The sequence below is a fragment of the Geomicrobium sp. JCM 19039 genome (assembly GCF_000698145.1).
In the GTDB taxonomy this organism is placed as follows: domain Bacteria; phylum Bacillota; class Bacilli; order Bacillales; family Marinococcaceae; genus Geomicrobium_A.
This window is the reverse complement of sequence record NZ_BAXB01000001.1, coordinates 230687-288357: the sequence shown is the minus strand read 5'-3', so window position 1 is coordinate 288357 and position 57671 is coordinate 230687. Positions and strand designations below refer to the sequence as shown.

Sequence of the window (57671 nt, the reverse complement as noted above, 5' to 3'; positions counted from 1 at the left end):
CTGAAACATGTACGTTCTCGACTTATGAACTATTCATCCGTTGTTTCATCACGACAGCACCTCACATTCTAAGATTTTTTTCCACCTGTTCATTGTGTTCACACCGACGCGCGTTGAACACTCTTGACTCTCCCTCGCACTATCATTTGATCACTGCACACATTTCAGGTCCCTCTTAACCGCATTACATCATATGAGACAACCATCCGTGTTATGCAAGCTCGTCTTTGAAAATTAAGAAGGAGATGAAAGGGTTTCGATGATCACTTGCGCAACGGCGAATTGCTTTGAATGACTAATCGTTAAGTGAAGGCGGGTGTTCGCTATATCGTCATTGACCGCTAGATAAGGTTGTCCAGATTGATGCTTTTTAATATGAACATCTTGAAAACTTACGACCTTTCCAATTCCTGTTCCCCGCGCTTTTGCATAAGCTTCTTTAGCAGCAAACGCCCGGCTAAAAATTCAACCGCTCGCCGTGAAGACAGCTTGAGATACTGTTCTTGTTCTTTTACAACAAGAATTCGTTTATAAAATTTTGGTTGTCTTTTTGATACTGCACGCATTCGATCAATCTCAACGATGTCGATGCCATTTCCGATAATCAAGGGATCACTTCTTTCTGAGTACTTAAACATTCGATAGAACGTTAGAGAATATGCTAAACTATACTACGATCTAATCACAATGAGGTGGCTAAATGTTTGTTCGCAACGAAAACTTTTATACATTCCGGCGTAACTATCCAATCGTTACCATACTAATTGCCATTCACATCATCTTATACGTTTTTACGTTCCTTGGAAACTTAGGAATCTTTCCGCCTGGTCAATGGCTATATTTACTCGGCTTCGGCTGGAACGTGGCGATCGCTGCTGGTGAATGGTGGCGTTTGATCACACCTGTGTTCTTACATGCGGATTTATTCCATATGCTGTTTAATTCATTTGCCCTCTTTCTATTCGGTCCGCCTATAGAAAAAATGGTCGGCAAGTATCGATTTGTGCTATTCTATCTCCTAACCGCAGTAATTGCCAATATCGTCACATTTTATTTGCAACCACTCGGGTATAGGCATGTAGGTGCATCCGGTGCCATCTACGGGTTGCTCGGTATGTACGTATACATGATGATCTTTAGAAAAGAACTCATTGATGCTGCAAGCCGGCAAATTGTCACCGTTATGGTTGTCATCGGCATTATCATGACGTTCCTCAATCCACGAATTAACATTCTCGCACATATTATCGGTTTGATTGCGGGGATGGCGATTGCTGCACCTTCTTGAGGAAAGCAAAGAACTTTTTTTCAATTCCAAGGTACGCGCCGACTCGGTACAGAGACGAAAACGATGATATCGGTTTTGACCCGAATCGCTGGAACAAAAAGCGACGCATGCCATTTAAAAGCAAAACCCTCTACAATATACTCGGAATCGGCTTTGTCGTTTTGATCGTCATCGGACTTCTGTCCTCAATCTTCTCGTTTTAACGGGCATGTATAGCTATAGGAGTGAATGTGATGAAGAAGGCACGATTAATATACAATCAAAAAGCTGGCGAGTCGAAGGACAATCGTGAACCCTCAATAGAAGAAATTCGCGAAGCCATCAAAAAACATGGGTTTAGTGTTGAATTAGCTCCTACAGAACAACCCGGTGACGGCAAGCGCCTGAGCCGGGAGGCAACAGACATAGATACAGTCTTCATTCTCGGCGGAGACGGCACCGTCCATGAATGCATTAACGGGCTCGCTGAACAAGATCAGCCACCGACTGCCGCAATCTTGCCCGGGGGAACGTGTAACGACTTTGCACGAACGCTCGGCATCCCCCTTGACCTCATTGAAGCTGTGGATGCGCTCTGTTCAGGATCTACACGAAACGTTGATGTCCCTAAAATCAATAACAACCATTTTTTAAACTTCCTCGCTGTCGGCCTAATCGCCGATACGTCGGAGAACATCGATGCCGACTTAAAGCGTGCAACTGGGCGGCTCAGTTACTTCTGGAGTGCCTTGCAAACGACGCTGCAACCGGTGCAATATTCGTACGAAATTGCCACCGAATCAGAAAAGCTCGAAGGCGAAGCCGTGCTCATTCTTGTTGCCAACGGAAATTACATTGGCTCTGTTACCTTGCCACGAGAACACGACATTAATGACGGGTATCTCCATATGTATATTGTAAAAGAAGCCGGTCTCTCGCTCATTAATGCTTGGCGCGAAGCTCGATTAGATGAAGAGCTTCAAGAAGGAGAGAACCTCATATATCGTAAGGTTCAGAACCTCACCTTAAACGTAAATCCTAAAGGAAATATCGACGTCGACGGGGAGGATGGCGGCAAACCACCCGTCGAAATTGCAACAGGGAAAAAACTTCGGTTTCATTTCCCTATATGAAACGAAACCTTCGACCGATCCCGTAAAGGTCGAAGGTCTTTTTGATTGCTTATTCGAATCTAATTCGTAACCTCGACTTCTCCTAAATAGTTCGGAGCTGCCGGAGGTTGGAGTGTTCTACTTAGCTGATATGGCCCAACTTGAGAAAAGTCACTTCGCTCAGCGCCATCAAACTCAATTTCTTGGTAGCCAAAATCAGCCGCGGCGAGAAGAACGCCTTCAATAAACATGAGTAATTCCTCTTCACGCGTAACATCTTCAAACCCATCATACGTCAAGATCACTCGCGTTTCGCCTGCTTCACTTACAGACTCCAAATCAACTTCATCAGGAATGATGGAAAAGTAGCGATCTTCATCGGCATCATTCTCCATGAATTTCAAGGTCTCTTCTAGTGAATCGCTTACACTGCCATTAAGGTCCAAGCTATTGCCGCTCACAAGATAAGCATATTGATCTTCCACTGGTAATAAGAAGTAACCGTTTGCTTCCGTGGATTGGTTGCTGATTTCACTTAAGACTTCTTCCACTTGGTCCGGCCATTCAGCTGTCGCAAATGTCTCAAACCTCGAGATCTCTGCTAAACCTTCAAAAAACTTCTCGTCCGTTAATCCTTCTTCAATGAACTCTCTCATAGGTGATTCTTTCAAACCATAATTCTCTGGGTGAAATGCGGCTAGCACTTGCTCCAACTGCCCTGTATCAATTTCTGGGCTTTGCAACGTCACATTCACCACCGTTTGATCATCTGGAGCCATAAATGGGAGTGTAAACAAACGCTCTCCGGCGTCGATCGTTGCAGAGTAGTATTCAAAGCTCGCAATGCGCTCACTACGTTCTTCATCAAGCGTTAATTCTTCTTCTTCCACGACGGGCTGGTCTTCATCCGGCTCTGTATGTCGATCTTCATCTTGTACATAAAGGGATTGGTCTTCCTCGTTGTTTTCCGTTCCTTCCCATTCGTCCGCTTGATCTTGATCAGCATCTTCCTCATAATCTGACTCATCAAGTGCAGATTCACGGGGTGCATCTGAACTAAACTCTTGGTTTCCGCCAGGTGGAGAAATTTGTGATACAACAACAACGGATAAAATGAGAACCGCCGCCGAGGACAGACCAATAATTACCGGCTTCTTAAACCGCTCTGGTTGAGGCTTCTTACCACTACGCTTCATTCGGCTTTTACGTTCATGTAGATTTCATCTTTTGAACGGTGGTCTTCTACGCCATTTAGGTCATGAAGCTTCTTGATGATCTTCTCATCGGTGTTGTTATTGCTCATTATTCTCCTCCTCTCCTAACGTTTTCTTTAGCTTTTGGATTGCGCGGTGTTGTGTCGTCTTCACCTTGCTCTCAGACCAGCCCAACGTCTCCGCTGTTTCTTTGACTGAGAACGATTCAATAAATCGGAGTATGAGCACTTGCTGTTGATCAATGGAGCATTTCTTCAATGCTTTATAGATCGTCTCCAGCTCTTCTTTTACAAGCATGTGATGCTCCGGAAGCGGCTGTTCATCTTGAATATCAATTTTTTCATCAGAGACAACCATACCGAACCATTTCCTTTTTTGTCGATTTTCCTTACGGATATAATCAATTGTCACATGTTTTGCAATAGAGAAGAGCCAGGTTTTTTCATTGCTTCGGCCATCGAAACGATCATATGAATGCAAAACTTTTATATAGACATCTTGTACAAGTTCTTCAGCAATATGGCGATCACGCACCATATAGTATATGAACTGAAACAACGATTGGTGGTATTGTTCATAAAGGCGGTCGAACGTATCATACACAAGTACCGTTCCCCTTTGTAGTCGTTATTAAATTCAGTGCGTTACACGATTTTTTAGATTTATTCCTAATTTGTATGAAGTAAAGCACGTTATCCGGTTATCACGGCATAACGTGCTCCTGTTGGCAATTCTATCAAGAGGCAAAAAAGATAAATGCCCAATAAGCGACGGCATATAACAAAATGAAAATGAGAATGCCGGCTAACCATTTTAGATTTGAACGACGTTGATTCATTTCTGTCACCTTCTTTTACGTCCAGTCGAAAACATTATATCATGTTTCTTTTTCACACGAGGCTAAAAAAATGAAAAACCTATGTATTTTATGGAAGTCATCAGAACTTTGGATGTGAAGAATACATTAAGCAAGTGTCGTTTTATGTTAATTATTAAATTGTGAATCTTTCTTTCACTTGACCTCTTTTACATATAAAGGTAGTCTTTGACAAGGAATAACATTAAAATCTACAAGCACTCACAATAAGGGAGGATACCTAATGAAACGTCCTGTCAAATTTTGCGCAGCCACACTGCTAGGTGTAAGTATGCTTGCCGCTTGTTCTGAAGATGACCCAGCTCCAACTGAAAATGGAGACGCGGATACAACGAGCGATGAGGAAGTCGAAGACATAGACGATGAAGATGAAGACGATATTGATGAAGAAGATGATGAAGACTTAGACGAAGATGGCACTGACGAACTCGATGAAGAAACGGATCAAAATGAAGACGCAGAAGAAGATTCTGCCGCTGCTGATGAGCCTGAAATGATGGAAGAATCTATTGACATCGTTTTTTATGATGATCAAGTCCTCGACATGTATCGTGAAACACACACCATCTCGGGCGCTGGACAAGAAGGCCTTGCCCAAAGTGCCATCGAGCAATGGATTGAAGGACCTAACTCAGACGAGCTCATTTCAATTATTGAAGACGATAACGTCTCTGTGCAGTACGTGGAAGACCATGACGGTGTCGCCCACGTGTCCTTCTCACCAGAATTCGCTGACATTAACGTCGGCTCAGGATTTGAGATTGGCATCATGGACCAAATTGCCCACCTCGTACAACAAGCAGGTTTTGACTCTGCACTCGTGCTCATTGACGGGGAGAGCGCCGACACATTGTTCGGTCACGTCGATAGCTCAACACCTCATGAACCTGAAACGAGCTTAGAAGATTATGAGGAGATGTAATTAGTTAAAACCCCTTAGGGCTACCTAAGGGGTTTTACTTATCTCTGTTCACAAATAGAACAACGACATACACTAATTCAATTCAGCACTTCGCCATTTTGCTCTGACCCCTCTACCCACTTAAACATAAACCCCATCTCCAATAGCATTTCATGTCGTTATGCTTGGATCATCTCAGGCTCGCTAAGTTGGATCTCAAAGGGGTAATTGGTCGTTTCTTTCCAATCGGTTTCTATCGTTAACTCAACTAGAGCATAAAATCGTTGAACACCACCAGTGGACTCAATTTCTAGAGGTAGTGTTTGCTCACAAATACCTCTAATTGTATATCACCTGGGAAATTTCAGGAGGTGATCAATCTAGATCACCCTCAAAACCTTTTATATAGAATCAACGTAACATTTTCATAATTGCGCAGTTTGTTGTTACTTTCCACTGCGGGCGGATGCTTGTACTCCAGAGCACAAAAGTAACACGGTTCACGTTTTCGCCTACTGGCTACGGTGTGTGGAAAGAATTCCAAATGCCCTATATATTCATTTACGTGACACTTTGGAAACTAAAATCATCACTTTAAACGTGGATCCGCACATAAATGGAGTCAACGGTTACAAATCGCGATATAAGTGACCATTGAGGACCAAAAGAGCCTGCTTTAAGGGCTGGATTGTCACATAAGTGACCGGGCATCACATTCCTTGCGCCAAGTGATGACTATCGGCCACGTCTTGTTAACCTTCGGCAAACGTTTTCCCGGATTAGCCGCAACTCTTGCAGTGACGAACAACGTTTGGCAACGAAGTTGTCGAAGTGAAGCGAGGTGAACATCAATAGCAAATAAGTAGGCGTTTGCCCGTAAAAGGCCGATCCCGAACATACGGTTTAGTGAATTTCTTTCGTTCAACTTATACAGAAACCGACTTATTTATCATACAGACGGCATCTTTATGACTTTTATTCAATAATATTGCGAACGCCTGACAGCAAGAAGTACGCTGCAAATACAAGCAGTAAAACACCTGTAATGATAGAGATTGCCTTAAACCATTTTCCCTTGATTTTACGTTTTACGATGGAGACAACGGTTAAAAGCAATAGGTCGTGGAGAAGGATCCCCCGAGTATGCTCACGCCAATAATGAGGAATTGGCCGAAGCCACTTTCTTGCAATGCTGCAGCCAATACCGTTCCGAATACGCCTATCCAAAACATTAAATTCCCAGGTGTAAGCGCCAATACAACCCCTTTTAGAAATGATTGAAGACGCCCATCTCTCGTTCTTGCTGTTTGCTCTAGCGTCATAGAATCTTCTCGAATACTCTGCACTCCAAGGTGCAGCAGAAAAGCACCTCCTATAAACCACATGGCAGTCTGGACCGCTCCAATTCAAAGACAGTAGACAGCCCAAAATAAATGAGTAGAATCATTCCGACATCGATGACCATTCCGCCAATCCCAATCATCCAAGCACTGAGAAACCCACTGCGCATACTCACACGAATCATCTCTATCGTTACTGGCCCTACAGGTAAAGCAACTACAAACCCAAATACGATAAATGTAACGATAAGTAACAACGCATTCACTCCCATGCTAAAATTCGGAAAACCAACACTTTTTTCTCATATCTCCTATAAATTAGGATATATATCATATATAACAACATTGTAATCTAATTGTAATTTCAGGCGTTAACCCTTGTCATATCAACCTCACATATTCCGCAATAGTTCTTTGGATTCTTTTTCCTAATGCAACCGACCTGGATGATTGTTATGGTAACACTCGTACCAATTCCCACAGGAGGTTTTACGATGAAACGCTTGAAAATGACAATCATGTCTATCGCATTCTTTTTTATGTTTACTAATATTACGCAAGCCAACTCTGAGCATACGGTATCCGGAGGGGAATCACTTTGGAGCATCGGTGTTGATTACGGAGTTTCTATTCAAGAAATTCAAGAACTAAACGGCAAGCCCGATTCGAATGTAAATATCGGAGAGCGCCTGCAGTTGCCAGAATCAGTAACGAGCGAAGAGTTGGATCTATTAGCACGCCTCATTCACTCTGAAGCACAAGGAGAACCCTATGCAGGTAAAGTTGCTGTAGGTACTGTCGTTCTTAACCGTGTTGCTGATGATCGCTACCCTGATACAATCCGCGATGTCATTTATGAAGTGGTAAACGGATATTATGCATTTAGCCCCGTATTAGATGGAACAATCTATGAACCGGCTGCTGAAGAATCTAAGCTTGCTGCTCGTGAAGCAATAGCATTTGACGGCCAAGGGCAAGGCTCAATCTTCTTCTACAACCCTGAAACAGCAACTAACCATTGGAATGCGACTCGTGAAGAAACAAAACGTATCGGTCAACACGTATTTGCAAAATAATGTATGATTTAAACGACTCAACTCTTAAAAATAGAGTTGAGTCGTTTTTCTTCTATATAAACACGAGCAACTTGTGGCAGTATGCTTTTTGCCGTCAATGCCGTATAATAAGTATTAGTTTAATGAGTACTGGGGGGATCACTCTTGGCATCCGAAACCCATGTGTTTTCGAGACGTGAAGAACTTGCTAATGCCATCACTCACGGCGTTGGTTCATTACTGAGCGTTACCGCTCTTGTTATCCTGATTGTATATGCGTCGATCTATGGGACCGCGCTCCACATCGTGAGTGTTGCCATCTTCGGGGCGACAATGACGCTCCTTTATGTTAACTCTACACTGTTGCACAGTTTTCCAACAGGAAAAGTTAAGAATTTGTTTGAGATCTTTGACCACTCGTCCATTTACCTTTTTATTGCTGGGACGTACACACCATTTCTTTTTCTAGCACTTGACGGTGCCCTAAGCTGGATTCTGTTTGGCATCGTTTGGGGAATTGCAGCGATTGGCATTACATTTAAAGCTTTTTTTGTAAAACGGTTCGTACTGCTATCAACCGTTTTCTATATTGGTATGGGTTGGATTATCGTCATCGCGTGGCAACCGTTATCTCTCGTATTGCCACCCGAAGGTATGATGTTGCTACTTGCGGGAGGCATTTTCTACACAGTAGGTACTGTATTCTACGTGTGGCGAAGCTTTCCATACCATCATGCCGTATGGCACGTATTCGTCATCGCAGGCTCAGCGGCACATTTCTTTGCAGTGTTTCGGTATGTATTGCCGCTTTAGGATCGTAGCTTCGGCACGTGCCAAAAACGAACCAGCTACTTATTGGTGCCACGGTGCCAGTGGGTAGCTGTTTTTTCAGGTTTATCGGGCTGAACATAGAGATATTATTGGTATGTAGACAAACTCTCACATTTCCATCCATACCCTAATATGAGTAGGAAAGAGAGGTAAACGTTATGAAGCGTATCGTGTTATTTTTGGTAGTATTATTGCTCATCAGTTGTGAAGATCCTAACTAACCCGACTGCTGAAGATGTTTTGCGGCAATCTCAAAGCGCCGATATTTTTGAGTACGATTCCAGAGTCTTTAGCAATGTAACAGATTATGATCACATCGATTTGGATACGTACGAGAAAGGGGACTTCATCGGAGAAATTGTACAAACGACAGATAATCCGAGTCGTTTCGGAGAGTTGTCGGCCACACAACTTCCAGAAGGAACCCCGATCTATGAGACAGAGAACACAGGTTCAGTTCAATATTTTGTAATCGCGGAAGTGGCAGGCAGAACGCTCATTTATCAAGCGCTAATTGAAGGGTAATCCATATACTTTGGAGTAGTTTTCAGAATTTAAGAGCGCTCCGACCTAACGGTCTGTTTTGTTAAAATTTAAGATAATTTATATACTCTAATCCTGCCATTGACCGTTCTACGGGAGAATTTCTAGCTTCTATGGTAAGATTTTCACCCGCTCACCTACTTAATGGACGACGTTTAATCTGCCCAAAATAAAAAAGCGTAAGGATGATTAACCAATCCTTACGCTTTTTTATTCATATTCTAATCATTTTAGCGAGACATAAACATTTGCGTCCAGTATTGTCCATAGCTTCCGCCTTCAGCGTGACCGACACCGATATGCGTATACTGTGGATCAAGAATGTTCGCACGGTGTCCATCGGAATTCATCCAGCCGTTCACCACTTGTTCAGGACTCGTCTGCCCAGCTGCGATGTTTTCTCCTGCACTTCTGTAATCAATGCCAAATTCATTCATCATATCAAAAGGTGACCCGTATCTAGGCTATCATGTGAGAAATAATTATTATCTCTCATATCTTCTGATTTCACACGTGCAACATCGCTTAAGTCTGTGTACGCTTCAAGTGGCTCAAGACCTCTTGCTGTACGCTCTTCGTTCGTCAAATCTACAACTTCTTGCTCAAACTGAGACATAGAATCATTGCCTGTCTCTGTGTCCTCATCATTCGTTCCTTCTTCCTCGTTACCTTCAGATGGTGCTTCTGGTTCTGGTTGCTCTTCTTCGTTGCCTTCAGATGGCGCTTCTGGTTCTTCTTCTACATCTTCACCTGGCATTGGGCAATGAATGTTTAAACGATCCTGAAGCTTCGCAAGCACTGTGTCCCACTCTTTCAAAGAATACGAGTTTGACCACTCACCGAAATGGCTACCAGCGGTGTACACATATACTTTTCCTTTTACATCTCCTTTCCAATTTGGGGCTTCATCCGATTGAGCAAATGCTCCTGTCGGGATTAATAAAAACGCGGTTAAAGCGAATAAGTATTTTTTCATTTCCTACACCTCCGCCACTCATTATGACGAGAGCAGATCCCGTTGAAAAGGGAAAAATGAGAGATTTATTTTCCAATTACAGGTACTCTATGTAAAAATACGCAAGAAAATTTCAACCATATTTCAAAGGTTTCAATCCCATATAAATTCCAATTAATTTACATTAAACAGTATAACAATCCAGTAACAGGGAATGGGTATAATTGGAAGTTAAAGTTTTCGCAAAGGCATCTAAACTCATTTAACTTCATGATGAGTGTAAAAACAAATGGTTAGTGAGCACGAGCTTTATGATCTAGAGGAAGAGGTCGAGGTTGATAAAAATGAACATTCCGAATCACCTGGTGAGTTCGATAATACATGAGTCAATCCCATAGCAAAAAAGCATAAAGGCTCCCCGGTTAACAGATCCGTTGTACATTACTGTCGGATTGTGCCATGCAATTAAGCCCTTTTTGCTGGAACAAAATTCGGCTGGACGCTCATTCTGTTCCGCACAAGCCCTCTCTCCGGAACAAAAATACGACGCGATACTCATTCTGTTCCGCACAGGCCCTCTCTCCGGAACAAAAATACGACGGGAAACTCATTCTGTTCCGCACAGACCCTCTCTCCGGAACAAATTTCGGCTGGACGCTCATTCTGTTCCGCACAGACCCTCTCTCCGGAACAAAATTCGGCTGGGCGCTCATTCTGTTCCGCATAAGCCTTTGCCCAGAACAGCAATACGACGGCGGAACACGCTGTTCCACCAACCCCTTTTCCCGGAGCGAGTAGTTCACGCTGAACTGCTTCCATTGCTTTTTAGAGCACTTCCATTGGCAACTAGGGTGAAAAGTTATGATGCTCACATACACGATTTGAAAAAAGTGCTTTCTCTTGTCATTGGAAGGGTCTATTCTTTCAGGAAGATAAATTGGCTTAAGAGATCATATGAATTATTAAGATTCATAGCAAATCCATCCTCTCAATAACACGAACGCTTCTGCTACACAAAAAACACCTCCTAATTGTATTCATACAATTAGGAGGTGTTTTTTATTTTAGATGGACAGATTAAGCATCTCCGTCGTCATCTTCCATGTCGTCCATACCACCATCATCTAGTTCTCCACCCATGTCGTCGTCTTCGCCCATTGGGTCGTCACCGCCATCTACGTCTCCACATGCAGCGAGCATACCTACTGCGAATACACCTGACAACATTCCATACATAAGTTTCTTATTCATTATATTCTCCTCCTTAAATTATTTCGTAAGTTTGTGTTGCTTACTTGATTAATACCCACGATAACAGAAAGATATTCAGTATTGAATGACTTTTGATGTTTTTTCACAATGCTTGAAGTTTTCTTGTAATTGCTCATAGATTGCTTAACATCTTTTTAAAAAAGTGTGAAATTTTCTGATCTGATGTTTATACCAAACTGTATAAGGGTACGGTTCATAATGAGTTTTTATAGATTTATACTTTGGGAGGGATTTAGCTTGTCAGATCTACACTATTCCAGACAGCTCATTTCATTGCACAATCAAGCGGACAATTGGCGAGATCAATTAGTACATACACTTCTTGAAAAGTCACCTACAGAATCCCTCGGCAACGATTTACCTTCATTAGAGCCGTTTCATAAACAATGGTTTGACATGATGACCTCTGAGGAGAACTTAACGAACAATCATGCAACCATCCAAAGATGGGCAAAGCAAATCGTCGATTTTTTTATTAATCATCGAATCTCTTCTCAAACGTTGTTTGCATTATTACGAGCTTATCGTGAAACATTTCAACACCTTTTTGAGACGCACGTCTCTACAGACGACTTAACCGTTCGAGATGCTTTCACAATTGCTCATCACCTATCCACAAGAACAGAGTTGCTCGTAGAACAAGTGAGTGCCCATTACATCAGCTTCCAAGTTCACGCATTGGAACTAACGAGAAAAGAAATGCATGCCCTCTCCATCCCGCTCGTTCCTGTTTGGGAGAATATTGCTGTTCTTCCAATTATCGGGGACTTAGACGATGAACGTTCACAATACTTACACTCACAAACTCTCGAACGAGCAACCGAATTAAATCTTTCCTATATTGTCATTGATTTATCAGGTATTGACTCTATTAACACATGGTTCGCGCAACACCTTTCTAATCTAATTCACGCACTGAAACTGCTCGGAATTACCGTTACGTTGTCAGGTATGCGACCAGAACTATCACAAACGATTGTACGACTCGGAATTAAATTCAAAGATGCTACAACGTACCTCACGCTGGAACAAGCTTTATATTCCATACGCCCATTCGCTGAAAAATCATAGAAAAACTCGTATAATGGACAGTGAACTATAGATAAAAGATGGGTGGAGAATACAACATGAAACTAGTTGCAATTGATATGGATGGAACGCTTCTTCATTCTGATCGTCACATTTCAACGTACACAACAGAGGTGATCCATGCGCTTCAAAAGGATCATTATTTTGTAGTCGCGACAGGTAGGAGTTTGACCGATGCTCGCGACATCGTCCATGAGGCAGGGATTACAGCAGATGGTTATGTTTGTGCAAACGGTGCAATTGTCGCTGATAAACACGGCCACGTATTAAAAGAAGAACGGCTAGACCGTGAAACCGCCGTACAGGTAGGCACATGGTTGAATGACCAAAAATTTTATTATCACTTGAGCACGTCAAACGGGCATTACGCTTCTAAAGATTCATATCAGTATTTCTTGAATGAGCTTGAAGACTATGCCAATTCACATGATGATACCGATAAGGTTAAAGAAGCGATACGAACACAAGCAGATCGTCAAATTAAGAAAATGGGTTTGCATACCCTCAGACATCCGTCAGATATTCTCAACGAAGACTTTACGCCTTACAAGTTCCTCGTACTATCGCTGTTTCCTGAACGGTTAGAAAGCATCCGCAATAAATGGGAGTTAGATGAGGATCTACTATTTACCTCATCAGGCACAGATAACGTTGAAATTATGCCTGCGGGTGTGGAAAAAGGAAACGGGCTAGAGCTCATTTCCAAACATTTAAATGTAAATATTGTGGATACCTTTGCTATTGGGGATAACTACAATGACCTGTCGATGTTTAATACATCTGGGTTTAGCATATCAATGGGAAATGCAGATGACTACATCAAAAGTCAAACGGATGCAACAACGGACACTCATGACCAGGATGGTGTCGCAAAAGCCATCCAAAAACATGTCTTATCTGAATAAACATTCCGAGCACTCGCCGTGTTACACTCTAACAAAGGCGGGTGCTTTCTCTATGCGTTCTCAACTTATGAAGTTATACAACGATCAATTGGTTTTAGACCCAACACATACCGACCATCCGAATGAATTTCTCTGGTTTTATACAGATCGTAAAGAGCTTGTCGGATTCCCTAAAACGGTCTCTACAGAAGAGCGCGGTTTGCTCCATACGTTTCTCCAAAGAGTCACGCTTAGTGAACTTTCACAATCGGAAGAGGAATTACGCTGGTATCAATTATTATTAGAAGATGCCAACAACCTACCCGAACATATGGAAAATAGTGATTATGTTTTTATTTTTTACTACTTAAATACGTCTACGGATCACAGCGGTGCACTCACAGAGGCGCTTCGCCATTACGGTTCCGTCATTTGGGCGAATGATCAAGAAGGGGTATTAGTTGTTGAACGTTCCACCCCGTCACATGCTGAACAAATCGCCCTCGTTCAGTCGACCTTCCAAGCATTAGCGGAAGATTTGAGTGTAGATGTTCACGATTACGTGACACGCGCGTACACCGACATTTCAAAGGCAAAAGCAATGTTTTATGCAGAACGGGAACGGTTCCACCTTTTTATTTCTTGGTTCCAACACCGTCGATCTTTTAATGCGACCGATGCCCCATTAATTGACTTAGTAAAAACTCATTCTCATGAAGCGCTCACCCAATGGCAAAAATCACTCCTACAAAATACAGATCACGAGCTTCGAAGAACGATTTTTACATATTTGCATTCTCAAATGAATCTTACGAAAGCCGCGAGGCAACTTCACATCCATCGGAATACGTTGCAATACCGGCTAGACAAATTTCAAGAGCAAACCGGTCCCGTATTTCAGCACTTCTCCCTCACAACTGCTGTATATCTTGCCCTATGGTTAACCGGAGAAGCGGTTCCTTTCGTGCATATTGACGAAGTCTCGGTTTAGATTTTGGTCAGTTTGTTCATAGCCTTTCCCATTGAAAACGTTTACGATTAGAATAATCAAACAATTTTCAAACGTGGATGAGGGGAGATTTTTTTATGGCAGAGATTCAATTGGAACATATTTACAAACGATACGACGGGGACGTAACCGCAGTAACTGACTTTAACTTAAAGATTAAAGATGAAGAATTCATTGTGTTTGTTGGACCATCTGGTTGCGGAAAATCTACAACGCTGCGTATGATTGCCGGATTAGAAGAGATTTCAGAAGGTTCTCTATTCATTGATGATAATCTCGTAAACGACGTATCACCGAAAGATCGCGATATCGCAATGGTATTCCAAAACTATGCACTCTATCCTCATATGAACGTGTTTGACAACATGGCGTTCGGTTTGAAACTTCGTAAATTCAAGAAACCCGACATTAAGGAGCGTGTCGATAGTGCGGCTAAGATTCTCGGATTGGAAGACTATCTTAACCGTAAACCGAAAGCGTTATCCGGTGGTCAGCGCCAACGTGTGGCACTCGGAAGAGCGATCGTTCGTAATCCGAAAGTATTTTTAATGGATGAGCCTCTCTCAAACTTAGATGCAAAGTTACGTGTACAAATGCGCTCAGAAATCATTAAACTTCATCAACGCTTAAAAACAACAACCATTTACGTTACCCACGATCAAACAGAAGCGATGACGATGGCCTCTCGGATTGTTGTCATGAAAGATGGTTTCATTCAACAGATCGGAGCCCCACGACAAGTGTATTTGTATCCTGAAAATGTCTTCGTTGGTGGTTTCATCGGCTCACCTTCAATGAACTTTTTGAATGGCAAGCTTAAAGACGGCTATTTCTGGTTTGATGACAACATTTCACTGAAGTTGCCTCAAAGTAAACTTGATTACTTAAAACCGTACGACAACAAAAACATCATTCTCGGCATCCGTCCAGAAGACCTTCATGACGAAGAAGCGTTCTTAAACCAAATGAGCGATTCAAAAGCTGACGTCACGATTGATCTTGCTGAATTAACCGGTTCCGAAGCGGTGCTCTATACGAAAGTCGGCGAGCAAGAGATTGTCGGAATTGTAAACCCACGTAGCAACATTCAACAAGGCGACCAATTAGAACTCGGATTTGATATGAATAAAGCTCACTTCTTCGACCCAGACGATGAACAACGCATCAAACCGCCACATGAGCAACAAATCGTCCCTGAAGAAGCTGAAGAAGAGTCTGCCGCAAGCAGTGAATGATAATCGACTCCCTGTGACCTTATGGCACAGGGGGTCTTTTTTGCGTGCGTATAATACGTGATTGTTATTTGGATTGGATTGTGAGTGGAAAGTTTATCACCAACAATGGTAAACTGATAGTAATTTATTTGAAAAGGGTGAAACTGCTTGTTTAAGAGCTTTATCGATAAATATAAAGATCCAGTCATTGTCGTAGATAACACTTTCACAATTCGTTATAGCAACCCATCTTTTCGTGACCAACTACACTATACAGTTGATGAGCTCCAAAACAAAGCTTTAGCACAAGTAACCAAATCTGACGTGTCACTGCTTCTTGAAGAACCGGGGGCTGCTTTAATTTTGGTGAATAAGCATGGGGAAGCCCTGTCTTTTACAGCGGAAATTACTGAAGGTGAGGATGAGCACGGTTCACTTCTCTTTATTATCTGCAGAAGAATTCTACAAGAGGATGACATGACGATTGTTGCGAATCTGCAATTTACGGATCTTATGACATCCGTTCTTGACCATACCGAAGTTGGCATTGTCATTACCGATCCTAGTGTAGACGATAATCCGATCATCTACGCGAACCGCGGCTTTGAAACATTGACCGGTTACGCTGCAGAGGATATTATCGGTCAAAATTGTCGGTTTTTACAAGGGGAGCATACTGACGAAGCGGATGTGCAAAAGCTTCGCCGTTCCTTGGCAGCCAATCAACCTGTTTATGTAGAGATGATCAACTATACAAAATCTGGCCAAGCATTTTGGAATGAGTTGTTAATTAATCCTGTATATGTCGATTCAGCTGGCAAAGAATATTTTGTTGGTGTCCAAAAGGACATTACACGCAGAAAAGAAGCGGAGCAAAGATTAGAAGAATCGTTGGAAGAAATACGTGATCTATCCACACCTGTCGTTCCGTTAAGCGAAGGCCTTGCCGTACTCCCGCTCGTTGGTGTCATTCACGAAGAGCGTTGGCAGATGATGACCGCTCAAGTGTTAGAGCAGGTGAATACAGAAGGAGAAGAACAGCTGATCATTGATGTGTCTGGGCTGCATACATTTGAGGAAGACTTTGGTACAAAGCTGGCGTCTTTACAAAGCATGCTTACATTAATGGGAACAGAACTCATCATTACAGGAATTCGTCCGAATATGGCTCAGCAAAGTGTTTTGCGGGGCGTCAATACATCAACATTCCGAACGTTTTCTACCGTTCGCACCGCTTTAAAAGAGTTATTATAAAAAACGCAAGGATGAGAGCACTCGTCCTTGCGCTAGCTTACTACCTATTCTCCATTTGAATTTGCATGAATTTTTTGCCTTGTTTCATAAATCTCTTCTTCTAACTGTTTCAATTGCCGAGTAACCGGGCGAGGGTTTCCTCCGATGGATTCGATCTTTTCCAGATCTCCTTGCACCCGTGCATAATCAGATTTGAGCATTCGCAACTGCTGTTCAAGTTCTTGGACTGTCATGATTTCCTCACCTCATTGTTCTTTCTAACGTAACATCTTTCTTTTCATTCAGCAATCAAACGATTGGATGGTGCTAAGATGAAGAAACCTACGCTATTGCTCGCCGGAACGTTCCACTTCGATGAGAGTCCAGACTTGATTCATCAAGGAGTTCATCGTTTTGATGACGAGACGGAACAATCGATTGACGAGTTCTACCGCAACGTCTGTCTTTGAACCGACAGACGTTGCGGTAGAACTCGATCAAAAAAAGCAAGCAGAGTTAGAGGAACGCTACAGATTGTATTTGACCGGCGAGCACACACTAAATGGCACGGAAATTGAGCAAATTGGCTTTCGACTACAGGCGAAACGAATCCACGCTATTGATCATTTGGGAGAAAATCCCGCATATGGAATCGGAGATGCGTTAGCTTGGGCACGTGATCATTTGCCTCATTTTTACGAATCTTTCCAAACCAATCAATTAGAGCCGATGTTAAAAGAAGAAGCTGCATCACAAGAACTGTCTGTTTACAATCGCTTTAAAAGAGCGAACAACATGGAGCTTTCACAAAAGTTAGATCAAATGTACACGCAAATGTTAACTGTTTCAAATCCTGAAAAACATGTCGGGTTGCACTGGGTTAATTGGTGGTATGAAAGGAACTTGACGATACTCGCAAACATTGCTCGTCTGGCCCATACCGGCGAAGAACGCATTGTTGTCCTCATCGGTGGTTCTCACTTGTATTTACTAAAAGATTGGATTGAACGTACGGATTGTTTTTCACTCGAGTACACACATCAGTATATTTAAAAAGTGCGAGCCAAGAGGCTCGCACTTTTTTCAATCCACAAACAATCCGACTTTTTCAAAGCCTTGATCGCCAATTCTTACTAGCCCGGTATCCGATAAACGGATTTCTGGAATAACAACGAGTGCTAGGAGCGATAATGTCATGAACGCATAGTTCATCGTACAACCTGCTTCTGCTAGCTTTTCACTAATCTTCTTTGATGTGTTGGCAACCTCTTCATACGGTTGGTCAGACATTAGACCAGCAACAGGTAATGGCAACATCGTCACTTCATCACCTGATACAAACGCAATTCCTCCTTGGTGACTCGCAACGTGATTCGCAGCTTGGGCCATCAAATCATCGTCATTGCCAATCACCATGAGGTTGTGCGAATCATGGGCGACGGTCATTGCAATAGCCGAAGGCTTTTGAAATCCCACGCCGCTTAGAATACCTAGACCTGTGTTCCCGTTTATGCCATGGCGTTCAATAATTGCCATCTTACAAAGCTCATTGCCGAGTTGGATTTGATTATTCTTCGTCGCGACATTCACGTGCTTTTCTTTCGTTCCAACTTGATTCTCTTGAACATGAATGGCTCGAACCGGCACGCTTTCTACAGCAGTTGGTGCCTCGATTTCAAAGTCGCTCCGCCGCACGTCACGCTTCAGGTTAACCGAATGGGTCGCATATTCTGGCCACTCGATTCCTTTAATCTCAACAACCGTTTTTCCGTTTTCAGCAACGACTGAACCAGCACAAATCGTTGCATCCACATGAACGTCCTCTAGCTTGCCATCCAGCAATACGAAATCAGCAAATCGACCGGGAGCAATCATGCCGACATCTTGACTCAATCCGAATCTTTCAGCTGTATTAATCGTCGCCATTTGGATGGCAACGACAGGGTGAACCCCTTGTTCAATGGCGTGGCGAATGACAAAGTCCATATGCCCTTCATCAACGAGCGATTCTGGGCTTCGATCATCGGTGACGAGCATCATTCGGCGAGTATTAATGCCGTGTTCTGTGTGCGCTTTAATGGTCTCTGCAACATCATGCCACGCAGAACCTCGACGCATCTTCGCGTATTGTCCGAGGCGAATGCGTGCAATGACATCTTCAGCGGTTGTCACTTCATGATCACCACTAATACCGGTGCTAGCGTATGCTGACAAGCGAACGGAATCTGGTTCCCACGTATAATGACCATCCGCTACTCGGCCTGCTTTAAGCGTCTCTTCAAGCTCACCCATCATCTTTTCGTCACCGTAAACGACACCAGGAAAATTCATCACCTCACCGAGCGCAACCATGTCGTCTCCCCAAGTAAATGCCTCTTTCACTTCTTTCGGGCCAATCGACGCGCCATTGGTTTCAAACTCTGCACTCGTTGACGGCACGCACGATGCCACTTGCATATAGGCCGCCATCGGCGTTTTCCGCGCCTCATTGAGCATCAGTTTAAGCCCGTCCAAACCAAGAACATTCGTAATTTCATGGGCATCAAAAAAACCACTCGTTGTGCCTTTTGGCAATACTGCTCTCGCAAATTGCGCCGGGGTAATTTGACTGCTTTCAATGTGACAATGCCCATCAATAAAGCCTGGGGATAAGTATTTTCCATTTGCATCAATCACTTCTGTATCGTCACCAACTGTGTGATCAGCGTTCTCCCCAACATATGCAATCCTGGACTCACATACCGCCACATCTGTATTTTCTAAGATTTCACCAGACACTACGTTGATGAGTTTGGCGTTTTTAATGACAAGTGTTGCTTTTCTTTCTCCTCGTGCCGTTTCATTCAATGGCACAAGGCATTCGAACTGAGGCTTTCGTTCGTACACTTCGCTTCCTCCTTACGTTGATTCGGGAGGGTCAAACGTTAAATGTCATGACCCACTCGCGAAGAACCTTTCCATGAATTGTAAACGAACTGAGCAAATAATGCACGGGGTGATTGTTGCGATAAAATGCCATCGACGGATTATCGACGAGCGCCTCAACCGCATACGTATGCCAGCCTTCTCGTTGAAACTCCGTTTTAGCCGCCTCTAGTAGTTCGGCACCGATGCCTCTCCGTTGATGCGATTCTAATAAGTATAAGGCGTACACTTGGCCATCCGCCGCATAACGCTCAGAACGTCCATAATTGACAAAACCTACAACCTTCCCTTCATCATTCGTGGCTACCTTCGTATTGTTCACCTCTGTAATGATCTTTACCCAACGTTCTGTTCTCGTTGTTTCATCCAACCCATCGAGATAGGTTTGTGGAACAATCCCTCGGTAGGTTGTTTTCCAACTTTGCACGTGCACGTGAGCGATGCCTCGGGCATCTTCTACTTTTGCATTGCGGATGACCATGTATTCCCCTCCAACTGTTGTAATTTAAGGATGAATTGACGCCAAGATGAAAACTGGAAATGTGCGTCACTATCCACTTGTTCGCTCGTTTTCCAAGCCGCTTTCAAGCCCTTGTTACGACTTCCGATAATATCAGTGTCGTACTGATCCCCGACATACAATGCTTGTTCAGGCTGTACGTTCAACTGCTCTATACCTAATGCGAAAATTCGGGCATCTGGCTTTCTTAATCCAACCTCATCTGAAATGATTACTGAGTCACAATATTTATTAATACCTAAAGAATTGAACACAGCACGTTGAATCCTCTCTTTCCGTTTGAGATGATTCCAAGTTTATAATCCTTTGCCTTTAATTGTTCCAGTGTGTGCTCAACGTCAGTGTACAGTTGTGCGAACTTCGGAAACTGAGTAACATAATCGGCTAATAGTTGTTGAGGGTTCAATGGCAACTTATATTCTTTGACTAACTGCTCATATACCTCATCCTTCCAGCGCACCCCCTCGTTATCCAATTCGACAAACCTATTCAGGTCGACATTCATTGAGAAACGCTCACATTGATCTCGAAAAAAAGTTACTAATGATTCCGGTCGGTTATGTAATGTACCATCTAAGTCAAACAAAATTGCTTTAAGCATCCGTGACCTCCCCAAAAACAGCTTGGCTTTCATTGTACTATAAGATATACTATATTCGTCTGAATATTATCAACCACTAGGGGTGTCGCAAGACTGAGAGGGACTCGTTCCCGACTCTTAGAACCTGATCTGGGTAACACCAGCGTAGGGAAGTGGGAGAGCACATTACGACGATTAATGTGCGGACCTGCATCCCCCTGTGGAAACAAAAAGGGGATTTTTTTATGCAAACAAGAACGTTAATAATGGTGGAAACAGCGCTCATGGTCGCACTCGCGCTCATCTTAGACCGCATTGAGTTTGCGGGTCCGTGGGTCATGGGAGGCTCAATCTCCCTTGTTATGTTGCCGATCTTTGTCATGGCATTTCGGCGCGGCCTAAAAGTCGGCTGATGACAGGGTTACTCGTAGGTGTCATTAAATTAATCTTAGGAAGCTCGATGATTCACCCCATCCAATTTCTATTAGACTATCCAGTTGCCTTTACCGTATTAGGACTGGCGGGTGCATTTGCATTCAGGAACAAAAAAGGAGAACTAAACATCCGATGGGCACTGTTCGGCCTTTTCTTTGCATCATTTTTCCGTCTCGTCGCCCACATCATCTCCGGCGGGGTTTGGTTTGGCGAATATGCGCCAGAGGGATGGAACGTCTGGCTCTACTCAGCCGTTTATAATACTTCTTACCTCGTGCCAGAAACACTCATTACATTTGGTGTGATTCTTCTTATTGCAAAAACTCAGCCAGCATTTTTCAAACTTAAAAACCGGCCCGCTCGGTTAAAGTCTTCGGTTGTTTCATAAAAAAAGATAAAAGAGGGAATGAGTGTACACTCATTCCCTCTTTTATCTTTTTTACAATTAGTTCACGATAAAACCGCCACGGAACGGATCATTCGGATCCATTAATATATTCTGGAAACCATTGATAAACGCTGTTCCTTCTACTTCCGTTCGAACCGCATTCATCTCACCTAATTTGACTTTCTCAAGCGCTCGTCCAGTAAACGTACCTCCGACAAACCCTTCACTTACAATTTCCTCACCAATTTTCATCTCGCCTCGTCCTACCATGCGAGCTACCATTGCTGTCGTACCTGTTCCGCCTGGTGAGCGATCCGCTTGTCGATCACTAAATACATGAACATTTTTATACGTAGCTTCCTGAAGTGTCGGTTCGCCAAAGAAGGTAACAATATCAATGTAATTGATATAATCCTTTGTTGGGTGTTGTACACTTACTTTTTGATTTACCGCTTCTTTAATTCTTCTAGCGTATTCTTTCAACTGCATACCGTTGGAAACATGAATTTTCGTATCTAGCTGTGCGATGTCCACCCAGGCAAAGTAGTTGCCCCCATAACTAATATCTGTTTTGATCGTACCTAAGCCTTCGACCTCTACTTCAAGATCTTGATGTTCTAGAAAGCCAGGGACGTTTTCAAAACGAACACTTTCTGCACGGTTATTTTTCATTTTTACTTTTGGATACACAAGTCCAGCCGGTGTTTCCAATACGAGAGATGTTTCTTCTCCTGTTACTTCAACCATTCCGAGTTCAACAATTGCCGTTGAAACACCTATCGTTGCGTGACCACACATATTTAAAAAGCCAGTATTGTCCATATAGATGACACCAAAGTCAACGTCTTCCCTAGTGGGTGGCAGCAATACAGCACCAAACATATCGCGATGACCTCTTGGCTCTTGAATAATTGCATTTCTTAACCACTCAAAGTTAGCCGCCATATAATCTCGTTGTTCAGCAACCGTTTCCCCTTTTAACTTTAATAAACCGCCATTAATGATTCGAGTAGGCTCCCCAAACGTATGTGTTTCAATTGTTTGCACCATTCTGTTAAAAATCATTCAATCGTCTCCTTTAGATAAAATAGTATGTGTGTGCCGACTTGACAAGGCCCCATCAGCACATTAATCAATGAGTAAATTCGGAATATAGAGCATCATTTCTGGGAAGTAAATCATGAAAAATAACACAATTAATAACACAAGAATGTACCAGACGTTATATTTACTCGTCTCCCACATCGTCGCCTTCGCTAAAGCAGTCGTAATATACAGACCACTTGCAACAGGAGGCGTTTGTTGCCCAATTGCCCAAACGATCAGAACAACCATAGCAAACTGCAACGGATCAACGGATACTGCATCAGCAAGCGGCAAGAACAAAGGTACGATGACGAGTACCATTACTGTACCGTCAAACACTAACCCTCCAAGAAATAGAATTAAACTAGTAATTAACATTACGGCAATTGGGTCATTCGCAAATTGAAGCAACGGTTCCATCATCTGGTGACCGACACCTAAGCCTGCAAAAGCAAAACCGAGCAAACCTGCGCAGGCAACGATGAACATGACAAATGCCGTTGTCCGCACACTATCTTCAATGGCTACAAAGAAATCTTTCATGCTCATTTCTCGATAGATGAGTGCGGCTACAATTCCTACAAAAACAGCGATAGCCGCAGATTCTGTCGGTGTGGCTACCCCAGTAAGGATGCTTCCCAAAATAATTACAGGAACGAGCAATGCAGGGATGTTTTTCAGTAGCTCTACACCCACATTCTCAACTTTTATAGATTTCTCTACAATTTCACCTTTTTGCTTTGCAGACAAGAAGTAAGCAACAACCATAAAGCCTGCAGCAATCGTTAACCCAATAGGAATTCCCGTCATAAATAGTGCAGAAACAGAAATTCCAGAAACCGAAGCATATAAAATCATTGGAACACTCGGTGGTAATAAAATACCAAGCGATGATCCAGCAGAAGTGGTTGCTGCGGAAAAACCGCGTCGGTATCCTTTATCAACCATTGCTGGAATGACGATTTGCCCTACTGCTGCACTAGCACCTACGGCAGTTCCTGTAATTGCACCAAAGAAGACCGAAGCAACCACATTTACATAGGCAAGTCCACCCTTAAAGATCCCGACAATTAATAAAGCTAAATTAATTAGACGTTTAGAAATTCCACTATAATTCATTATCGATCCCGCCAATATGAAGAGCGGAATTGCAAGCAATGGAAAACTGTTTGCACCTAGGTACAATTGCTGTGTCATAAATGTAAGTGAGAAATCACTCTGTAGAACGATAAACAATACTGCAGTAAGTCCAAGTGTAAATGCAATTGGAACCCCTAATACGAGGAGAATGAGTATGACAATTAGCATAAGTAACGGGGTCATCTCACTTCACCTACCGTTTCTACCTCTTGCTCATTACTTGTTTTGAAAGTTGCGATTTTTTTAACCGTATCAATGATCTGGCATATGATCTCCATCGACATTAACGTCGCCGATACCCATATGAAACTGTAAGGCACCCACATAGGGACTGCCATAACAGGAGTACCTATATCACCTACAATGGAAATTAACGGATACGTATTAAATGTGACGAGCAAAACTAATGTTAACATTGCAACTTTCGAAAACAATTCCAAGTAAGGCTTATTCTTATCAGACAATCGATCTTCCAAAAAACTTACTTTTAAATGCGTGTTTTCAACCGTACACTGATAGGCACCGAAAAATGTAAGCCAAATCATCGTCATTAGAGCCATTTCTTCAGGCCACTCAAGCAATATATCGAACAAATTTCTACCAATTAACTGCAATAAAAGTACGGAGAACATAAAGAACATGATTCCTACATTGACGTATTTGATACATCGGTATAATACATCTCGAAATGATTTAATGGTAATCACCTCCGAGTTGTTCAATTATGTCTATAATTTCTTGACCTTCTTCTCCTAACCTTCAACGACGGGTTCCCAGACGGGCTGAGTGGCTTCCTGGAATGCCTCAACATCCTCTAGTTCAAAGACTTCCATTCCTTCTGATTCGAGCCGCTCTACCAATTCGATCTCATCTCTTTCATTTAACTCCCGATTTAAATCTCGTCCTGCTTCAGCAGCGGTTTGAATAATATGTTGATGCTCTGCAGAGAGATTCTGCCAAGTATCCTCATTTATAAATAAGGATGCTGGGGAATACACATGATTTGTGAGTGTCAGGTAAGGTTGTACGTCATAAAATGATGAATTGACTATGACGGGCAATGGGTTCTCCTGTCCATGGACAGTGCCTTGTTGAAGAGCGGTAAACACCTCAGAGAAGCTCATGGGTAGAGGATTTGATCCTAGTGCCGAAAATGTTGCCATGCGAACAGGACTTTCTGGTACACGTATTCTTAGACCATCAAAATCTTCAGGCATTTCAATAGGTCGAACACTATTTGTTACTTGGCGAAACCCGTCTTCCCAAAAAGCAAGATGCTGCAAGTTATACTCTAACAAATGCTCTCCAACCATATCTCCCGCCTCACTATCTAATGAAGCCCATGCATGTTCACGATTTAAAAAAATATAAGGTAAAGAGAAAATCTCCTGGTATGGATTCATCTGTTCCAATGGTGTAGATGAGAGTCCCATTTCTATCGTGCCTATTGCTACGCTTTCTTGTACTTCCCTACCGGAATCCCCGAGCTGTCCACCACCATAAAGCTGAACTTGAATTTCTCCATCAGATTCCTCTTCAACAATTTCCTTAAATCGCTCAGCACCTTGGCCCCAAGGGTGGGATTGTGGCAATTCATAAGCAAATTTGAGTACAACTTGTTCGCTTTGGTTACCACAACCGCTTAGTACACCGATTATGAGGAGCCCTGCAAATAACGCCGTTAATTTACGCATAACGATTGTCTCCCTTAGTTCGTAAGGTTCGATTCGATTACGACATCCTCATATTCAAATATTCCTTCGAGATGCTTCTTAAATAGTTCCTCAACGAGGTCTTCATCTCGATTCTTAAGTGCTAAATAGATGGCTTCATGTTCTTCTATTGAACGTTGAACAAGTTCTGGCCTAGACATATACGACGTACGAAATGAAACGATATATTCGTGCATGTTTTCTAGTATTGTTGTGATTCTAGGAAGATTCGACCCTTGAACAATGGTTTGATGAAACTGATCGTGAATTTCTACGAGACCTTTAATGTCAGCTTCATCTGAATGTCTCCTCGACTTCTCGAGTAGCCCACCTATATAGTTAAGCTCATGGTCACTTAAGCGAGTGGTCGCATGCCTAGCTGCTGTTGGTTCTAATTGCGCGCGAATCATGTTGATTTCTCTTATCGCAGAAGGTGTTATACCGATAACTTTACAATGACGCCTCGGATGAATTTCAACCAAATTCTCCTGCTCCAACTTGTGCAGCGCTTCACGAACCGGTGTCCGACTGACACCTAATTGCTCTGCGATCTCTGCTTCGGTTAACTTCTCGCCTGGTTGTATATCTTGCATTAATATTGCTTGCCGAATCTGTTGAAATACAGTCTCCCTTATCGACAAATTCTCTATTCTCTTCATTTGCGCCTCCTTTCTGACACATTGTATCCCAGTTATAATAATCAGATTATAATTCAAGTTGTATGGTTTATGCAACAGTTTTTTTAACATTTTGTTTTTATTGTATAGAATCTCCACACGTCGACGCATGAAACAAGCAATCAGACACAAGCTAAAGGAGAGAAGCAAAGGGGGCTTGTGCTAATGAGAAAGTTTTTGATTATCGCTTTTATGATCATGCTCATATTTTTAACGCATAACGATGTACTCGGGAAATCAAAAGCGGAGTTTATCGAGTCTGGTGAAGTTGTTTGGAATGTACATACAGACGAAAAAATAATTGCGCTCACGTTTGACGATGGCCCTCACCCTATGTATACGCCTCTCATCTTGGACGTTCTGAAAAAGCATGATGCCAAGGCAACTTTTTTTGTCATTGGGAAACATGCAGAGCGTTACCCGGAGATTTTGCAAAGAGAGATGGCTGAAGGTCATGAAATCGGTAACCACTCATACGATCACCGCCCGTTGCGAGGCATATCAAAGGATGAGTTTATGAATCAACTTCACCTTACGGAAATGGCCATTGAGAATGCAACCGGCGTCCGACCGATTTTCTTTCGTTCGATGGGTGGGTATTACGATGATCTTACGGTTGATTACGCTGCTCAAGAGGGCTATCGCACCATTATGTGGTCGTGGCATCAAGACTCACGAGATTGGAAGCGCCCCGGCGTGAACACGATTGTGAACAATGTTGCACCCGGGTCTACGCCTGGTGATATTGTATTGTTTCATGATGCGGGAGGTAACCGTAGTGAAACAGTAAAAGCGCTTGACCGAATTCTTACGGAGTTACGTGCTGAAGGCTTTGAATTCGTGACGATTAGTGAAATGCTCGTTTACAGTGACTATGAAGGGATTCCACCAGAGCTGGTCGGACTTTAAACACTAAGCAACTGTAAAAATGTGCGAAGCTGTGGTAAGTGTGTGAGCTCTTTTTCGTATAGTAGCCATGTCTTACGACTAGATGTTTTAAGCGGTTCAACGACACAACGATCACTCAAGTCTGCCACGCTACATGCAGGGAGCACAGCTGCCCCAACGCCAGCTAGAGTAAGAGCTTTGCATGTCCCAATATTATTTACTTCCAACACTCTTTCTGGCCAGACCCCGTATTGTTTTACGATGGCATCTCTCACGTTCACATGGTAGCTTGGTTCAGCTTGGAAAGATAAAAACGGAAGGTCGGTTAAAATGTCGTAGGCTGTTGCGTCGCGATTCTTATAAACGAGAGCAAGCGGTTCGCTAAACCATGACTCCACGTGCATGCCGACCATAGGTTCATCCCCGCGAACGATTGTAAGATGACGATTTGGAGTTTCGCGGAGGAGGTCGGCACTTAATCCTGTTTGCAATTCAATGCGTACTTCTGGGTATTCCTCCATATATTTTGCTAATAGGTTTGGAAGTACATATTGTGCGATTACAGAAGAAACACCAATTTTTAATGATCCGGCAACGTGATTGTCCATTTTTGCTAATTGATCTTTCATTGTTTGCTCTGCTTGGAGTTGTGCTTTTGCATATTCAATGAGCACTTCACCTGCAGGGGTAGGTGTCAATCCCGCGCTCGTTCGGACGAATAAGTCTCTCCCCCAATTGTGCTCGATTGTTTTAAGACGCTGGCTAATGGCGGGCTGTGAAATAAACAAATGCGATGCCGCTTTTTGCATGGAACGGTATGTATCTAACGCTACGATGAGTGTAAAATCTTTCATAGGCCCACCTCTATGCTATTACTTTTTCTTATATATGTTAATTCAATAACTGTTGTTCTTATTATATACCTTTTTCGCTATACTTGCATTAAAGGCGGTGAGATTATGGAGGATTTTTCTTTTCAGGATACGCAGTATCAAAAAATGTATAGTGAACGTGACGTCGACCCAAACTGGCTAACAAATGTTTTTCGAACCCTAGATGTAAAAAGTAAAACCATCATTGACGTTGGATCTGGCGGGGGGTTATATGCGCGGGAGATGAGTAACCACGGAGCTCACGTTATCGGAGTTGACTCGTCAAAAGCATTGCTAAAAACGGCGAGACAAGACATTCCTGATGCAAAGTTTTTGTGTGGCTCTGCCACTCAACTTCCTTTAGAGGATAACTTTGCAGATGTGGTGATTATGCGCGCGCTCACACACCATATTGACCCTCTTGAACCTGCGTTCTCAGAAGCCGCACGTGTGTTAAAAAAAGGCGGGCGCTTAATCATTCAAAACCGAACACTCGAAGATTGTTTGCTACCCGGGTCAAACCATCACTTGCGCGGGTATTTGTTTGAATGCTTCCCGCAGCTTAAACACATTGAAGAGAAGCGGCGCTCTACCTCAGAACAAATGTGCCAAGCGTTGGCAGCGAGCGGTTTTACGAGTCTGTCAATTCACACACTTTGGGAAACTCGGGCGGTGTATGAACAAGAGAATTGGGTCACTTCATTTCATCGTCGTCAAGGAAGGTCAATTCTTCATAAGTTAAGCGACGAAAATCTTCATGCACTCATTGCTCACATGAAAAAACATATTCAAACCTCAGACGTCATTGACCGAGATCGCTGGACCGTCTGGGAAGGAATAAAACAGGAGGGATTCGCTCATGATTCTCACGCTTGATCATATACAAATCACTGCACCCATCGGTCGCGAAGACGAGTGTCGTAAGTTTTGGGGAGACCTACTGCAACTTCAAGAAATTGAAAAGCCCAAAGAACTACGTGACAACGGTGGGTGTTGGTTCACCATAGGTTCAATTGACCTTCATATTGGTATTGAGGAGCCCTTTTCTCCAAACAAAAAAGCCCATCCCGCTTTCCAAGTAAAGGATTTGGGTGCGCTTCAAGCCGTTCTTATCAAAGCCGGGTATCCGATAAAGGAAGCCACTCCTTTGCCATATGCAGAGCGTTTTTTTACTACGGATCCCTTCGGAAATCGTTTGGAGTTTCTATCACTCTACTCATGAACCTTCTTGACTCTTCCAACTTGACCATCTGTTAGCCGTACTTTAATCCCGTGAGGGTGACTGCTTGATTTCGTTAGAAGACTTTGAACAGTCCCCCTCGTTAGCGTCCCCGTTCGCTGGTCGGCCTTTAGCACAATGTCTACTTCAGCCCCTGGTTTCACCTGGCTTCTCATCTTACCGTCCATACCGCTACCTCCTGTGTACCACTTATGATCTGCTCCTAATCATACGGCTAAATAGAACCAAATACAACCTTCTTCTATAGTTGACGATGTAAATAATGGTATAGCGCTTCTTCCCATCGTCTAGGTTTTGGAAAACCACTCGCTTCAAGCGACTGATGACTTAATACAGAATACTTTGGCCGTGGGGTGCGTACTTTTAGCTGTGTGCGCTGAATTCTTCGTACCGCAGTTTCTAATCTTGATAGCTGAACAATCTTCTCTGCCCATTCAAACCGTGAACACGAACCCGCATTGGAAAAATGATACAATCCATACGCACGTGTACCGATCAGTTGATCAATAAAGACAGCCAAATCATACGTATACGTCGGGCACCCCTTTTCATCATCAACAACTTCCAAGTAGGGTTGTGCATGAGCACGATCGAGAATTTTTTGCACAAAATGATGACCTCGATCTCCATATAACCATGACGTGCGGACAATAAAGAATTCATTGTGCAACTGTTGGACGAAAACTTCGCCTGCACGTTTGGATTGACCGTAGATCGTTTGAGGGTCGGTTGGATCAAACTCCATATACGGAGTCGAAGACTCTCCATTAAATACAAAGTCGGTACTTACATACAAAAGCTTTGCGCCAACTTGACGAGCAGCAATGGCAACATTCCGTGTTCCGTAGGCATTAACCGCAAATGCTTGGTCGGGATCTTTCTCTGCCCCGTCCACATCGGTGTATGCCCCGCAATGAATCACAACATCGGGCTCGTGTTCAATCATCACTTTTTCTACCGACTCTAACACGCGTATATCCAATTGTTCACGCCCTAATGCTACGACATCATCATTTTCATATTGCTGTAAGAATTCCGCTACTTGGCTGCCTAGTTGCCCCTTAGCTCCTGTGATTAGTATCCGCCTATTGTTCATCGGTTCACCCCCACATACCAGTCAATGGTGTGCTGAAATGCGCGATCAAAGTCTGTCGTTGCCTTCCATCCTAGCTCTCTCTCAATTTTATCTGCTTGTATGGCGTACCGACGGTCATGACCTTTGCGGTCTTCAACATAATGAATCTGGCTAATCGGAAGTTGAAATGCTTCGACGATTTTTTCTGCAATCGTTTGATTTGTGAGCTCATTGTAGCCTCCAATGTTATACACTTCACCGGGTTTCCCATATTCCAAAACTTTCAAGATCCCTTGTACATGATCCTCTACATATAACCAGTCCCGTATATTCTGCCCATCTCCGTAAAGAGGGAGAGGCTCATTGTTCATTGCTTTTTTGATGAGCGTCGGAATGAGCTTTTCCTCATGCTGATGAGGACCGTAGTTGTTCGAACAACGCGTAATACACACGGGCAAACCGTACGTTTGATGATAAGCCCTCACTAACAGATCAGCACTTGCCTTACTCGCCGCGTAAGGATTGTTCGGTTGCAACGGGGAACGCTCTGTGAACAACGCCTCATCCTCTCTGGTCAATGTTCCATATACTTCGTCGGTAGACACTTGAATAAATCGCTTCACATCACCGCTTAGCGCCGCTTGCAACAGCGCATCAGTCCCTTGAACATTTGTACGTATAAACGGGGACGTATGAGCGATGCTGCGATCGACATGTGACTCAGCAGCAAAGTGTACGATCGCGTCGACATGTTGTTCAGTGACCAGCTGGATCATCTTTCTTTGATCGGTTACATCCGCACGTACAAATTGATAGCGATCATCGTTTTCAACCGCCTGTAAATGCTCAAGTTTTGCCGCATAAGTGAGTTGGTCCACATTGATGACCGAAACATCTGACCTTTCTTTTAGTAACGCTAATATAAAATGACTGCCGATAAAACCAGCCCCGCCGGTAACAAGAACTTTCATAGGCTCCTCCTAACGTTCGTTCGCAACCGCAAGCAAATACTGACCGTACGCATTTTTCTTGAGTGGCTTAGCAAGCTCAACGAGTTGGTCTGCCGAGATATAGCCTTTTCGATAAGCAATTTCTTCAATACATGCGACTTTTAAGCTCTGCCGCTCTTCAATCGTTTCAATGAATGCCGATGCGTTTAGAAGAGACTGATGTGTGCCTGTGTCGAGCCATGCAAATCCTCGGCCTAGCTGCTCAACACGCAAACGACCTTCGCGCATATACTGCTCATTTACAGACGTAATCTCCAACTCTCCCCGCGCGGATGGACGTACTTGCTTAGCAAACTGAACGGCACGATGATCATAGAAATAAAGCCCCGTTACAGCAATTGAAGATTTCGGCTCTTTTGGTTTTTCTTCAAGCGACAGTGCTTTTCCATCCTTATCCATTTCCACGACCCCAAAACGCTCAGGGTTTCGTACCGAATAGCCAAACACGATCGCCCCTTCCTCTAAAGAAGCTGCCTCTTCCAATCGTTTCGAAAATTGACTTCCATAAAACAGATTATCTCCAAGGATCAATGCGACCGGTTCTCCACCGATAAATGTTTCGCCAATGAGTAACGCTTCTGCAATTCCTTTAGGTTGCGCTTGCTCAGCATACGTAATATCTAGACCCACAAACGAACCGTCGCCTAACATTTGTTCAAACCTTGGTGTATCCATAGGCGTGCTAATAATGAGTACTTCACGAATGCCCGCTAACATCAACACCGACAGAGGATAGTAAATCATCGGCTTATCGTATACAGGCAAAAGCTGTTTGGAAACCGCTTTTGTTAATGGATAAAGACGGGTTCCATCCCCGCCGGCAAGAATAATGCCCTTCATTTTATTTCACCCCCAAGCCACTCCACTTGCAAGATGATTTGGTACATCGATGAGAGTTGGGCAAGATGATCGACTGAAAATCCGTGTTTTCTTCCAGCCTCTTGTATGTCTTGCAAAAACGCTTGTTGCTTTTCATCTTGTTGTAGCTGTGTGTACGTCTTTACGTTCATATGAAAATGTTCAGCTGGAAAGAGATCATCCACAGTAAATGGTGTGAAATGACGCAAATGACTCCACTTCGTCACTCCCCCATCGTTTACTTGCCATCTTCCTTCCAGCATCGGGACCACGACCGAACTGTGCATAAAGTTGGGCACACTCATGACCATCATGCCTCCAGGTTTGAGACATTCGGCAATATCCATTATAAATTTCCACGGATTCACCGTATGATTAAGCACATCTTGAATGACGATCGCGTCAAAGTCATGCGGTAGTTGGGAAAAGTCGATATGCTCATACTTTTCAACTATCTGAACGTGTGCGTAATGATGTTTTGAGAAGTCACGCAGCGACTTTTCTTTTTCAATCCCGTAAACATCTGCCCGCGAGTTGCGCCCGACAATCTCTAAACCGGATGCCCCAGCACCACACCCGATATCGAGCACTTTCGTTGCCGTTAGGGGCACAAGATTAACAAGTTCATTGCGCGGGAACATGTATGCCGATATATCCGTGCGCCACTTTTCAATAAATTTTACGCGGTTTGTCATGTACAAATGATAGATATCCAGATCATCATTTCCGGTAAACGTTGCGTGCCCGTGATGATGAACAAACGATTCTTTTATAATTTTTAATTGGTATCCTCGATGAACGACTTGTGCCGACAAGTCATCATCTTCAAAAGACCCGATGCTGTATCGCTCATCAAATCCTCCAAGTGATTCCATTAATGGGCGCTTCGCAAGCAAACAAAAACCAACAAGCCTCAGTGTCCGTTTCGTCTGTCCTGCATATTGTTTTTGATGACGTACAGCGAAGTCATCCAGATGAGCAAGGTCGGTATAATCAACACCTACCAGTTGCGCACCGCTCACATAATTACTTACCGGCCCAACCATCCCTACGTTTTCATCTGCATGAAGTTCTTTTTGTAATGGTTCTAACCAGCCGGGTGTCATGACTGTATCATTATTTAAAAATAATACATCATCGCCTTCAGAGATCGAAAGACCTTGGTTGCACCCTTTTGCAAATCCTTGATTTGTCTCGTTAAACTGACACTTCACGTCTTCCATTGCTGATAAGTACTCGACCGTACCATCGGTTGAGCCATTATCAACGAAAATTAGTTCAAATAACGACCGATCGGTATGCTTATAAATACTCTCAACACACTGCTTCGTCAGCTCTAATTGGTTGTATGTGAGAATCACTATGCTCGTTACCATTTACATCACCACCTCCTTATTCATATGACATATGCCCACATCGTGTGAAAAGAAGGCAGTCACCCATCCTCAATCAACTATGCACTGCACAATTGTCCCTATTCTGGCGAAGGTCTGTCGCTCTTTTGTCATCGATATTAGCTTATGCTATATTAAAGGCTTTCCCTGCTTATTTTTCGCACAACGCATGTAAGATTCATGCAAAGAAGCCTTTTCTTATTACGAAAAAGAGTGTGCAAATGAGATAAAGCATAGCTACGAGCAAATATGGGAGCTTTATGTAACAAGCTTTGATGTTTGTGTAAGTTGACACAGCTCTCGGATGCCATGACTTCCATGAATTCTGGCAGTGTCAACTCACACAACAAAGAAGTTCATAACAACTATACGTCTAGGCTTGCATCTATATAGTGTGTGATCTTTACATTGTCCTGATTTGCACTTTTGGCACTTAATTCCCGTCATCTTTCAAAGGTCGAAGTTCGCCATCGACGCTGGAGGTAGCTAAAAAGTTTTTTGCTTCCAAAAAGCTTGGATCGGAAAACAGAATTACCCACCGATGCCGTTTTGACGGCTGTTCCCAATCCATGGACGTCTGCAGTCAAACAGGTGTTTATGAGAGCAGATTAAGCGTTTTACAGAAAATGACCGACCGTCTATACACCCAAAGCCTTCTTCATTCTCTCAATCTTTTTTAATTTAAGTCACACGCTTTGCGGGGAATAAGGTCGTTTATAATTGCGTGAAATGCTTTAGCCAAAATCAGTACTCATGAAAAAATCCCGCCTGTTTTCACAACAGGCGGGATTTTCGTAAAGTTATCCTATATTCATTTGTCTAGAGAATTCATCATTCAGTTCTCGAGCGGTTAGTTCGTATAATTGTTTATCTCCGACTTTATAAATATCTAAAGACAATAGTTTCTGCACAAGGAATTCCTTACTATAATGCTGATTCCGAGAGTAATATTCAACAGCCATACTCTTCTACCCTTTCAATATGTTCTTGGTGTTAGGGTGAACTCACGTTCTACCTACTATACCCTTCAACGTCGAACAGTAAACACAGAAAAAGCAGAGGTCACCCTGAACAGATTATACCTATTCAGCGTAAACTGTTTTTAGACGCAAAATCTAAACATTAACGGCTTGCTTAAGTCGTTTGCCAGGCTTAAACGCGGGTGATAAACTTGCAGATACTTGAATCTCTTCTCCAGTTCTTGGGTTACGCACGGTTCTCGCCTCACGTTTTCTTGTTTCAAACTGACCGAAACCGATGAGTTGCACACGGTCCCCTGATTGCAGATGCTCAGTGATTGCTTCAAAGGTGGCGTTGACCGCAACTTCTGCTTGCTTTTTCGTCAAATCACTTTTATCAGCAACAACACTGATGAGTTCGGATTTATTCATTGATAAGCCTCCCTTTTATTTGGTTACCTTTAGTTTTGGTGAACATTTCTGAATTTATACATGCGAATAGAAATTTATGGAAGGTGTGCTATTTTATGAGCAAGCGAAAAGAAACCGAATATATACATGGCTCACATCACACGACGAAAGATCAGTATGGTAGTTTAACTCCTCCCATTTATCAAACGAGCACATTTTCTTTTGAGCGAGCAGAAATTGGCGAAGATCGTTTCGCTGGGAACGATGCTGGTTTTGTCTATTCCCGCATGGGAAATCCTACAGTAAAAGCATTCGAGGAGCGGATGGCCACCGCTGAGGGGGCCGATCAAGCGCTCGCATTTGGCTCGGGTATGGGGGCGATTGCCGCCGCTTTACTTTCACAATTAAAGAGCGGGGAGCATGTGATTGTTTCGGATGGGATTTACGGTGCGACATATCGATTGCTCGAAGAGTTTTCAAGTCGCTATAACATTGCCTCAAGTTATGTGGATATGAACGGCCAAACGGCGTTGGTCGAAACCATTACCCCAAATACGAAGATGCTTTTTGTTGAAACACCCATTAACCCTACGATGAAAATGACTGACATACGAGCCGTTGCTGAGTTCGCAAAGAAGCATGATTTACTACTCGCTGTCGACAACACGTTTGCTACTCCCTATTTACAACGCCCCTTAGAACTTGGCGCACATTTGGTCGTACACAGCGCAACGAAGTACATTAGCGGACATGGAGATGTGATTGCTGGCGTTGTCGCAGGAAATACTCCTGTTATGAAAGACATTCACTCATATGCGCAAAAAAATCTCGGAGCAATACTCGGTCCATTTGATGCGTGGCTATTGCTTCGCGGAATGAAGACACTCGCCGTTCGCATGGACCGTCATTGTTCAAATGCTAAGAAAATTGCCGATCGCCTGCAAACGCATCCGTCTGTAGACCGAGTCTTATATCCTGGAAACCCACAATTCACGGATTACGACCTTGCAAAAAAACAAATGCACAAAAGCGGCGCAATGATTAGCTTTTACTTGAATGGGGGGAAAGATGAAGCGTTCACGTTTTTGAATCACCTAAAAATGATCCCTCTAGCGGTTAGTTTAGGGGATGCAGAGACGCTTATTGAACACCCTGCCTCCATGACGCACGCCAGCATCCCTGCAGGAGTACGCCAGGAGATGGGCATTACCGATAACCTCATCCGTCTCTCTGTCGGTCTTGAGCATTATGTAGATATTTGGAGTGACATAAAGCAAGCGCTAAAAAGACTCGATTGATTATTGCCGCCTTAATCCGTAGTGACGTTCATTACGGGTTTTTTCATAAAAAAACTGTTGAGAACAAAACGTTCTCAACAGCTTAAACTTATCCTTCTGTCGCACTCAAACGTACGATTGTTAAACTAGCTCCTTGCCCTGTTTGTAGAACCGTTGGAATGAGTCCTGCTAGTTGCAAGGACACTGTGTCTCCAGCCGTTAATGGTACAACCACACTCGCAGACAAGTTTGAAACAGCTGCTAATGGGGATACTTCAGATGCAGGAATGACCACGCCGTTTTGTGTGACGCGTGCGCTGACGAGAACGGCAGCTGTAAGGTTGACATCGTAACTAATGAGATACTGTCCAGAATCATTCACTGTAAAGACTTCGTTAGCTGCATCCACTGTAATGTTGCTCAAGTTTTGGCCATCTGGCAGGGGTACGTTCGTTCCAGCAGCGACAAGTGTTAACGTCTGAGCCGTTAGGTTAGCAGCAAAAGCATACGTGTCAGTAGGTCCTACAACGCCTGTCGGGATCGTTGGAATTGTTGGGATTGTTGGGATTGTTGGGATCGTAGGCGTTGTTGGAATCGTTGGGGTTGTTGGTACAGTTGGCACCGTTGGAACTGTTGGAACTGTCGGGAACCCTCCGCCATTACCTACGAATCCTGGGCCATTAATTAAGTTGTTATTTATTTCTATTCCAGAACAACCGCTACTACGGTTACCTCTGTTCGGGTTGAATAGATTAAAATTCATGCTTCTTCACCTCCAAAGTGATCGATGTTTATTTGGAATTCCATACATCTTATGCAAACAATGGAGGTTGGAACCTGCATAAGCCTACTTGTCTTGAGATTCAGCTTCTGCCTTGTTTTGCTTTTCCAAATCCGCAAACAATTTGCGATTTTGGATGACACTTTCATGTTCTGGCATCGTTTCAGCAGCTCTTTCGTTTGCTTCTTTGGAACTCGGAATGTCTCCCAACCTGAAATAACAAACACACTGTTGTAAATACGGATACCATGTTGAATACGCGTGGTTCACGAAATTAAGAGAATCTCCTTCCCGTTGATGGACCGCCATTTGATACCAAAAAAGGGCGTTCTCAAAGTCTAACTTTTGTTGAAAGTGATTGCCGATCATACAACAACTTTCAGGGCGGGGTTCTTTTAACTTCAATGTCCTTAGCGCTTGATCAACAGCTTGGTCTGGCTCATCCACGGCTAAATAACAATGGGTCATTGCTTGACAGGCGCGAATCTCATCTTCCACCCACTTGTTCGTTTGCATAAATTCTTCATATTTATTAATCGCTTCTTCGTGTCTGCCTCTTTCTTTTAACTCATTGGCATAATAAAAAAGATCTCGGGGTGTGAATGGTTCATCATCGTTGATCATTTGCTCATAAATATTAATATTGCGGTCTGCATTCGTCTGTACAGTTTTCTCTTCTTTACGGTGTGTGATCGCAACATCTGAAGTAACAATATTTCCACCCACTTGCAAAAATTCGTGTACGGCTCCTTGCCATTCAAATCCACAGGCAGCTTTCACGATGCGGTGTCTTCGATAAGTAAACATCGGTTCGCCATTCGCATCAAAGGTAAGATGATACTTCATCGAAACCGCATCGGTCGTCTCATCAAGGTCTTCCTTCAGTTTTTTCAATTTTAATTGGTCTTCTTCAGATATGATGTCATCTGCATCCAACCACATGATGAATGGCTCTGTTGCTTTTGAGAAAGCGAAGTTTCTTGCTTTGGCGAAATGATTTACCCACTCAAAATCAAACACATTTTCGGTGTATTGAGCAGCGATTTCTTTCGTGCGATCACTGGAACCGGTATCGACGACAACAATCTCATCTACGCAATCTTTCACAGACGCTAAACATCCACCTAGTACCTCTTCTTCATCTTTCACAATCATGCACAAACTAACTCTGATCATCGTGCCACTCCTTCCCAATACTAGGGATTTGTGACATCGTATGTATCGAAAACCGTACGTGTGCCTAACTTGAAATTCCATTCCAAAGTACATGCCAGGCATCTTCAAAACGATTTCTAAAATCTTCTTCCTCATAAATAAATCCTTCTGTAAATAGGCCGTCTAGTAATACATAATAACTTGATAGGAACGTCGATTGGCTAATTTTCACGAACCCTTCATCGACCCTTGTTCATACAGCTGCTCAAGTAACGCATTAATCTCAGCATCTCCAGCAACAGCAATATTTCTCACTGATTCCTTCAAAGGGGCAGGCGGGAAAATCATAAATCGCTTATACATCATTCCCTTCTGCTTACGAATAATAAAATCAGAACTCGAAATTAGCAGTTGCTTTAACCTTTCATCAATCGGTCGATTTTCAAATGCTTTTATACAACTTTTCATGTTTTCAATTAGCTCTGACATCACTTTGTCTGCAATAAACAAATACAATTCTTCTTTATTTTTAAAGTGGTTATAAAGGGAAGGTTTCTGAATGCCAACATCTGATGCAATCATGGCTAATGTTGTTCCTTCATATCCATGTTCTGCAAAATGAGTCAGTGCCGCTTGAATAATTCGCTCTTTCGTTGTCACTTGTATCACCTTCTCCATTTGTATTGCTTCTTCTATGTCTCCATGATACACTAACGACCGTTCGTTAATACATCGAAAGGACATATCTTATGAACATTCAGTGGTTACTCGTTATTATAGCATCTGTATTTGAAGTTGGTTGGGCGACAGGCTTGAAATATGCTGACACGTTCACACAATGGTCATTTACGGTCGTCGCCATTATTGTTAGTTTCATGTTACTCATACGAGCGGCAACACAACTTCCTACGAGTACGGTATATGCCGTTTTTGTCGCCTTAGGAACAGCGGGTACGGTTATGGTTGATTATTTCTTTTTCGGAGCCGAAATGAACGTGGGCACGCTTCTGTTTTTACTGCTTTTACTCATCGGTGTCATCGGCCTAAAAGTCGTGACCGGAGACAGCAAAGAGCAAAAGGAGGGCGTTGAATGAGCTGGATCGTATTAATTATTGCCGGTTTGTTCGAAGTGGTTGGTGTCACAGGCATTCAAATGATCGCCGCTGGCCAAAAGAAAAAGGGGTACGCTGTTCTGATCGTCGGCTTTATCATTAGCTTTACTTTGCTAGGATTAGCGATGAATACAATTCCACTCGGTATCGCTTACGCCGTATGGACAGGAATAGGGACGGTTGGTAGTGCGCTTATAGGCATGATCTTCTATCAAGAATCCAAAGATCGGGCTCGAATTTTCTTTATTCTTCTCGTTATTATTGCTGTCGTTGGCTGAGGGTCGTTTCATAACATAAGAAAAAAGCCGCAGCGTTCGTTGAGAACAACACTGCGGCTTTTTATTTATGCCTTCGACTTTTTCGTTTGTTTTCCTTCTTTTGTTAACTGTTTCCCTTCTTTTGTTAATACAATGATTAACCCGATCAGCATGAGCAACATGATAATTGAAAACGGCAATGCCGCGATAATGAGTGTATTCTGTAAGGCTTGCAAACCACCTGAATACAAAAGAACAAGTGCGGTTGCGGAGAGAAGAACACCCCATATTAACTTCAGACGGTTAGGCGGGCTGTTTGAGCCATTACTCGTTAACATACCCAGTACAAACGTTGCGGAGTCAGCTGAAGTGACTAGGAATACAAACAACGCAAACAATGTTAAAAATGACATTAATGTACCAAAGCCATAGTTACTAAAGGTGGCAAACAACATCTGTTCGGTGATGAAATCAGAAATAACTGCTACTCCATCGTGCTCTAAAGCAATGGCTGCCCCCCCAAATACGGAGAACCAAATAAATACGATAACCGTCGGAACAAGCAATACTGCTGTAACGAATTCTCGGATCGTTCTTCCACGAGAAACTCTTGCTATAAAAATGCCGACAAACGGCGCCCAAGAAATCCACCATGCCCAGTAGAACAACGTCCAATCGTTCACCCACTGTCGGTTTTCCTCGTCAAATGGTGAAATTCTAAAACTTAATCTTGGCAAGTTTTGCAAATACTCACCGATTGTATTTGTAAATAGATTTAATACGTACATTGTCGGTCCTGCTGCCAACAATAGCAAGAATATAATGGCTATGATCGACATGTTTAAGTTGCTTAATACACGAATTCCCTTGTCCAATCCTGACCAAGCTGAGACTAAGAACAACACAGTTACTAAGGCAACAATGCAACTTGTGTCCAAAAGTTCATCTCCCAACCAAACACAAAAGCCATACCACCATTAACTTGCATAGCACCAAGGCCAATGGTTGTCGCGACACCCGTTACGGTTGCCAACACCGCAATAATGTCCGTCGCTTTTCCAATCGGTCCGTTAATTCGGTCACCAAGAATTGGATGCAACGTGGAACTTATAAGGCCTGGGCGATCATGTCTAAAATTAAAATAAGCAAGGGCAAGCGCCAGAATACAGTACACTCCCCAGCCGTGCAGTCCCCAGTGAAACACCGTAAACAAAATGGCGTTGCTCACTGCTTGATCTGTTCCTAACTCACCAGTTGGGGACTGTATTGCATAGTGGCTTATAGGTTCTGCAGCGCCAAAAAACACGAGCCCAACACCCATACCGGCACTGAACAACATCGATAGCCAAGAAAGCCGGCTAAATTCCGGCTTTTCATCCGGCTTTCCTAGCTTCATCTTCCCCATCGGTCCGAACATAAAATACAGCGTTACGATTAGGAATGTTGTGACGAGAATTAAGTAGTACCAGCCAAACGTGTTGCTAATAAAGTCTTGCGCCAATGCCGTTGCATTTTCCAACCAATTCGGAACGACCGACCCGACAATCACGAGCAAAAGAATAATAATTCCTGAAATCAAAAACACATTGTCGATTCTTTTCATTTCTCCACTTGCCTCTCTTTAATGAGCTGTTGCTTTTAAGGTTGCCAACATTTGTCCTAAATATGAATGTGTAAAAACCGGTGCCACCATTTTCTATGTGCATTCATACACTAACTCTCAGTTCACACTAGGAGGGAGTACACGTGTATGCAACGACATAACGATGAAATTGAAAAACTTAAAATTCCGAGTGCATATGTAGCCCTCATGCATCAGTCATTGCGGTCGATGATGGTACCAGGTACATCTACTGCTGACATTGAAAAATTTGTTCGTGATTTTGCGAAACGAAACGGCGTGACGTGTGCACAAATTGGGTATAAAGGCTACCCGTTTGCAACTTGTGCGGCTGTTAATGATGTCATTGCACATGGTTTTCCAAATCCAACCCCGCTTCAAGACGGAGATATTGTTACGATAGATACCGTTTTTGATGTGGATGGATGGAAAGGGGACTCTGCTTGGACGTATGCGATAGGACAAATCGATGAATGTGCCAAGAGGCTGTTGGACGTTACAAAACAGTGCCTTTATAAAGGTATTGACAAGGCAGTAGGCAATCGTACAGGTGACATCGGCTATGCAATTCAAACTCATGCAGAAGTTCATGGGTTTAGCGTAGCTCGAGATCTGCTCGCGCATGGCATAGGTAGACACATTCACGAGCCCCCTGTTTTCCAGCATTTTGGTGAGCCCGGAACCGGTCCTCTTCTCCAAGAAGGTATGGTCATCACTATCGAGCCAATGATTAACGAAGGGACTTATGATATGTACATGGATGAAGATGGCTGGACAGTCCGGACGCAGGATGGAAAACGGTCTGCACAGTTTGAGCATACCATCGTCATTACCGACACTGATCCACTTATTTTAACAGAACAAAATAAATAACAAACTACTTTTTTTAAAAATTTACTGTTTTTATCCAAAGAAAAAATGCGCTCCCCCGATCCCTATGGGGGAGCGCATTTTTCAAAGATGGTTAATAACTTGCGTCATCTCCATCTGTTAAATACGCACCACTAATGTCATATACACCGTTTGGAAGTTGAATAAATCCTTCAACTTCATTGGAAATACCTACTCTAAACTCATCGTGCACCGTAAAGATTTTTGGTGCATCGTCAATGATAATTTGTTGAGCTTCCGCATATAGCTCTACTCTTCGGTCATCATCTTCTTCGTATCTAGCTTCGTCTAATAGGTCATCTACTTCTGAATTACTATAGAATGTACGGTTCCCCGAAGCCCCGTGCTCATCGGTATGATACAACGAGTACATCCCGTAATCCGCGTCCCCTGTAACTGTCGTCCAGCCGAGCACGACCATGTCGTGCTGTCCATTCGCTGAATTATCGAGTAGTGAACTCCACTCTTGTTGATCAAGAGAGATGTTAATATTAAATTCGCTCAACTGATCTTGAACAATCTCTGCCATTTGAATGCTTAGTGGGTTCGATTCATCCACGAGTAGCGAAGCGTCAAATCCATCTTCATAACCAGCTGCATCTAACAATTCTTGTGCCTCTTCTGGGTTATACTCCAAAGGCGTCAACCCTTCACTGTACCCAAATACGAGAGGGTTCAAAGGACCAATCGCTTCTGACCCATATCCTTCATAGATACCTTGAACGATCGTTGATTTATCCACTGCCATCGCAACCGCTCGGCGAACATCGGGATCATCAAATGGCTCCACTTCATTGTTCATCCCAATATAATCAAGACGTAGACTCTCTACAGTTGATACATCAGCGTTTTCAAGATTTTCAATTTGTGACATGTTAATCGGCTCAATGTCATCAATAACGTGTGCTTCTCCAGTCTCTAACTGACCAATCCGTGTCGATTGTTCTGGCACGACGCTGTAAGTTGCGGTATCAAGGTAGGTTAGCTCACCCCAATAGTCTTCATTTCTAGTGAGTACGACTTCGTTTCCTTGATCCCAGTTTTCTAACATAAATGGTCCCGTACCGACAGGCTCAAGGTCGAGGTTTCTCTCACCATTCGCTTCTTCCTCAATCGCTTGGGCACTGATCATTCCCCCACCGTCATGGGCAAGGTTTGCTGCTAATGGCGCAAACGGGAATTCAGTTATAATTTGAACCGTATAGTCATCAACAATTTCAATCTCATCAATCATTTCATACATAAAATTCTTCGGTGAAGCCGTCTCTTCATCGAGTACACGCTCTAATGTCGCTTGAACAGACTCCGCATTAAACGGTGTGCCATCTGTAAACGTTACATCTTCACGTAAAGTAAACTCCCAAGTGTATTCATCCAATTGTTCAAAGTCTTCAGCCAATTCAGGTTGGATTTCCATATTCTCATCATGATTGACGAGCTTTTCATAAATGTTCGTTCGGATATGTGTAGAAGCCGTGTCATTCGAACCATGCGGATCAAGGGATACAGCATCACGGAATACAGCTATTTGTAAATTCCCACCTTGTTGTGCTCTCCCGTCTCAGCAGTATCATCCCCATTGTCATCGTCATCTGCTTCATCATCAGGATCATCTTCTGTTTCCTCAGTATCTGAGCCTTCTTCTACCGTGTCATCATCAACAGGATCACTTGAACATGCTGCCATCAACCCTGCAAACGTTAAAACAGCAACACCGCTAACAATTCCCCTTTTGAATTTTCTCATTTTTTATCCCCCTTATCGATCCTTGCAATAATATGATCAAGATCATTGTAGCTTTTTATCTCGTGATAGACAAGATGTTATTTTTTTCCTAGTTTAAATATACAGATAATGTATTCGAACTAGAAGCAATCTATAGTAAGTTGAATTAAATAATTCCCTTAAGAACCCGTGGTAAGCTTGATAAAGTTTAAACTGTGCTCGAGTTGGGGAAAATCGCAGGAAAAGCGGTATATTCTCATAAACTAGGGAACAGCTTACCAGGTCACATGTACATCCCCGCCCTGAAGTACCAAAATGTTGTCAGCGCGCGCTACGCCGAACCAAGTCCGATTTGGTTTCTGCCCTGCTAGGTCCGACAGGTTGTTTACTTATGGACATTAAATCTGCGCTCCAGTTGGAACAAACTGCGCAGGAGTTTAGCGGAATGAGCGCAGAATGGCACCAAGCACCGCGCTTTCCCTCCAACCCAACAACCACAGCGCAAATCAGGAAAATCTGATGTTCATTCTATCTAGATCGCCCATCGCCAGAAATTCCCAAGAATACAGAGCCATCGCCACTGCTCGTGCAGAAAATCGTGAAAAACGATCTAGATCATCAAGAAAACGATCTATATGGAATGAACTAAACCTTTTCCTGATTAGCACAGTTAGTTGGTGCTTTTCACTGTTGGGGGATGGTTGTAGTCCAGACTACAAGTGCAACATCGGTGGTCAAAGTACGCCCACCTTGTTTTCTATGCACTCCAAAGCACAAGTGCAACATCGGTGGCCCCAAAAGACGTCCACCGTGTTTTCTTTATACTCCAGAGCACAAGTGCGACATCGGTTCACGTTTCTGCCTCCTGGATAAGGTGTGTGGAAAGATGTCCAAATGCCCCATATATTCATTTATGTGACACTTGGAAAAGAAATATCATCATTTTAAACGTGGATGCGCACATAAACGGAGTCAACGGTCACAAATTGCGATATATGTGACCGTTGAGGGCCGAAAGTGCCCGGTTTGAGGCTGGATTGTCACATCCGTGACAGGTCATAATATTCCTTGCGCCAGGTGGTGATTATCAATCACATCTTTTTACCCTTCGGCCAACGTTTTCCGTGTTGTCCGCAATCCTTGCAGTGACGAACAACGGATGGCAGCGAAGTTGTTGAAGTGAGATGAACTTCAACAGACAATAGGTGGGCGTTTGCCTGTAAAGACCGATCTCGGTCATCGGATTCAGTGAATTTCTTTCGTTCAACTTATCTAGATCGCCCAGTATCTGGATAAAACCGACGTTTTACCGCGATCTAGATTGTTTCGGGGGGATCTAGATCAGCTACCCCCTAAAAATCCCCAAGCATTACACAACTAGAGGTTCATGTTTGCAAACGCCACATCAAACTCGGTAGATCGCGTATCTCCCATTTATTAAAACCTTGAGCCCAAACAAGATTGTACTCCGATCACCGGTTATTGAATTTTATCGTTCGGTATATAATTCCCATTCTCCATCTTCAATGATGACATACACTTCGCCGTGTTCAGCGGTTCCAAACAAATCAATGCCTTTTTCGTGTATACGTTCGACCACTTCATCATGAGGATGACCGTACTCATTGTCTGCACCAGCAGAATAGATCGCAGCTTCAGGATCTACTGCATCTAAGAACGGGGCCGTGTTTGACGTCGATGAACCGTGATGCCCCGCATGAAAAATGTCGGCTTGTAGACGTTCTGGCTGTTGTAGCATTTGTTCTTCGGCATCCTCTTCTGCGTCACCTGTAAAGAGCATCTGAACACCTTCAACCTCAATGCGCATCGCAATTGAACCGTCATTAAGATTCCCCGTCAGTTGATCAGGCCCTACAACCTCAATCTGGAATTGTCCAACGTTCGTATCATCCCTGCGCGTGGTTCTTCATAATCTGCATCACTCTCAAGGATGGCGTCAACGATTCTTTCATACGTTAAAGATGTATGTTCTTCCCCACTCATCCACACTTCTGACACGTCATATTGATTCAATATGACATCCGCATTACCGATATGGTCTGCATGAGGATGTGTTAAAACTAAGAGATCAATCGTTCCAACCTCATCCTCTTCTAAGTACGAAAGAATGCGATCATCGTCATGTCTACCTGTATCGATAAGAATTGTAGTTTCACCGTCGCGGAGCAGTGTACTATCCCTTTGCCCTACGTCATAAAATACAATTTCTGCATGGTTCCACGCACTTTCTCCATCCGTATCTCGTTCTGCACCCCTGCTCTCTTCAAAATCACAGCCAACCGCAAGAAGGGCTAGGCATAACACAGGCATCCATTTGCCTAAACTGTTCATTTCATCGTTCCTTTCTGAGCTTTACAATTGCTTAGAAGCTTTCGGAATTATACTACTGAAAATCCTATAAATACAAGTGCCTTTAAGAATGTTTGCGCTCTTATAAAACCGATGGCAAAATAGTAAGGAGTAAGAAAAACTGAGGAGGGCGCCTATGTCACAAATTGAACAGCACTTAAAAGCGAATCGTGAACGTCATTTGCAAGAATTGAAAAACTACCTTGCCATCCCGAGTGTGAGTGCACTATCTGAGCATAAAGAGGATACAAGAAAAGCTGCGGAATGGACTGCCGAGCAACTGAAAACAATCGGTCTGGAACACGTTGAGATTATGGAAACAAACGGCCATCCTGTCGTTTACGGTGATTGGCTCCGTGCGAGCGATAAACCGACGGTACTCATTTATGGGCATTATGATGTTCAACCTGTCGACCCCCTTGAACTGTGGGAAACGCCCCCTTTTGAGGCGAGTATCCGTGATAACAAAATTTATGCACGCGGGGCTACAGATGATAAAGGGCAAACGTTTATGCACATTAAAGCGTTGGAGACATTGTTGAATGTCAACGGTGAATTGCCAATCAATGTAAAAGTAATGATTGAAGGGGAAGAAGAAGTGGGCAGTCCGAATTTGGACGCGTTCGTGGATACGTACAAAGAAAAGCTCCAGTCTGACATTCTCGTTATCTCTGACACGACGATGATTGAGAAAGGGAAACCGACGGTATGCTATGGCCTGCGTGGGCTTGCTGGGTTGCAAGTGGACCTAAAGGGAGCAAAAGGGGACCTTCACTCTGGCCTTTACGGCGGCGGTGTACAAAACCCTCTTCACGCATTAACGAAACTGCTCGCGTCCATGCATGACGAAAACGGTAAAATTACTGTGGACGGTTTTTATGATGGGGTTATCGCGCTTACAGATGAAGAACGGCGCGCCTATGATGCGTTGAACTTCGATGAACAAGCCCTTACTAAAGAGCTCGACGTCCCTGAATTGTACGGTGAAGAAGGGTACAGTTTCTTAGAGCGAACATGGGTACGACCAACGCTTGAAATGAATGGCATGCATGGTGGTTTTCAAGGAGAAGGCGTGAAAACTGTTCTACCATCCGAAGCATCTGCCAAAATTAGTTGCCGCCTCGTTCCTGGGCAAGATCCTGATGACATTTTGGAAAAGTTGTATGCGCATATTGAAGCACACACTCCAGCAGGTGTGACAGTAAAGACGACACCATTTGATAAAGGCAAGCCTTTCTTAACACCGTATGATCACCCGGCCATCCAAGCAGCAGGTGATGCGCTCGAGTCTGTATACAATGAAAAAACGGCATACACGCGCATGGGTGGATCCTTGCCGATTGCCGAAACCTTTAGTGAGATTCTAGATGTGCCGATTGTCTTGATGGGCTTCGGGCTTCCATCTGAGAACTTCCATGCCCCTAATGAACATTTTCACCTTGAAAACTTCGACCAAGGACTGCGCGCCATTTGTGATTATTATACACGTGTCGCCAACCTAGACTTAGACTGAAGGAACATTTGTTCCTTCAGTTTTTTTATGTTCCCTCAGCAACTCGATTCGGTTTACGTTTATGAATATATTTTCCGAGTAGAATTCCAATCTCGTAAAGAACAATAAACGGAACGACGACGAGAATATCGGTCAAAAAGTCTGGTGGGGTGATGAGGACAGAAATACAGAACAGTACAAAGTAAGCGTATTTACGAATTTTCCCGAGGGAATAAGGATCGATGAGTCCAAACGATGTGAGCGCCATAATGATTAACGGAAGCTCAAACAAAAATCCAGCTGGAATGGTTGTCATCACCACGAAAGAAAAATATTCGGATGCGGTAATCATCATATCAAAGTGAAGCTCACCCAATTCGATTAAAAATGAAAAAGCAAGCGGATGGATGACGAAAAAACCAAATGCTAATCCAATGATAAAAAAAACAAAAATCGCCGGTATGTAGTTAAAAAGAATACTTGCTTCTTTTTTGCTTAGCGCAGGTTTTACGAAATTCCAAGCCTCTAAAGCAAGGTATGGTGCAGAAAACCCTAAACCGAGCACACCTGCAAGTGTGAAGTAGAGTTTAATCGCATCAAGCGGTCCTAACATAACAAGATTTGCATCTCCAATGAGAACATCCATATAAAAACGCAGCAATATAAATAAAGCAATAAATGCAATCGCGTACACAATTAAAGATCGGATAATGGCCCCTCTGAGCACGGTGATATGTTCTAAGGTAGGTTGTTTATCCATTTGTTCATTCGTCATCACGTCGGTATAGTCCCTCCTCTTTGCTAGTGATCTTACTATCCCCAGCAATCCAAAAAACATACTTTAAAGGAATAGTACACCAATGTTTGGCAAATGCTGAGAGAGAACTTACCTTTGAGGAGTGAAACGATGCCACCTGTAACGAGAAGTTTAGAACAAGAATTCGAATTTGTTTTGCAACGATTCATTGCTAATGAACATAGCCTAGCTCTTTTGCGTTGGGACAGCTATATGTATGGATCTACGAAAGGTGCTCAAATGAGAGCACACTTAATGGGGACTTTAGCCGAAGATACGTACAGACATCTCACATCAGAATCTGTAAAACAAGTCGTTGAACAATTAGATCCAAATGATTTACCTACTGGAATGTTGTCGAGTTTTACTTATATTCAAAAACAAGCACGTCGTTTAGAAAAGATTCCTTACGAGTGGTATACCAAATATGAGAAACACGCTGCCAAGGCGATGCAAATGTGGACAGAAGCACGAAAAGCAAATGACTTTTCCGTTTTCCGGCCGTTTTTTGACCGGCTGGTAGCATTGCAAATGGATTATGCCGATTACGCAGGCTTCGGAGATGATCGGTACGGTGCCATTTTAGATCTCCGAGAAGATGGTCTAACTTCTGAGCAAGTAGATGCGTGGTTCCAACAATTGCAAGAAGTCGTTTTACCACTACTCTCCCACGTGAAACAATCAAACAAACAACCGAAAACTGGCTTCCTATTCGAGGAGATCGAAATTGAAGAACAAATGGATGTTGCAAAATCTTTATTTGAACTTACAAACTTTGACTTTGAGAGTGGACGCATCGATTCATCAATTCATCCTTACTTCGTCTCATTATCACCAGAGGACGTACGCGTAGGCATCTCTGCTCCATCTGCAAAAGAGTTCAAGAAGATGATGAAAGAAACGCTTTATTCATGTGGACAAAGCTTGTTCGCGCAAACGAGCAATCACTTGCTACAAGCAGAAGTACCTGCCAGCATGCAACAAGCGTACGGGCTGCTGTTCTCCTCATTTATTAGCAAAAGCAAATCATTTCTTCTACAGTGCAAAGAGCAATTACCTGATGCCATTCACCGTTACTCTATTGATGAACTTCACGCTGGCATGAACGCTGTTGACTTTACTATCGTCAAAAATGATTCGAGCGAGCTCATGGCCCCTCTGCATCTGCAGATTGGCTATGAACTAGAAAAAGCCATCATGAATGGGGAAATTGCCACACGTGACTTGCCTCACGTATGGGCAGATAAAGCAGGCGACTATTTGTCTCTTGCCACACCACATGACCTCGGAGGTATTCTCCAAGAATATCATTTCGCCACGGCTGACTTTGGATCCCAAGCTGTTGAACTAAAGAGCTATCTACAAGCAGCCACCCTCTATCAAACCGTACAAAAAGAAGGGGACACCGATTCGTTGTCCGCAAAAGTTGACCGACTGCGGCAACTCATCGCAACACCACAAAAAAAGACATCGACCAAAGATTTTAGCGATTGGCTCTCTCTGACGTATACGTCAATCTACTAACTGATAACTCCCACCCCGAAAGGAGTGGGGTTTCTCGTTAAAAAAAGTAAATATGCCCCTCTGAAAGACTGTGCTGCTGTTGATTTTAGTGAAGGAAGATGTTAGAGAGCAATCTAAATACTGAACTTTACATTCTGCAGTAATAAAAATTACACACCCCGTCACGTTCGCTACCACCTCGAGCTGAGGGAGAACGACCATCATCCAACAATACAAAGAAGTAAGAGTTCTCATCTGTCCTTTGCCGAGGTTGTGGTGATTTTTGTTCACATCAACGTCAAGTCTCATGATATTTGGGGATTTTTAGGAGATGGGTGATCTCTATAGAATGAACTTAACATTTTCCTAATTGCAGAGTTTGTTGCTTTCCACTGCAGGCGGATGCTTGTACTCCAGAGCATAAGGGCAACATCGGCGGCCAAAAGACAGCCACCGTGTTTTCTTTACCGCGGAGGACCGGCCGAGCCTCCTCGGTCTAACGACCTGCGGAGTCTCGTCTCGGCCCAACTTCTACAGGCGTCACCGCCTTTCGTTCCAATCAACGGTACTGCATAGACGACGTCGCTGAACTGGGGTTGCTCAATATTGGCATTCAACTCGATCCGTACACTTTGGAGGCCAATAGCAGTAGATACCCATCTTTTCTACGTCTATTGTAACCGATGACGATCGATCTCAAAGTCGATGAACTTTAGGCTTTAACCGGTGGTCTACCATTCGTTTGTGAAGAAATTCTTCAGTTCGACTTATATAGATCACGTCCGAAACAATCTAGATCGCGGTCAAACGATGATATTCACCAAAGACTGGGCGATCTAGATCGCCAACAACCTAGATAAGATCAACTAAATAAATTCTTCAAGAACCAGTGGTAAGCTTGGTAAAGTGGAACCTGTGCTCGAGTTGAGGAACATCGCAGGAAAAGCGGTGTATTCTCATAAACTAGGGAGCAGATTACCGGGTCACGTGTACATCCCAGGCCCGAAGTACCAACATGTTGTTGGCGCGAGCCGCGCCGAACCGAGTCCGGTTTGGCTTCGGCCCTGCTGGGGCAGACAGGTTGCTTGAAAATGCGCGCAAGTTTAGAGGATATGAGCGCCGAAAAGTTAAACTAGCGCACAAAATGGCACCCAGCACCGCGCTCCCCCTCCAACCCGTCAATCAACAGCGCAAATCAAGAACATCTTACGTTCATTCTATGTAGATCGTTTAGAACACCGCAGTTTACTTGAGAATAGCCAATCGATTAACGTTCGTTTCTATATCAAAAGACATCCCCATCTACTCATATCAACCTCAAGAGCTAATAACCTTGGGCACCAGAGGTGCCCAAGGCCCTCCAAACGGTCTCCGGCATGACTCATACCGACCTCTTGTTGGCTGTGTAACCGAAAAGGGGGGGGGATTTCTTACAACGAACACATGGAATGGAGGCTGATGTAGTTAGAACCCCCGGAACCCATGTATTTCTTTATTTTAACGTAATATAGACTTCTAAATTGCGGTATATCGTGTTCATGCGCTGAAACCGAACGCGCCCCAGACAAAACCGAGTAATTATCACTATACCCTCACACTGGCAACACTCGATTTTACGTAGTCTTCCTGCCCAGTCAGACAGGGCATGGTTGTTTTCGGAGAGCGGGTTCACCCCCAACTACGTAAATAACCTTGCCAACTGGCAAGGTTATTTAGGATACTTCATAAGCAAATGACTAAGCTTCACGATCGGGTTTATCCAAGGTATCTTCTTTTGGAGTAGCAGCCGGAGCATCTTCGAAGATCTGGGTTGTGGACTTTTTGAATTCAGTAATGGTTTTACCAAAGGCCCCACCAATCTCCGGCAGTTTTTTGGGTCCAAAAATTAAAAGAGCTAACAGAGAAATCAAGATAAGGCTTGGGATTCCGACGTTAAATGGACTCATATGTTCACCTCCTGTTTTCTTACTTGTTAGACTGCTCCAATTTCCCATTTTTTATCAAAAAAAAATGTACAGCAAAGAAAAACTTTGCTGTACGGGTGACGCTATTCATGTAATGACTGATGAGATCGATATACGTTGCCACGCCAACGCTCAACACCCGCTCATCATAGTCAAATGACGGGTGATGGTGCCCTGCTGCCAGCGGAGTGCCAAAGATCATGTACGTAGCCTCTCCACCTTCATTTTGAACGTCTGTCATGAGTACTGCGGCATCTTCTGATGCACCAATTGGGAGGGTCGGTATAATTGTATCCACAAACGGATTCGCCTCGGTTGCAGCGGTCAGCCGATTGACCCAAACGTCATCGCACCTAGCGGTCATGCCATGGCCAACTACTTCTATATTGGCTTTAACATTGCTCATTAACGCCGCGGCTTTTGCCACGCGCTGTACTTCGTCAAACATATACGTGTCCAACTTATCCGTCTGTCCTCGTGTTTCTCCTTGAAGGGCCGCTCGGTCAGGAATGACATTTCGACCACTTCCAGACCTTAGCGTGCCGATATTAATGCGCGTTGTTCCATCGCTATGCCTTGGGATGGCAAGAGCATTTTGCACGAACGCCGATGCCGCGACCATCGCATTCTTACCTGTCTCGGGATATGCTCCGGCGTGGGCAGCTTTTCCTGTGAACGTGAGATCAAATTTAGTCGTGGCCAGAAAACCAGTGGTCGTTGCCGCGATTTGGCCGATTTCTCGATCTTGGATGCCGATATGACCGGATAGAAAATAGTCTGCACCAGTGAGCCACCCTTTAGCTGCCATCGTTTTTGCCCCGCGACTGCCCTCTTCCGCAGGTTGAAACAACAACGTAAAGGTTCCGACAAGCTCATCTTGATGATGAGAAATGTAATGCGCAACAGCTAGACCGATCGCTGTATGCCCGTCGTGCCCACACGCATGCATGTTCCCGGCAATCGTTGATTGAAACGATTCTTTAAACGGTAGATGGTTGTCGTCTGTCGCCTCTGTAATTGGCAGTCCATCAATATCAAAGCGAAGTACAGTATGTGCCCCAGTTCGTCCTGTATCTAGACGCGCAACAACACCTGTCGTTCCGTTTTTCATCTTGTCGAGCAATGCAGTTGGAACGCCATACTCTTTCGCCCGCAGCATCGCTTCGTCCAACTCTTCTTGGTCGGGAACACCTAAACGCTCATCTGCAGCGATGGCATCCGCTCCTACGTGCAGTAAGAACCCCGTGCCTTCAAGTTTCTCTACAATTTTGGCGGTCGTAACAAACTCCGTCCAACCTACTTCCGGAACTCGGTGGAATTCTCGCCTCCAACTAACGAAGCGCTCTTCATTTTGCTCGACCCATTCATGACTTCTCATGTTGTCACCGTTCTTTCATGTTTTCTTCCATCGTAACACGAAAAAAATTACCGGTGTTGTTCATAAACAATTGCTTGAGAGCTTCGTTGCAACTTCTCATATTCTTCGTCAGTAAGTGAAGGTAAGTCCATCGTTCCGACATTCTCCAACACTTGCTCCACTGAACTTGCTCCCGCAGTAACCGTTGAGACAGCAGGGTGATGAAGCACATAACGAATGGCCAGTTGAGCGGGTGTACCCAAGTGTCTCATTGACGCCAGCGCATCCGCCGCAAACTGCACTTCGCCTTTCGTATAATCTAAGAAACCTTCTTTAGGCGTCTTCACTTCCGATCTTTCTGTTAACATGCCTTTTGCGACCGGACCTCTTACGATGACACCGATGTCATTTTGATGGAGAAAATCTAACATCGATTCTTCAGGTCTTCTGTCCAGCAAGTTGTATTGCATCATGACACTCGTCATCCCTGAATCCGCGTATTCCTTTATGACATTCGGTCGAATTGAAGAAATGCCAAACGCACGAATGAACCCTTCTTGCTTCAATTCTTGGAACGCCTCAATCGTCTCGTCAATCGGATCATCAATCGTTCCACCGTGCAATTGATACACATCAAGATAATCGGTACCTAATCGTCGCAAGCTGTTTTTACACGCCTCTTTAATATATGCTTTAGAAGGATCCCAAAACCAATCATTCCGCCTTCTTGCCAATGGTTCCCTCCTTTAGACGCCAGCACAAGTTGCTCTCTTCTGCCTTTGATGATTTCACCGACGATCTCTTCATTTTTTCCGAATTGATACAGATCTGCGGTGTCCACATAATTCATGCCTTTTTCTATACCTGCTTCAAGGACGAGCCTTGCTTCTTCTATGTTTTCAGAAAGACTCATCGTTCCAAAGCCAATTTCACTAACATGAATATCTGACTTCCCTAGTCTACGCATTTTCATATGTTTTCCTCCTTCAACGTTCTTAGTCCACATTTACCCGTTTTCGCTTCGGTTCATACGTACATTTGCGCTTGTTGTTTTGACAGTTTTTTGTCAAAATAGACAATAGTCGTGATTTAAAAGAATGGAGGACCCATTATGAAGACTTACGAACAGTTGCAGCAGACCATTCAGAAAAAAGTGATCGGTCAAGATGGGGTGATTGAGTTGATGACAATCGCCTTATTAAATCATGGGCATGTGTTGCTTGAGAGTGTGCCCGGTACAGGAAAAACGTTATTAGCAAAAACGTTTGCTTCTGCGCTACATATGTCTTTTAGTCGCATTCAGTTTACCCCAGACATTTTGCCGAGCGACGTTACCGGCTTACGTTTTTTTCATCCGAAGCATCAGGAGTTTCAATTAGAAAAAGGGTCTGTATTTACGAATGTGCTCCTTGCTGATGAAATCAACCGCGCCACACCGAAAACACAATCATCATTATTAGAAGTCATGGAAGAGAGACAAGTGACAATTGACGGGGAAACACATCTAATCGACGGGCCTTTTATCGTGATTGCAACGCAAAACCCAGTCGAATCTCAACAAGGAACATATGCACTTCCTGCCGCTCAATTGGACAGATTTTTCTTAAAAGTCCCAATGAAGTACCCGGATGTTGAGCAAGAGCGAACAATTTTACATACACATGCCTCCCCTTCAACAGAAGAGATAGAACCCGTATTAACAAAAGAAGAGATCTTCTCTCTCCAGGAACAAGTCGATCTTATTACTGTCGACCAAGATATCGAAACGTACCTTTTGACACTCGCCCAAGAGACACGAAATCACCCGCTTATTGAAGTGGGTATCAGTCCTCGGGGAACGCTCGCTTGGCTTCGAGCAGCAAAAGGGATGGCTTTTCTACGCGAGCGAAGTTACGTTCATCCAAGTGATCTACAAGACACCGCTCCATATGTCATCGCTCACCGACTTCTTTTGTCCACAGAGGGTACATGACAAAAGGGGCCGATCAAATTCTAAAAGATATCCTTCATGAAGTTCCAGTCCCTGTTGAGGCGAATGAAGCATGAACCGGACCGTTGAGAGCTCGCGTGTCACAGGCATCGCTACGCTAGCCTTTTCACTATCTTTAGTCTTCGCTTTAATTCAAGCGAAGCCTTATGGTTATTGCTTTCCGTTTTTGGCGTGTTATGGGTAGGTGTCTCAAACGTAATACTCAACCGCCTTGGTACGCAAATTGCACTCACCGAGACTGGAAACAAAAGGCGGTATCATATCGACCATGAAGGTGCATTTGAATTTACGATTCGCAATGACGGTCTGCCCATTTACCAAGCAACACTCATCATTCAATTCGATAACAATGTCAATCCGATTGATGTTGAGAAGACAACGAGTTCTGGCGAAGGCATTCATGAGGTTCGGACTCGGATCACGTTAGGATACCGCTCTGAAAAAACAATCCATATTCCTTTTGTTGCTTTTGAACGGGGGATCGGTCGCATTCGTTCAATTCGCATTGACATTCCGAACTGGGCAGGATTTGGGCATGTGGAACTTCGCTATTACCATACGCTCAAGCAAGAAGCACTTGTTTTTCCGAAGCTTCTCCCTGTTGCTGAAACGGAAAAGCCACTCACCCAATTTGAAGGAGACTTTCCTAAACCTTTTGCATTGTTTCAAGATCGCATGTTGCCCGTTAGCGTTCGCGATTATCAATTTGGGGATGATTTCAAAGATATTCATTGGAAAGCGAGTGCAAAAATGCAAAAGCTTCAAACGAAACAATATGAAACGATTACAGATCAAAGTGTACTTCTCACCGTTAACATCACTTCCGACTATGGACTTTCTAAAGATTTAGATGCCCTCGTAGAGCATAGCGCATTTATTGCGAACGAAGTATTAGGAGAGGACATGGCTTTTGGACTTGCCATGAACCGAATGACATTTGGCAGTTTTCGGTTCATGCACACGCAAGCAGGAACGGGTAATGAACAGCTGCTCTATTTACTCGAACAGTTGGCTTCTGTAACGAAGGGACGTACACTTACAACGTCCTATACGAAATTGCTTTCACATCTCATCTATCAGCGGGAACATCCCGTTCATTGGATTCATGCTGGAGAGCGCACCCAAGAGGTTGATGAGATGCTTCATCACTTGCATAGAAACGGTCAACCGCTGAGCATTTTGCACCTGCACGAAGAAACCGCTTATTTATCCCCGTATACGCCACTCGAACAAGGGGGGAGAGATCATGGCTCGTAAGATTATGTTCGGTTTCTACACTGGAATTGAAGTGAATCTATTACTCGGATTATTCTATGTGATCTATGCACTCATTTCACCGAGCTTTCCATTGCTCCAACTCGTTTTGTTCGTGTTCACTTGCTCATTCGTTCTCGTATGGGCTGTAGAAACGCCAAAAAAAAAGCAAAGACTTTTCATTATTGGGGCTTTACTTCTCCTATTTGTCGTTGGGTGGGGTGTGTATCAAATCATACTCATTCCAGTACTTCTCATTCAATTGCTCGTGATGTATCGAATTATTTCTCATCAACCGTTTTCGGTATTTGAGCGACTCGTTGGGAGATTCCTTGTTTTAATCGGGATGAACGTGATGGTCGTCGCTTTTCTCCAAAGTTTCGGGGCAACACTTCCAGTAACGGAGTTGTTTTTTTACTTAGCGAGTATGACAATCACCGCAATCACGTATTTAACGTTATCTTTTATGAGTACAAATAACGGCAAAAGTAACCAAACGCTCATTGCATGGCAAGGTGGACTCATTGGAGCTTTATTGCTCATTTTAACGGTCATCTATTTCAATTTATCCATTATTGAACGAATGGTAGCAATGATCATTGAAGGTTTACTCACGTTACTAACGTTCATCGTCACACCCATTTTCCAACTATTTGGAATGCTGTTTGCGTTAATCGCTCCAGAAGATGTGGAACCTCCCCTTGAAGCAGAAATCGAGATGGGCGCAGGTTCTCTTGAAGAACAGGAAACGTACGTTCCAACTGAACTGTTTGACATCACTTGGATCTTTGCGACACTCACGTTTCTCGTTTGTATCGTGTTGGCTGTCATCTTCATACGAAAAGTGATCCGCGGAAATGAAGATTACGCACAAAACAACCACCTCGTCCAAAATGCTTCATCTGGACTGCAAAAAACATTAACAAATCGATTTAAAAACCTTTATTCCGCTCCAGACAAACAACAGCTTATTCGAAAAGAAGTCGAGAAATTGGAACAGTACGCTAAGAAAAAAGAGGTGCCAAGAGACCCTAGGCAAACCATTCATCAATGGTTGCTCATTGTGACGAAAAATCTCACTGACTTTGATTTAACATCGTACGTTGATGTGTACGAAGGTGCCCGCTATGGTCACCGAACGATTGATGAACGAGACACTG

Annotated in this window: 59 protein-coding genes, 5 pseudogenes and 1 riboswitch (1 of these 65 cut by a window edge); of the genes and pseudogenes, 26 read left to right on the top strand and 38 right to left on the bottom strand. The window is 43.5% G+C overall.

Translation table 11 applies throughout. The features are described 5' to 3' along the window. Positions 1–234: 234 nt before the first annotated feature. Positions 235–608, bottom strand: a pseudogene (acpS, locus tag JCM19039_RS01470) (holo-ACP synthase). Positions 609–700: 92 nt separating this feature from the next. Between acpS and JCM19039_RS01465 the strand changes: the two are divergent. Together JCM19039_RS01465 and JCM19039_RS01460 are read left to right on the top strand one after the other, a co-directional pair. Further along, positions 701–1288 carry a rhomboid family intramembrane serine protease gene (locus tag JCM19039_RS01465; RefSeq protein ID WP_052398415.1) on the top strand — a complete coding sequence of 196 codons (588 nt, stop codon included), beginning with the start codon at positions 701–703 and terminating at the stop codon, positions 1286–1288. Positions 1289–1521: 233 nt separating this feature from the next. Continuing rightward, the gene (locus JCM19039_RS01460) at positions 1522–2400 is read left to right on the top strand and encodes a diacylglycerol kinase family protein (RefSeq protein ID WP_042423155.1); all 879 of its coding nucleotides are present in this window, start codon (positions 1522–1524) and stop codon (positions 2398–2400) included. Between the two features lie 59 nt (positions 2401–2459). Here JCM19039_RS01460 and JCM19039_RS01455 read toward each other — a convergent pair whose 3' ends face one another. Continuing rightward, complete coding sequence (locus JCM19039_RS01455; RefSeq protein ID WP_042423153.1) at positions 2460–3575, bottom strand: hypothetical protein; 1116 nt, start codon at positions 3573–3575, stop codon at positions 2460–2462. Between the two features lie 96 nt (positions 3576–3671). Further along, on the bottom strand, positions 3672–4196 hold the full coding sequence (locus JCM19039_RS01450) for an RNA polymerase sigma factor SigX (protein ID WP_042423150.1): 525 nt from the start codon (positions 4194–4196) through the stop codon (positions 3672–3674). 497 nt (positions 4197–4693) lie between these two features. Here JCM19039_RS01450 and JCM19039_RS01445 point away from each other — a divergent pair, with 497 nt between their 5' ends. Continuing rightward, a complete protein-coding gene (locus tag JCM19039_RS01445; RefSeq protein WP_042423147.1) occupies positions 4694–5392 on the top strand; it encodes a GerMN domain-containing protein in 699 nt (232 codons plus the stop codon). A gap of 1085 nt (positions 5393–6477) precedes the next feature. Here JCM19039_RS01445 and JCM19039_RS01440 read toward each other — a convergent pair. Together JCM19039_RS01440 and JCM19039_RS26195 are read right to left on the bottom strand one after the other, a co-directional pair. Continuing rightward, on the bottom strand, positions 6478–6756 hold the full coding sequence (locus JCM19039_RS01440; protein ID WP_081834268.1) for a LysE family transporter: 279 nt from the start codon (positions 6754–6756) through the stop codon (positions 6478–6480). Further along, positions 6744–6968: a LysE family transporter gene (locus JCM19039_RS26195; protein ID WP_193744115.1), complete on the bottom strand. Its 225-nt coding sequence runs from the start codon at positions 6966–6968 to the stop codon at positions 6744–6746. Before JCM19039_RS26195 ends, JCM19039_RS01440 begins: the two co-directional genes overlap by 13 nt. Positions 6969–7205: 237 nt before the next feature. On the opposite strand from JCM19039_RS26195, the gene JCM19039_RS01430 reads away from it, so the two are divergent. From JCM19039_RS01430 to JCM19039_RS01420, 3 genes are all read left to right on the top strand, one after another. Further along, a complete protein-coding gene (locus JCM19039_RS01430; RefSeq protein ID WP_042423138.1) occupies positions 7206–7787 on the top strand; it encodes a cell wall hydrolase in 582 nt (193 codons plus the stop codon). A 144-nt stretch (positions 7788–7931) separates the two neighbouring features. Beyond that, positions 7932–8579, top strand: a complete 648-nt coding sequence (locus tag JCM19039_RS01425; RefSeq protein ID WP_042423135.1) for a hemolysin III family protein — start codon at positions 7932–7934, stop codon at positions 8577–8579. A 222-nt stretch (positions 8580–8801) separates the two neighbouring features. After that, positions 8802–9122 carry a hypothetical protein gene (locus JCM19039_RS01420; RefSeq protein ID WP_042423132.1) on the top strand — a complete coding sequence of 107 codons (321 nt, stop codon included), beginning with the start codon at positions 8802–8804 and terminating at the stop codon, positions 9120–9122. Between the two features lie 248 nt (positions 9123–9370). Here the strand turns inward: JCM19039_RS01420 and JCM19039_RS27670 are convergent, their stop codons facing one another. The 3 genes from JCM19039_RS27670 to JCM19039_RS24150 form a co-directional block, all read right to left on the bottom strand. After that, positions 9371–9580, bottom strand: a complete 210-nt coding sequence (locus tag JCM19039_RS27670; protein ID WP_052398414.1) for a CAP domain-containing protein — start codon at positions 9578–9580, stop codon at positions 9371–9373. Further along, the gene (locus tag JCM19039_RS27665; RefSeq protein ID WP_052398413.1) at positions 9577–10116 is read right to left on the bottom strand and encodes a CAP domain-containing protein; all 540 of its coding nucleotides are present in this window, start codon (positions 10114–10116) and stop codon (positions 9577–9579) included. Before JCM19039_RS27665 ends, JCM19039_RS27670 begins: the two co-directional genes overlap by 4 nt. Before the next feature lie 1056 nt (positions 10117–11172). Continuing rightward, complete coding sequence (locus tag JCM19039_RS24150) at positions 11173–11346, bottom strand: hypothetical protein (protein WP_193744114.1); 174 nt, start codon at positions 11344–11346, stop codon at positions 11173–11175. 258 nt (positions 11347–11604) lie between these two features. Between JCM19039_RS24150 and JCM19039_RS21335 the strand changes: the two genes are divergently transcribed. The 5 genes from JCM19039_RS21335 (at position 11605) to JCM19039_RS01385 (ending at position 16817) form a co-directional block, all read left to right on the top strand. After that, on the top strand, positions 11605–12438 hold the full coding sequence (locus JCM19039_RS21335) for an STAS domain-containing protein (RefSeq protein WP_052398412.1): 834 nt from the start codon (positions 11605–11607) through the stop codon (positions 12436–12438). Between the two features lie 56 nt (positions 12439–12494). Continuing rightward, positions 12495–13361: a Cof-type HAD-IIB family hydrolase gene (locus tag JCM19039_RS21330; RefSeq protein WP_052398411.1), complete on the top strand. Its 867-nt coding sequence runs from the start codon at positions 12495–12497 to the stop codon at positions 13359–13361. A 52-nt stretch (positions 13362–13413) separates the two neighbouring features. Further along, positions 13414–14331 carry a helix-turn-helix domain-containing protein gene (locus JCM19039_RS01395; RefSeq protein ID WP_042423126.1) on the top strand — a complete coding sequence of 306 codons (918 nt, stop codon included), beginning with the start codon at positions 13414–13416 and terminating at the stop codon, positions 14329–14331. Between the two features lie 95 nt (positions 14332–14426). Next, positions 14427–15584 carry an ABC transporter ATP-binding protein gene (locus JCM19039_RS01390; protein WP_042423124.1) on the top strand — a complete coding sequence of 386 codons (1158 nt, stop codon included), beginning with the start codon at positions 14427–14429 and terminating at the stop codon, positions 15582–15584. Positions 15585–15731: 147 nt separating this feature from the next. Next, positions 15732–16817, top strand: a complete 1086-nt coding sequence (locus tag JCM19039_RS01385; protein WP_081834264.1) for a PAS domain S-box protein — start codon at positions 15732–15734, stop codon at positions 16815–16817. 44 nt (positions 16818–16861) lie between these two features. Here the strand turns inward: JCM19039_RS01385 and JCM19039_RS01380 are convergent, their stop codons facing one another. Further along, positions 16862–17050 (bottom strand): SE1832 family protein, encoded by a 189-nt coding sequence (locus JCM19039_RS01380; RefSeq protein WP_042423122.1) that lies wholly within the window; start codon positions 17048–17050, stop codon positions 16862–16864. 78 nt (positions 17051–17128) lie between these two features. On the opposite strand from JCM19039_RS01380, the gene JCM19039_RS24145 reads away from it, so the two are divergent. After that, positions 17129–17266, top strand: a complete 138-nt coding sequence (locus JCM19039_RS24145) for a hypothetical protein (RefSeq protein WP_193744113.1) — start codon at positions 17129–17131, stop codon at positions 17264–17266. Next, entirely contained in the window at positions 17214–17849 is a 636-nt protein-coding gene (locus JCM19039_RS01375) for a DUF5694 domain-containing protein (RefSeq protein ID WP_042423119.1), read from the top strand. Before JCM19039_RS24145 ends, JCM19039_RS01375 begins: the two co-directional genes overlap by 53 nt. 30 nt (positions 17850–17879) lie before the next feature. Here the strand turns inward: JCM19039_RS01375 and ade are convergent, their stop codons facing one another. The 3 genes and pseudogenes from ade to JCM19039_RS24935 all read right to left on the bottom strand — a co-directional run. Beyond that, positions 17880–19682, bottom strand: coding sequence for an adenine deaminase (gene ade, locus JCM19039_RS01370; protein WP_042423116.1), 1803 nt, complete (start codon positions 19680–19682; stop codon positions 17880–17882). Between the two features lie 31 nt (positions 19683–19713). Further along, a complete protein-coding gene (locus JCM19039_RS01365) occupies positions 19714–20202 on the bottom strand; it encodes a GNAT family N-acetyltransferase (RefSeq protein WP_042423113.1) in 489 nt (162 codons plus the stop codon). Positions 20203–20291: 89 nt separating this feature from the next. Beyond that, positions 20292–20842, bottom strand: a pseudogene (locus JCM19039_RS24935) (HAD family hydrolase); the annotation flags it as partial. A 68-nt stretch (positions 20843–20910) separates the two neighbouring features. Then, positions 20911–21010: riboswitch (TPP riboswitch) on the top strand. A gap of 56 nt (positions 21011–21066) precedes the next feature. Here JCM19039_RS24935 and thiT point away from each other — a divergent pair. Next, positions 21067–21644, top strand: a pseudogene (thiT, locus tag JCM19039_RS01355) (energy-coupled thiamine transporter ThiT). 57 nt (positions 21645–21701) lie between these two features. Here the strand turns inward: thiT and JCM19039_RS01350 are convergent. The 5 genes from JCM19039_RS01350 to JCM19039_RS01330 all read right to left on the bottom strand — a co-directional run bounded on the left by JCM19039_RS01350 (position 21702) and on the right by JCM19039_RS01330 (position 26241). Beyond that, positions 21702–22709, bottom strand: coding sequence for a proline racemase family protein (locus tag JCM19039_RS01350; protein ID WP_042423109.1), 1008 nt, complete (start codon positions 22707–22709; stop codon positions 21702–21704). A gap of 63 nt (positions 22710–22772) precedes the next feature. After that, positions 22773–24053, bottom strand: a complete 1281-nt coding sequence (locus JCM19039_RS01345; RefSeq protein WP_042423106.1) for a TRAP transporter large permease — start codon at positions 24051–24053, stop codon at positions 22773–22775. After that, the gene (locus JCM19039_RS01340; protein ID WP_193744112.1) at positions 24050–24502 is read right to left on the bottom strand and encodes a TRAP transporter small permease; all 453 of its coding nucleotides are present in this window, start codon (positions 24500–24502) and stop codon (positions 24050–24052) included. Before JCM19039_RS01340 ends, JCM19039_RS01345 begins: the two co-directional genes overlap by 4 nt. A 120-nt stretch (positions 24503–24622) precedes the next feature. After that, positions 24623–25564, bottom strand: coding sequence for a DctP family TRAP transporter solute-binding subunit (locus tag JCM19039_RS01335; protein ID WP_042423100.1), 942 nt, complete (start codon positions 25562–25564; stop codon positions 24623–24625). A 14-nt stretch (positions 25565–25578) separates the two neighbouring features. Further along, positions 25579–26241, bottom strand: coding sequence for a GntR family transcriptional regulator (locus JCM19039_RS01330; protein WP_042423097.1), 663 nt, complete (start codon positions 26239–26241; stop codon positions 25579–25581). A gap of 183 nt (positions 26242–26424) precedes the next feature. On the opposite strand from JCM19039_RS01330, the gene JCM19039_RS01325 reads away from it, so the two are divergent. Beyond that, positions 26425–27168, top strand: coding sequence for a polysaccharide deacetylase family protein (locus JCM19039_RS01325; protein WP_052398408.1), 744 nt, complete (start codon positions 26425–26427; stop codon positions 27166–27168). Here JCM19039_RS01325 and JCM19039_RS01320 read toward each other — a convergent pair. Next, on the bottom strand, positions 27165–28001 hold the full coding sequence (locus tag JCM19039_RS01320; protein ID WP_042423094.1) for a LysR family transcriptional regulator: 837 nt from the start codon (positions 27999–28001) through the stop codon (positions 27165–27167). The two genes, JCM19039_RS01325 and JCM19039_RS01320, sit on opposite strands and share 4 nt — an antisense overlap. A 105-nt stretch (positions 28002–28106) precedes the next feature. Between JCM19039_RS01320 and JCM19039_RS01315 the strand changes: the two genes are divergently transcribed. Beyond that, the gene (locus JCM19039_RS01315; RefSeq protein WP_052398407.1) at positions 28107–28895 is read left to right on the top strand and encodes a class I SAM-dependent methyltransferase; all 789 of its coding nucleotides are present in this window, start codon (positions 28107–28109) and stop codon (positions 28893–28895) included. After that, complete coding sequence (locus JCM19039_RS01310; protein ID WP_042423091.1) at positions 28879–29241, top strand: VOC family protein; 363 nt, start codon at positions 28879–28881, stop codon at positions 29239–29241. The genes JCM19039_RS01315 and JCM19039_RS01310 overlap by 17 nt, the downstream gene beginning before the upstream one ends. Here the strand turns inward: JCM19039_RS01310 and JCM19039_RS01305 are convergent. From JCM19039_RS01305 to JCM19039_RS01280, 7 genes are all read right to left on the bottom strand, one after another. Further along, entirely contained in the window at positions 29232–29426 is a 195-nt protein-coding gene (locus JCM19039_RS01305) for a YwbE family protein (RefSeq protein ID WP_042398340.1), read from the bottom strand. The two genes, JCM19039_RS01310 and JCM19039_RS01305, sit on opposite strands and share 10 nt — an antisense overlap. 74 nt (positions 29427–29500) lie before the next feature. Further along, complete coding sequence (gene rfbD, locus JCM19039_RS01300; protein ID WP_042423089.1) at positions 29501–30355, bottom strand: dTDP-4-dehydrorhamnose reductase; 855 nt, start codon at positions 30353–30355, stop codon at positions 29501–29503. After that, a complete protein-coding gene (gene rfbB / locus JCM19039_RS01295) occupies positions 30352–31305 on the bottom strand; it encodes a dTDP-glucose 4,6-dehydratase (RefSeq protein WP_081834259.1) in 954 nt (317 codons plus the stop codon). Before rfbB ends, rfbD begins: the two co-directional genes overlap by 4 nt. Positions 31306–31314: 9 nt before the next feature. Continuing rightward, entirely contained in the window at positions 31315–32184 is an 870-nt protein-coding gene (rfbA, locus tag JCM19039_RS01290) for a glucose-1-phosphate thymidylyltransferase RfbA (RefSeq protein WP_042423086.1), read from the bottom strand. Continuing rightward, on the bottom strand, positions 32181–33578 hold the full coding sequence (locus JCM19039_RS01285; RefSeq protein WP_042423084.1) for a glycosyltransferase: 1398 nt from the start codon (positions 33576–33578) through the stop codon (positions 32181–32183). Before JCM19039_RS01285 ends, rfbA begins: the two co-directional genes overlap by 4 nt. Positions 33579–34396: 818 nt before the next feature. Continuing rightward, a complete protein-coding gene (locus tag JCM19039_RS22870) occupies positions 34397–34558 on the bottom strand; it encodes a Fur-regulated basic protein FbpA (protein ID WP_081834258.1) in 162 nt (53 codons plus the stop codon). 153 nt (positions 34559–34711) lie between these two features. Further along, a complete protein-coding gene (locus JCM19039_RS01280) occupies positions 34712–34987 on the bottom strand; it encodes an HU family DNA-binding protein (protein WP_042398332.1) in 276 nt (91 codons plus the stop codon). Between the two features lie 95 nt (positions 34988–35082). Here JCM19039_RS01280 and JCM19039_RS01275 point away from each other — a divergent pair, with 95 nt between their 5' ends. Next, positions 35083–36264: a PLP-dependent aspartate aminotransferase family protein gene (locus JCM19039_RS01275; protein WP_042423081.1), complete on the top strand. Its 1182-nt coding sequence runs from the start codon at positions 35083–35085 to the stop codon at positions 36262–36264. Positions 36265–36352: 88 nt separating this feature from the next. Here the strand turns inward: JCM19039_RS01275 and JCM19039_RS23530 are convergent, their stop codons facing one another. The 4 genes from JCM19039_RS23530 to JCM19039_RS27660 all read right to left on the bottom strand — a co-directional run bounded on the left by JCM19039_RS23530 (position 36353) and on the right by JCM19039_RS27660 (position 38857). Then, the gene (locus JCM19039_RS23530) at positions 36353–37006 is read right to left on the bottom strand and encodes a hypothetical protein (RefSeq protein ID WP_052398406.1); all 654 of its coding nucleotides are present in this window, start codon (positions 37004–37006) and stop codon (positions 36353–36355) included. 84 nt (positions 37007–37090) lie between these two features. Beyond that, positions 37091–38200 (bottom strand): glycosyltransferase, encoded by a 1110-nt coding sequence (locus JCM19039_RS01265; RefSeq protein ID WP_042423079.1) that lies wholly within the window; start codon positions 38198–38200, stop codon positions 37091–37093. 64 nt (positions 38201–38264) lie between these two features. Then, positions 38265–38411, bottom strand: coding sequence for a hypothetical protein (locus JCM19039_RS24140; RefSeq protein WP_193744111.1), 147 nt, complete (start codon positions 38409–38411; stop codon positions 38265–38267). After that, positions 38408–38857, bottom strand: a complete 450-nt coding sequence (locus JCM19039_RS27660) for a TetR/AcrR family transcriptional regulator (RefSeq protein WP_152550039.1) — start codon at positions 38855–38857, stop codon at positions 38408–38410. The genes JCM19039_RS24140 and JCM19039_RS27660 overlap by 4 nt, the downstream gene beginning before the upstream one ends. 71 nt (positions 38858–38928) lie before the next feature. Here JCM19039_RS27660 and JCM19039_RS01255 point away from each other — a divergent pair, with 71 nt between their 5' ends. Together JCM19039_RS01255 and JCM19039_RS01250 are read left to right on the top strand one after the other, a co-directional pair. Next, positions 38929–39273: a multidrug efflux SMR transporter gene (locus JCM19039_RS01255; RefSeq protein ID WP_042423076.1), complete on the top strand. Its 345-nt coding sequence runs from the start codon at positions 38929–38931 to the stop codon at positions 39271–39273. After that, the gene (locus JCM19039_RS01250; protein ID WP_042423073.1) at positions 39270–39569 is read left to right on the top strand and encodes a multidrug efflux SMR transporter; all 300 of its coding nucleotides are present in this window, start codon (positions 39270–39272) and stop codon (positions 39567–39569) included. Before JCM19039_RS01255 ends, JCM19039_RS01250 begins: the two co-directional genes overlap by 4 nt. Before the next feature lie 65 nt (positions 39570–39634). Here JCM19039_RS01250 and JCM19039_RS01245 read toward each other — a convergent pair. Then, positions 39635–41151 (bottom strand): annotated as a pseudogene (locus tag JCM19039_RS01245) (BCCT family transporter). 147 nt (positions 41152–41298) lie between these two features. Here JCM19039_RS01245 and map point away from each other — a divergent pair. After that, a complete protein-coding gene (gene map, locus JCM19039_RS01240) occupies positions 41299–42042 on the top strand; it encodes a type I methionyl aminopeptidase (protein ID WP_042423071.1) in 744 nt (247 codons plus the stop codon). 91 nt (positions 42043–42133) lie between these two features. On the opposite strand, the gene JCM19039_RS01235 is transcribed toward map, so the two are convergent. The 4 genes from JCM19039_RS01235 to JCM19039_RS23520 all read right to left on the bottom strand — a co-directional run bounded on the left by JCM19039_RS01235 (position 42134) and on the right by JCM19039_RS23520 (position 46137). After that, a complete protein-coding gene (locus JCM19039_RS01235; RefSeq protein ID WP_052398404.1) occupies positions 42134–43477 on the bottom strand; it encodes a glutathione ABC transporter substrate-binding protein in 1344 nt (447 codons plus the stop codon). A 107-nt stretch (positions 43478–43584) separates the two neighbouring features. Beyond that, positions 43585–43806: a hypothetical protein gene (locus JCM19039_RS21315; RefSeq protein ID WP_052398403.1), complete on the bottom strand. Its 222-nt coding sequence runs from the start codon at positions 43804–43806 to the stop codon at positions 43585–43587. 1468 nt (positions 43807–45274) lie between these two features. After that, positions 45275–45646, bottom strand: a complete 372-nt coding sequence (locus tag JCM19039_RS23525) for a ComEC/Rec2 family competence protein (protein WP_373974800.1) — start codon at positions 45644–45646, stop codon at positions 45275–45277. 11 nt (positions 45647–45657) lie between these two features. Then, positions 45658–46137, bottom strand: coding sequence for an MBL fold metallo-hydrolase (locus JCM19039_RS23520; RefSeq protein WP_052398401.1), 480 nt, complete (start codon positions 46135–46137; stop codon positions 45658–45660). 154 nt (positions 46138–46291) lie between these two features. Here JCM19039_RS23520 and JCM19039_RS01225 point away from each other — a divergent pair, with 154 nt between their 5' ends. Further along, positions 46292–47668, top strand: a complete 1377-nt coding sequence (locus JCM19039_RS01225) for a dipeptidase (RefSeq protein WP_042423067.1) — start codon at positions 46292–46294, stop codon at positions 47666–47668. A 25-nt stretch (positions 47669–47693) separates the two neighbouring features. Here JCM19039_RS01225 and JCM19039_RS01220 read toward each other — a convergent pair whose 3' ends face one another. Next, positions 47694–48422: a twin-arginine translocase subunit TatC gene (locus JCM19039_RS01220; RefSeq protein ID WP_042423455.1), complete on the bottom strand. Its 729-nt coding sequence runs from the start codon at positions 48420–48422 to the stop codon at positions 47694–47696. A gap of 132 nt (positions 48423–48554) precedes the next feature. Here JCM19039_RS01220 and JCM19039_RS01215 point away from each other — a divergent pair, with 132 nt between their 5' ends. Further along, on the top strand, positions 48555–49967 hold the full coding sequence (locus JCM19039_RS01215; RefSeq protein WP_042423064.1) for a hypothetical protein: 1413 nt from the start codon (positions 48555–48557) through the stop codon (positions 49965–49967). A gap of 1715 nt (positions 49968–51682) precedes the next feature. Here the strand turns inward: JCM19039_RS01215 and tatA are convergent. From tatA to JCM19039_RS01200, 3 genes and pseudogenes are all read right to left on the bottom strand, one after another. Beyond that, on the bottom strand, positions 51683–51892 hold the full coding sequence (gene tatA, locus JCM19039_RS01210; RefSeq protein WP_042423062.1) for a twin-arginine translocase TatA/TatE family subunit: 210 nt from the start codon (positions 51890–51892) through the stop codon (positions 51683–51685). A gap of 19 nt (positions 51893–51911) precedes the next feature. Further along, positions 51912–53288, bottom strand: a complete 1377-nt coding sequence (locus JCM19039_RS01205) for an amidohydrolase (RefSeq protein ID WP_081834253.1) — start codon at positions 53286–53288, stop codon at positions 51912–51914. A gap of 47 nt (positions 53289–53335) precedes the next feature. Continuing rightward, positions 53336–54240, bottom strand: a pseudogene (locus tag JCM19039_RS01200) (aldo/keto reductase). 138 nt (positions 54241–54378) lie between these two features. On the opposite strand from JCM19039_RS01200, the gene JCM19039_RS01195 reads away from it, so the two are divergent. The 3 genes from JCM19039_RS01195 to JCM19039_RS01185 all read left to right on the top strand — a co-directional run. Continuing rightward, positions 54379–55239: a MoxR family ATPase gene (locus tag JCM19039_RS01195; RefSeq protein WP_307190115.1), complete on the top strand. Its 861-nt coding sequence runs from the start codon at positions 54379–54381 to the stop codon at positions 55237–55239. Between the two features lie 171 nt (positions 55240–55410). Then, complete coding sequence (locus JCM19039_RS01190; RefSeq protein ID WP_042423059.1) at positions 55411–56514, top strand: DUF58 domain-containing protein; 1104 nt, start codon at positions 55411–55413, stop codon at positions 56512–56514. Next, positions 56504–57671 carry the 5' portion of a hypothetical protein gene (locus JCM19039_RS01185; protein WP_042423056.1) on the top strand. Its footprint extends 50 nt past the window's final position, so 1168 of the gene's 1218 nt are visible here — the first part of the coding sequence; its start codon is at positions 56504–56506; its stop codon lies beyond the right edge, outside the window. The genes JCM19039_RS01190 and JCM19039_RS01185 overlap by 11 nt, the downstream gene beginning before the upstream one ends.

Coding starts and splice junctions, on each gene's coding strand:
- JCM19039_RS01465 (WP_052398415.1), top strand. CDS start 701: ATGTTTGTTCGCAACGAAAACTTTTATACATTCCGGCGTAACTATCCA.
- JCM19039_RS01460 (WP_042423155.1), top strand. CDS start 1,522: ATGAAGAAGGCACGATTAATATACAATCAAAAAGCTGGCGAGTCGAAG.
- JCM19039_RS01455 (WP_042423153.1), bottom strand. CDS start 3,575: ATGAAGCGTAGTGGTAAGAAGCCTCAACCAGAGCGGTTTAAGAAGCCG.
- JCM19039_RS01445 (WP_042423147.1), top strand. CDS start 4,694: ATGAAACGTCCTGTCAAATTTTGCGCAGCCACACTGCTAGGTGTAAGT.
- JCM19039_RS01440 (WP_081834268.1), bottom strand. CDS start 6,756: ATGTGGTTTATAGGAGGTGCTTTTCTGCTGCACCTTGGAGTGCAGAGT.
- JCM19039_RS01430 (WP_042423138.1), top strand. CDS start 7,206: ATGAAACGCTTGAAAATGACAATCATGTCTATCGCATTCTTTTTTATG.
- JCM19039_RS27670 (WP_052398414.1), bottom strand. CDS start 9,580: ATGATGAATGAATTTGGCATTGATTACAGAAGTGCAGGAGAAAACATC.
- JCM19039_RS27665 (WP_052398413.1), bottom strand. CDS start 10,116: ATGAAAAAATACTTATTCGCTTTAACCGCGTTTTTATTAATCCCGACA.
- JCM19039_RS24150 (WP_193744114.1), bottom strand. CDS start 11,346: ATGAATAAGAAACTTATGTATGGAATGTTGTCAGGTGTATTCGCAGTA.
- JCM19039_RS21330 (WP_052398411.1), top strand. CDS start 12,495: ATGAAACTAGTTGCAATTGATATGGATGGAACGCTTCTTCATTCTGAT.
- JCM19039_RS01395 (WP_042423126.1), top strand. CDS start 13,414: ATGCGTTCTCAACTTATGAAGTTATACAACGATCAATTGGTTTTAGAC.
- JCM19039_RS01390 (WP_042423124.1), top strand. CDS start 14,427: ATGGCAGAGATTCAATTGGAACATATTTACAAACGATACGACGGGGAC.
- JCM19039_RS01380 (WP_042423122.1), bottom strand. CDS start 17,050: ATGACAGTCCAAGAACTTGAACAGCAGTTGCGAATGCTCAAATCTGAT.
- JCM19039_RS24145 (WP_193744113.1), top strand. CDS start 17,129: ATGAAGAAACCTACGCTATTGCTCGCCGGAACGTTCCACTTCGATGAG.
- JCM19039_RS01375 (WP_042423119.1), top strand. CDS start 17,214: ATGACGAGACGGAACAATCGATTGACGAGTTCTACCGCAACGTCTGTC.
- JCM19039_RS01365 (WP_042423113.1), bottom strand. CDS start 20,202: ATGGTCATCCGCAATGCAAAAGTAGAAGATGCCCGAGGCATCGCTCAC.
- JCM19039_RS01350 (WP_042423109.1), bottom strand. CDS start 22,709: ATGATTTTTAACAGAATGGTGCAAACAATTGAAACACATACGTTTGGG.
- JCM19039_RS01345 (WP_042423106.1), bottom strand. CDS start 24,053: ATGACCCCGTTACTTATGCTAATTGTCATACTCATTCTCCTCGTATTA.
- JCM19039_RS01340 (WP_193744112.1), bottom strand. CDS start 24,502: ATGTTCTCCGTACTTTTATTGCAGTTAATTGGTAGAAATTTGTTCGAT.
- JCM19039_RS01335 (WP_042423100.1), bottom strand. CDS start 25,564: ATGCGTAAATTAACGGCGTTATTTGCAGGGCTCCTCATAATCGGTGTA.
- JCM19039_RS01330 (WP_042423097.1), bottom strand. CDS start 26,241: ATGAAGAGAATAGAGAATTTGTCGATAAGGGAGACTGTATTTCAACAG.
- JCM19039_RS01325 (WP_052398408.1), top strand. CDS start 26,425: ATGAGAAAGTTTTTGATTATCGCTTTTATGATCATGCTCATATTTTTA.
- JCM19039_RS01320 (WP_042423094.1), bottom strand. CDS start 28,001: ATGAAAGATTTTACACTCATCGTAGCGTTAGATACATACCGTTCCATG.
- JCM19039_RS01315 (WP_052398407.1), top strand. CDS start 28,107: ATGGAGGATTTTTCTTTTCAGGATACGCAGTATCAAAAAATGTATAGT.
- JCM19039_RS01310 (WP_042423091.1), top strand. CDS start 28,879: ATGATTCTCACGCTTGATCATATACAAATCACTGCACCCATCGGTCGC.
- JCM19039_RS01305 (WP_042398340.1), bottom strand. CDS start 29,426: ATGGACGGTAAGATGAGAAGCCAGGTGAAACCAGGGGCTGAAGTAGAC.
- rfbD (WP_042423089.1), bottom strand. CDS start 30,355: ATGAACAATAGGCGGATACTAATCACAGGAGCTAAGGGGCAACTAGGC.
- rfbB (WP_081834259.1), bottom strand. CDS start 31,305: ATGAAAGTTCTTGTTACCGGCGGGGCTGGTTTTATCGGCAGTCATTTT.
- rfbA (WP_042423086.1), bottom strand. CDS start 32,184: ATGAAGGGCATTATTCTTGCCGGCGGGGATGGAACCCGTCTTTATCCA.
- JCM19039_RS01285 (WP_042423084.1), bottom strand. CDS start 33,578: ATGGTAACGAGCATAGTGATTCTCACATACAACCAATTAGAGCTGACG.
- JCM19039_RS22870 (WP_081834258.1), bottom strand. CDS start 34,558: ATGGCTGTTGAATATTACTCTCGGAATCAGCATTATAGTAAGGAATTC.
- JCM19039_RS01280 (WP_042398332.1), bottom strand. CDS start 34,987: ATGAATAAATCCGAACTCATCAGTGTTGTTGCTGATAAAAGTGATTTG.
- JCM19039_RS01275 (WP_042423081.1), top strand. CDS start 35,083: ATGAGCAAGCGAAAAGAAACCGAATATATACATGGCTCACATCACACG.
- JCM19039_RS23530 (WP_052398406.1), bottom strand. CDS start 37,006: ATGAATTTTAATCTATTCAACCCGAACAGAGGTAACCGTAGTAGCGGT.
- JCM19039_RS01265 (WP_042423079.1), bottom strand. CDS start 38,200: ATGATCAGAGTTAGTTTGTGCATGATTGTGAAAGATGAAGAAGAGGTA.
- JCM19039_RS27660 (WP_152550039.1), bottom strand. CDS start 38,857: ATGGAGAAGGTGATACAAGTGACAACGAAAGAGCGAATTATTCAAGCG.
- JCM19039_RS01255 (WP_042423076.1), top strand. CDS start 38,929: ATGAACATTCAGTGGTTACTCGTTATTATAGCATCTGTATTTGAAGTT.
- JCM19039_RS01250 (WP_042423073.1), top strand. CDS start 39,270: ATGAGCTGGATCGTATTAATTATTGCCGGTTTGTTCGAAGTGGTTGGT.
- map (WP_042423071.1), top strand. CDS start 41,299: ATGCAACGACATAACGATGAAATTGAAAAACTTAAAATTCCGAGTGCA.
- JCM19039_RS01235 (WP_052398404.1), bottom strand. CDS start 43,477: ATGGAAATCCAACCTGAATTGGCTGAAGACTTTGAACAATTGGATGAA.
- JCM19039_RS21315 (WP_052398403.1), bottom strand. CDS start 43,806: ATGAGAAAATTCAAAAGGGGAATTGTTAGCGGTGTTGCTGTTTTAACG.
- JCM19039_RS23520 (WP_052398401.1), bottom strand. CDS start 46,137: ATGAACAGTTTAGGCAAATGGATGCCTGTGTTATGCCTAGCCCTTCTT.
- JCM19039_RS01225 (WP_042423067.1), top strand. CDS start 46,292: ATGTCACAAATTGAACAGCACTTAAAAGCGAATCGTGAACGTCATTTG.
- JCM19039_RS01220 (WP_042423455.1), bottom strand. CDS start 48,422: ATGACGAATGAACAAATGGATAAACAACCTACCTTAGAACATATCACC.
- JCM19039_RS01215 (WP_042423064.1), top strand. CDS start 48,555: ATGCCACCTGTAACGAGAAGTTTAGAACAAGAATTCGAATTTGTTTTG.
- tatA (WP_042423062.1), bottom strand. CDS start 51,892: ATGAGTCCATTTAACGTCGGAATCCCAAGCCTTATCTTGATTTCTCTG.
- JCM19039_RS01205 (WP_081834253.1), bottom strand. CDS start 53,288: ATGAGAAGTCATGAATGGGTCGAGCAAAATGAAGAGCGCTTCGTTAGT.
- JCM19039_RS01195 (WP_307190115.1), top strand. CDS start 54,379: ATGAAGACTTACGAACAGTTGCAGCAGACCATTCAGAAAAAAGTGATC.